Origin of the sequence: Alcanivorax sp. IL2, assembly GCF_047495475.1 — a bacterium.
Taxonomy (GTDB): domain Bacteria; phylum Pseudomonadota; class Gammaproteobacteria; order Pseudomonadales; family Alcanivoracaceae; genus Alcanivorax.
The window spans coordinates 1,709,386-1,767,056 of sequence record NZ_CP179932.1 but is presented as its reverse complement, the minus strand read 5'-3'; the positions used below and the strand labels follow the sequence as shown (position 1 = coordinate 1,767,056).

General features: G+C 59.9%; 53 protein-coding genes, 1 tRNA gene and 1 other RNA gene (2 of these 55 only partly in view). 22 read left to right on the top strand and 33 right to left on the bottom strand.

The genetic code is table 11. From position 1 onward, the window contains the following. From ACMG4N_RS08250 to gyrA, 5 genes are all read right to left on the bottom strand, one after another. Nucleotides 1-452 carry the 5' portion of a bifunctional prephenate dehydrogenase/3-phosphoshikimate 1-carboxyvinyltransferase gene (locus tag ACMG4N_RS08250; RefSeq protein WP_414433277.1) on the bottom strand. It extends 1,792 nt beyond the left edge of the window, so only the first 452 of its 2,244 coding nucleotides appear in the window; its start codon is at nt 450-452; the stop codon falls past the left edge of the window. A gap of 125 nt (nt 453-577) precedes the next feature. Beyond that, nucleotides 578-1,690: a histidinol-phosphate transaminase gene (gene hisC / locus ACMG4N_RS08245; RefSeq protein WP_414430113.1), complete on the bottom strand. Its 1,113-nt coding sequence runs from the start codon at nt 1,688-1,690 to the stop codon at nt 578-580. Between the two features lie 124 nt (nt 1,691-1,814). Next, on the bottom strand, nt 1,815-2,897 hold the full coding sequence (pheA, locus tag ACMG4N_RS08240; protein WP_277672737.1) for a prephenate dehydratase: 1,083 nt from the start codon (nt 2,895-2,897) through the stop codon (nt 1,815-1,817). Nucleotides 2,898-2,909: 12 nt separating this feature from the next. Next, the gene (gene serC, locus ACMG4N_RS08235; protein WP_277672736.1) at nt 2,910-3,992 is read right to left on the bottom strand and encodes a 3-phosphoserine/phosphohydroxythreonine transaminase; all 1,083 of its coding nucleotides are present in this window, start codon (nt 3,990-3,992) and stop codon (nt 2,910-2,912) included. Nucleotides 3,993-4,165: 173 nt separating this feature from the next. Continuing rightward, nucleotides 4,166-6,943: a DNA gyrase subunit A gene (gene gyrA, locus ACMG4N_RS08230; RefSeq protein WP_414433276.1), complete on the bottom strand. Its 2,778-nt coding sequence runs from the start codon at nt 6,941-6,943 to the stop codon at nt 4,166-4,168. Nucleotides 6,944-7,292: 349 nt separating this feature from the next. Here gyrA and ACMG4N_RS08225 point away from each other — a divergent pair, with 349 nt between their 5' ends. From ACMG4N_RS08225 to ACMG4N_RS08195, 7 genes are all read left to right on the top strand, one after another. Beyond that, the gene (locus ACMG4N_RS08225) at nt 7,293-8,636 is read left to right on the top strand and encodes a TRZ/ATZ family hydrolase (protein ID WP_414433275.1); all 1,344 of its coding nucleotides are present in this window, start codon (nt 7,293-7,295) and stop codon (nt 8,634-8,636) included. Nucleotides 8,637-8,649: 13 nt separating this feature from the next. Further along, nucleotides 8,650-9,348, top strand: coding sequence for a bifunctional 2-polyprenyl-6-hydroxyphenol methylase/3-demethylubiquinol 3-O-methyltransferase UbiG (gene ubiG / locus ACMG4N_RS08220; protein ID WP_035246877.1), 699 nt, complete (start codon nt 8,650-8,652; stop codon nt 9,346-9,348). A 171-nt stretch (nt 9,349-9,519) separates the two neighbouring features. Further along, nucleotides 9,520-10,200 (top strand): HAD-IA family hydrolase, encoded by a 681-nt coding sequence (locus ACMG4N_RS08215; RefSeq protein WP_414433274.1) that lies wholly within the window; start codon nt 9,520-9,522, stop codon nt 10,198-10,200. After that, nucleotides 10,197-10,973, top strand: coding sequence for a YciK family oxidoreductase (locus tag ACMG4N_RS08210; protein ID WP_414433273.1), 777 nt, complete (start codon nt 10,197-10,199; stop codon nt 10,971-10,973). Before ACMG4N_RS08215 ends, ACMG4N_RS08210 begins: the two co-directional genes overlap by 4 nt. A 296-nt stretch (nt 10,974-11,269) precedes the next feature. Beyond that, on the top strand, nt 11,270-12,436 hold the full coding sequence (locus tag ACMG4N_RS08205; protein WP_414433272.1) for a putative solute-binding protein: 1,167 nt from the start codon (nt 11,270-11,272) through the stop codon (nt 12,434-12,436). Nucleotides 12,437-12,560: 124 nt separating this feature from the next. Further along, nucleotides 12,561-13,643 (top strand): putative solute-binding protein, encoded by a 1,083-nt coding sequence (locus ACMG4N_RS08200; protein ID WP_414433271.1) that lies wholly within the window; start codon nt 12,561-12,563, stop codon nt 13,641-13,643. Nucleotides 13,644-13,771: 128 nt separating this feature from the next. Next, nucleotides 13,772-14,965 carry a putative solute-binding protein gene (locus tag ACMG4N_RS08195; RefSeq protein ID WP_414433270.1) on the top strand — a complete coding sequence of 398 codons (1,194 nt, stop codon included), beginning with the start codon at nt 13,772-13,774 and terminating at the stop codon, nt 14,963-14,965. Nucleotides 14,966-15,116: 151 nt separating this feature from the next. Here ACMG4N_RS08195 and ACMG4N_RS08190 read toward each other — a convergent pair whose 3' ends face one another. Next, complete coding sequence (locus ACMG4N_RS08190) at nt 15,117-16,478, bottom strand: ABC1 kinase family protein (RefSeq protein WP_272961683.1); 1,362 nt, start codon at nt 16,476-16,478, stop codon at nt 15,117-15,119. A gap of 175 nt (nt 16,479-16,653) precedes the next feature. Here ACMG4N_RS08190 and ACMG4N_RS08185 point away from each other — a divergent pair, with 175 nt between their 5' ends. From ACMG4N_RS08185 to ACMG4N_RS08160, 6 genes are all read left to right on the top strand, one after another. After that, nucleotides 16,654-17,682, top strand: coding sequence for a hypothetical protein (locus ACMG4N_RS08185; protein ID WP_272961682.1), 1,029 nt, complete (start codon nt 16,654-16,656; stop codon nt 17,680-17,682). A 62-nt stretch (nt 17,683-17,744) separates the two neighbouring features. After that, the gene (locus ACMG4N_RS08180) at nt 17,745-18,758 is read left to right on the top strand and encodes a putative solute-binding protein (protein WP_272961681.1); all 1,014 of its coding nucleotides are present in this window, start codon (nt 17,745-17,747) and stop codon (nt 18,756-18,758) included. 192 nt (nt 18,759-18,950) lie between these two features. Continuing rightward, on the top strand, nt 18,951-21,281 hold the full coding sequence (locus ACMG4N_RS08175) for a TRAP transporter large permease subunit (protein ID WP_414430124.1): 2,331 nt from the start codon (nt 18,951-18,953) through the stop codon (nt 21,279-21,281). A 172-nt stretch (nt 21,282-21,453) separates the two neighbouring features. Further along, complete coding sequence (locus tag ACMG4N_RS08170; protein ID WP_272962188.1) at nt 21,454-21,606, top strand: hypothetical protein; 153 nt, start codon at nt 21,454-21,456, stop codon at nt 21,604-21,606. Between the two features lie 5 nt (nt 21,607-21,611). After that, nucleotides 21,612-21,974 carry a PilZ domain-containing protein gene (locus ACMG4N_RS08165; protein ID WP_272962189.1) on the top strand — a complete coding sequence of 121 codons (363 nt, stop codon included), beginning with the start codon at nt 21,612-21,614 and terminating at the stop codon, nt 21,972-21,974. Next, nucleotides 21,967-22,692: a class I SAM-dependent methyltransferase gene (locus ACMG4N_RS08160; RefSeq protein ID WP_414430125.1), complete on the top strand. Its 726-nt coding sequence runs from the start codon at nt 21,967-21,969 to the stop codon at nt 22,690-22,692. The genes ACMG4N_RS08165 and ACMG4N_RS08160 overlap by 8 nt, the downstream gene beginning before the upstream one ends. 185 nt (nt 22,693-22,877) lie before the next feature. Here the strand turns inward: ACMG4N_RS08160 and ACMG4N_RS08155 are convergent, their stop codons facing one another. The 5 genes from ACMG4N_RS08155 to rnd form a co-directional block, all read right to left on the bottom strand. Beyond that, complete coding sequence (locus ACMG4N_RS08155) at nt 22,878-23,333, bottom strand: HIT family protein (RefSeq protein WP_272962191.1); 456 nt, start codon at nt 23,331-23,333, stop codon at nt 22,878-22,880. Further along, entirely contained in the window at nt 23,330-23,677 is a 348-nt protein-coding gene (locus tag ACMG4N_RS08150; RefSeq protein WP_272962192.1) for a hypothetical protein, read from the bottom strand. The genes ACMG4N_RS08155 and ACMG4N_RS08150 overlap by 4 nt, the downstream gene beginning before the upstream one ends. Nucleotides 23,678-23,743: 66 nt before the next feature. After that, the gene (locus ACMG4N_RS08145; protein WP_272962193.1) at nt 23,744-24,196 is read right to left on the bottom strand and encodes a YcgN family cysteine cluster protein; all 453 of its coding nucleotides are present in this window, start codon (nt 24,194-24,196) and stop codon (nt 23,744-23,746) included. Continuing rightward, nucleotides 24,189-24,494 (bottom strand): YcgL domain-containing protein, encoded by a 306-nt coding sequence (locus ACMG4N_RS08140; RefSeq protein ID WP_272962194.1) that lies wholly within the window; start codon nt 24,492-24,494, stop codon nt 24,189-24,191. The genes ACMG4N_RS08145 and ACMG4N_RS08140 overlap by 8 nt, the downstream gene beginning before the upstream one ends. Then, nucleotides 24,494-25,567, bottom strand: a complete 1,074-nt coding sequence (rnd, locus tag ACMG4N_RS08135) for a ribonuclease D (RefSeq protein ID WP_297766363.1) — start codon at nt 25,565-25,567, stop codon at nt 24,494-24,496. The genes ACMG4N_RS08140 and rnd overlap by 1 nt, the downstream gene beginning before the upstream one ends. A 236-nt stretch (nt 25,568-25,803) precedes the next feature. Between rnd and gpmA the strand changes: the two genes are divergently transcribed. Further along, nucleotides 25,804-26,550, top strand: coding sequence for a 2,3-diphosphoglycerate-dependent phosphoglycerate mutase (gpmA, locus tag ACMG4N_RS08130; RefSeq protein ID WP_272961692.1), 747 nt, complete (start codon nt 25,804-25,806; stop codon nt 26,548-26,550). Nucleotides 26,551-26,785: 235 nt separating this feature from the next. On the opposite strand, the gene ACMG4N_RS08125 is transcribed toward gpmA, so the two are convergent. From ACMG4N_RS08125 to ACMG4N_RS08100, 6 genes are read right to left on the bottom strand one after another with little or no spacing between them, the layout of a single operon-like run. Next, nucleotides 26,786-30,070, bottom strand: coding sequence for an efflux RND transporter permease subunit (locus tag ACMG4N_RS08125; RefSeq protein WP_414430126.1), 3,285 nt, complete (start codon nt 30,068-30,070; stop codon nt 26,786-26,788). Further along, complete coding sequence (locus ACMG4N_RS08120; protein WP_414430127.1) at nt 30,067-31,230, bottom strand: efflux RND transporter periplasmic adaptor subunit; 1,164 nt, start codon at nt 31,228-31,230, stop codon at nt 30,067-30,069. Before ACMG4N_RS08120 ends, ACMG4N_RS08125 begins: the two co-directional genes overlap by 4 nt. Continuing rightward, nucleotides 31,227-32,186, bottom strand: a complete 960-nt coding sequence (locus ACMG4N_RS08115) for a hypothetical protein (RefSeq protein ID WP_414430128.1) — start codon at nt 32,184-32,186, stop codon at nt 31,227-31,229. Before ACMG4N_RS08115 ends, ACMG4N_RS08120 begins: the two co-directional genes overlap by 4 nt. Next, entirely contained in the window at nt 32,183-33,274 is a 1,092-nt protein-coding gene (locus tag ACMG4N_RS08110; RefSeq protein ID WP_297766349.1) for a hypothetical protein, read from the bottom strand. Before ACMG4N_RS08110 ends, ACMG4N_RS08115 begins: the two co-directional genes overlap by 4 nt. Continuing rightward, entirely contained in the window at nt 33,271-34,896 is a 1,626-nt protein-coding gene (locus ACMG4N_RS08105) for a GH3 auxin-responsive promoter family protein (RefSeq protein ID WP_414430129.1), read from the bottom strand. The genes ACMG4N_RS08110 and ACMG4N_RS08105 overlap by 4 nt, the downstream gene beginning before the upstream one ends. A gap of 13 nt (nt 34,897-34,909) precedes the next feature. Then, entirely contained in the window at nt 34,910-35,683 is a 774-nt protein-coding gene (locus ACMG4N_RS08100; protein WP_414433269.1) for a hypothetical protein, read from the bottom strand. A 192-nt stretch (nt 35,684-35,875) separates the two neighbouring features. Here ACMG4N_RS08100 and ACMG4N_RS08095 point away from each other — a divergent pair, with 192 nt between their 5' ends. Next, a complete protein-coding gene (locus ACMG4N_RS08095) occupies nt 35,876-36,898 on the top strand; it encodes an AraC family transcriptional regulator (RefSeq protein ID WP_297766338.1) in 1,023 nt (340 codons plus the stop codon). A 125-nt stretch (nt 36,899-37,023) separates the two neighbouring features. Then, on the top strand, nt 37,024-38,016 hold the full coding sequence (locus ACMG4N_RS08090) for a putative solute-binding protein (protein WP_297766336.1): 993 nt from the start codon (nt 37,024-37,026) through the stop codon (nt 38,014-38,016). A gap of 161 nt (nt 38,017-38,177) precedes the next feature. Here ACMG4N_RS08090 and ACMG4N_RS08085 read toward each other — a convergent pair whose 3' ends face one another. The 5 genes from ACMG4N_RS08085 to ffs all read right to left on the bottom strand — a co-directional run bounded on the left by ACMG4N_RS08085 (nt 38,178) and on the right by ffs (nt 42,576). Then, nucleotides 38,178-39,320 (bottom strand): acyl-CoA dehydrogenase family protein, encoded by a 1,143-nt coding sequence (locus ACMG4N_RS08085; protein ID WP_297766333.1) that lies wholly within the window; start codon nt 39,318-39,320, stop codon nt 38,178-38,180. A 176-nt stretch (nt 39,321-39,496) separates the two neighbouring features. After that, complete coding sequence (gene recR / locus ACMG4N_RS08080) at nt 39,497-40,096, bottom strand: recombination mediator RecR (RefSeq protein ID WP_414433268.1); 600 nt, start codon at nt 40,094-40,096, stop codon at nt 39,497-39,499. A 12-nt stretch (nt 40,097-40,108) separates the two neighbouring features. Next, complete coding sequence (locus ACMG4N_RS08075; RefSeq protein WP_272961727.1) at nt 40,109-40,426, bottom strand: YbaB/EbfC family nucleoid-associated protein; 318 nt, start codon at nt 40,424-40,426, stop codon at nt 40,109-40,111. A 28-nt stretch (nt 40,427-40,454) separates the two neighbouring features. Next, nucleotides 40,455-42,320 carry a DNA polymerase III subunit gamma/tau gene (gene dnaX, locus ACMG4N_RS08070; protein ID WP_414433267.1) on the bottom strand — a complete coding sequence of 622 codons (1,866 nt, stop codon included), beginning with the start codon at nt 42,318-42,320 and terminating at the stop codon, nt 40,455-40,457. Nucleotides 42,321-42,479: 159 nt separating this feature from the next. After that, nucleotides 42,480-42,576: signal recognition particle sRNA small type (gene ffs, locus ACMG4N_RS08065), an RNA gene on the bottom strand. A gap of 170 nt (nt 42,577-42,746) precedes the next feature. On the opposite strand from ffs, the gene gap reads away from it, so the two are divergent. Further along, a complete protein-coding gene (gene gap / locus ACMG4N_RS08060; RefSeq protein WP_297766325.1) occupies nt 42,747-43,763 on the top strand; it encodes a type I glyceraldehyde-3-phosphate dehydrogenase in 1,017 nt (338 codons plus the stop codon). 99 nt (nt 43,764-43,862) lie between these two features. Here gap and ACMG4N_RS08055 read toward each other — a convergent pair whose 3' ends face one another. From ACMG4N_RS08055 to ACMG4N_RS08035, 5 genes are all read right to left on the bottom strand, one after another. Further along, nucleotides 43,863-44,381, bottom strand: coding sequence for a hypothetical protein (locus tag ACMG4N_RS08055; RefSeq protein ID WP_297766322.1), 519 nt, complete (start codon nt 44,379-44,381; stop codon nt 43,863-43,865). Nucleotides 44,382-44,609: 228 nt separating this feature from the next. Further along, nucleotides 44,610-45,059 carry an Hsp20 family protein gene (locus ACMG4N_RS08050; RefSeq protein WP_297766319.1) on the bottom strand — a complete coding sequence of 150 codons (450 nt, stop codon included), beginning with the start codon at nt 45,057-45,059 and terminating at the stop codon, nt 44,610-44,612. Nucleotides 45,060-45,227: 168 nt separating this feature from the next. Beyond that, nucleotides 45,228-47,282: a carboxypeptidase-like regulatory domain-containing protein gene (locus tag ACMG4N_RS08045; RefSeq protein ID WP_414433266.1), complete on the bottom strand. Its 2,055-nt coding sequence runs from the start codon at nt 47,280-47,282 to the stop codon at nt 45,228-45,230. Next, nucleotides 47,231-47,896, bottom strand: coding sequence for a 2OG-Fe(II) oxygenase (locus ACMG4N_RS08040; RefSeq protein WP_414433265.1), 666 nt, complete (start codon nt 47,894-47,896; stop codon nt 47,231-47,233). Before ACMG4N_RS08040 ends, ACMG4N_RS08045 begins: the two co-directional genes overlap by 52 nt. A gap of 24 nt (nt 47,897-47,920) precedes the next feature. Beyond that, complete coding sequence (locus ACMG4N_RS08035) at nt 47,921-48,388, bottom strand: YbjN domain-containing protein (RefSeq protein ID WP_414433264.1); 468 nt, start codon at nt 48,386-48,388, stop codon at nt 47,921-47,923. Nucleotides 48,389-48,555: 167 nt separating this feature from the next. Between ACMG4N_RS08035 and ACMG4N_RS08030 the strand changes: the two genes are divergently transcribed. The 5 genes from ACMG4N_RS08030 (at nt 48,556) to ACMG4N_RS08010 (ending at nt 52,420) form a co-directional block, all read left to right on the top strand. After that, entirely contained in the window at nt 48,556-49,242 is a 687-nt protein-coding gene (locus tag ACMG4N_RS08030; protein WP_297766307.1) for a hypothetical protein, read from the top strand. A 277-nt stretch (nt 49,243-49,519) separates the two neighbouring features. Beyond that, entirely contained in the window at nt 49,520-50,068 is a 549-nt protein-coding gene (locus ACMG4N_RS08025; RefSeq protein WP_297766304.1) for a PadR family transcriptional regulator, read from the top strand. Continuing rightward, nucleotides 50,065-50,877, top strand: a complete 813-nt coding sequence (locus tag ACMG4N_RS08020; RefSeq protein ID WP_414433263.1) for a DUF1853 family protein — start codon at nt 50,065-50,067, stop codon at nt 50,875-50,877. Before ACMG4N_RS08025 ends, ACMG4N_RS08020 begins: the two co-directional genes overlap by 4 nt. Continuing rightward, nucleotides 50,874-51,908, top strand: coding sequence for a DUF2804 domain-containing protein (locus ACMG4N_RS08015; protein ID WP_414433262.1), 1,035 nt, complete (start codon nt 50,874-50,876; stop codon nt 51,906-51,908). The genes ACMG4N_RS08020 and ACMG4N_RS08015 overlap by 4 nt, the downstream gene beginning before the upstream one ends. After that, complete coding sequence (locus tag ACMG4N_RS08010) at nt 51,902-52,420, top strand: DUF4282 domain-containing protein (protein WP_414433261.1); 519 nt, start codon at nt 51,902-51,904, stop codon at nt 52,418-52,420. The genes ACMG4N_RS08015 and ACMG4N_RS08010 overlap by 7 nt, the downstream gene beginning before the upstream one ends. Before the next feature lie 130 nt (nt 52,421-52,550). Here ACMG4N_RS08010 and ACMG4N_RS08005 read toward each other — a convergent pair whose 3' ends face one another. The 6 genes from ACMG4N_RS08005 to csrA all read right to left on the bottom strand — a co-directional run. Continuing rightward, the gene (locus ACMG4N_RS08005) at nt 52,551-54,701 is read right to left on the bottom strand and encodes an acetyl-CoA hydrolase/transferase C-terminal domain-containing protein (protein ID WP_414433260.1); all 2,151 of its coding nucleotides are present in this window, start codon (nt 54,699-54,701) and stop codon (nt 52,551-52,553) included. Nucleotides 54,702-54,721: 20 nt separating this feature from the next. Then, nucleotides 54,722-55,051, bottom strand: coding sequence for a DMT family transporter (locus tag ACMG4N_RS08000; protein WP_297766287.1), 330 nt, complete (start codon nt 55,049-55,051; stop codon nt 54,722-54,724). 8 nt (nt 55,052-55,059) lie between these two features. After that, a complete protein-coding gene (locus ACMG4N_RS07995; protein WP_297766284.1) occupies nt 55,060-56,064 on the bottom strand; it encodes a CobW family GTP-binding protein in 1,005 nt (334 codons plus the stop codon). Between the two features lie 3 nt (nt 56,065-56,067). Then, nucleotides 56,068-57,102, bottom strand: coding sequence for a dihydroorotase (gene pyrC, locus ACMG4N_RS07990; protein WP_297766281.1), 1,035 nt, complete (start codon nt 57,100-57,102; stop codon nt 56,068-56,070). A 214-nt stretch (nt 57,103-57,316) separates the two neighbouring features. Then, a tRNA-Ser gene (locus ACMG4N_RS07985) sits at nt 57,317-57,406 on the bottom strand. A 103-nt stretch (nt 57,407-57,509) separates the two neighbouring features. Next, nucleotides 57,510-57,671 carry the 3' portion of a carbon storage regulator CsrA gene (gene csrA, locus ACMG4N_RS07980; RefSeq protein ID WP_011589077.1) on the bottom strand. The gene runs 27 nt beyond the window's last position, so 162 of the gene's 189 nt are visible here — the last part of the coding sequence; the start codon falls outside the window, past its right edge; the stop codon is at nt 57,510-57,512.

Below are 57,671 nucleotides of genomic sequence, written 5' to 3'. Positions count from 1 at the left end.
GTCAGGATGACCCGGTGATCCTGGTACAGGTCCGCATCAGCAGCCCCAACGCCGCTCTTTTCCTTGCCGGCAATGGGATGGCCGGGCACGAAGCGGGAATAATGCTCGCCCAGGGAGACACGGGCCGCGGTGATCACATTGCCTTTGACGCTGCCGCCGTCAGTGATGATTGCCGTGCGGGACAGGCCCGGCTTCAGCGCACTCAACACCTTGCCCATGGCCGAAACGGGGGTGGAGACAAAGACCAGATCGGCGCCCTTGACCGCTTCAGCCAGATCCTGGCTGCCTTCGTCGACCACGCCCAGGGCGATACCCTGCTCCAGGGTGCGCGCCGAGCGGGAGCCGGCCACGATTGACGCGGCCAGCCCGTGCTTGCGAGCAGCCGCAGCAAAGGAGCCGCCGATCAGGCCCAGGCCGATAACGGCAATGCGGTTGAAAAGGGGTTCAGACATGGCAACACCCCAATTTTGTTGTAGGAGCGCCTCTCGAGGCGCGAACCTGCTTGCAACAAGCCGTGCCAAGTACGATTCGCACCTCAAGAGGTGCCCCTATAGCGGGCATTTCCAAGGTTTGGGCGTTACCCATCCGCCATTTCCTTCAATACATGCTTGAGGGCGGCCAGGAAACGCTCGTTCTCGCGGCTGGTACCCACGGTGACGCGCAGGTGGTTAGGCATGCCGTAGCCACCCAGAGGGCGCACGATCACACCTTCGCGCAGCAGGCCTTCGTAGACCGGCTGTGCCTCACGGCCACAGTCGAAAGCAATGAAGTTGGCTACCGAGGGGATCTGTTCCAGGTGCAGCTTCTGCAGGCCTTCGGCGATCTGCACCAGGCCACTGGTGTTTTCGCCGCGGGAATTCTCGATGTGATCGTCATCGGACAGCGCCGCTTCGGCGGCCACCATGGCCGGGGTGTTGACGTTGAACGGCTGGCGTACCCGGTTCAGCACATCAGCAATTTGCGGGTTGCAGACGCCATAGCCGATACGCAGGCCGGCCAGACCATGAATCTTGGAGAAGGTGCGCGTTACCACCAGATTCGGGTATTTTTGCAGGCGTTCGATGCCGTTCGGGTAGTGGCTTTCTTCCACGTATTCGAAATAGGCCTCGTCCAGCACCACGATCACCCGCTCCGGGATCCGCGACAGGAACTCATCCAGGGCATGGGCGTTGAACCAGGTGCCGGTGGGGTTGTTCGGGTTGGCCACGAAAATCACCCGGGTGCGCTCGGTGACCGCCTCGGCCATGGCCGCCAGATCGTGGCCATAGAGATTGGACGGCACCGCCACCGGCCTGGCATTGCAGGCCAGGGTCACCAGTGGATACACCGCAAAGGCGTACTCGGAGAAAATCGCTTCATCGCCGGGCTGCAGGTAGGCACGGGCGATCAGGTCCAGCACATCGTTGGAGCCGTTACCCAGGGTCAGCTGATTGGTTTGCACACCCAGCTTTTCTGCCAGCGCTGCCTTCAGGGAAAAACCGGCGCCATCCGGGTACAGGTGCAGCTCATGCAGATGCTTGAGCGCATGCAGGGCCTTGTGGCTGGCGCCCAAGGGATTCTCATTGCTAGCCAGCTTGACGATATCGGTGAGGCCCAGTTCCCGCTCCAGCTCCTCGATAGGCTTGCCCGGCTCATAGGGCTTGAGCTGCTGAACGCCACTGTTGGCGAGTTCGATGTAGTCGCAAGTCATGATGACTCCTTGAACTGTGGGAGCGGTCGTTCGACCGCGATTTCCGGCCTGTGGTGAAATTTCCCGGTCGAACGACCGCTCCCACAGCTTATCGCCAGCCGATAGAGCATTGTCCAACCCTGTGTCACAACACCGCTTTCGGGTACGAGCCCAGCAGCTTGATGGTATTGCCAGCCGCTTCCAGCTTGTCCAGCACCGGCTGCAGCTTGCCATCTTCCTTGTGGCCTTCGCAGTCCACGAAGAACACATAACTCCAATTGGACGTCCGCGAGGGCCGGGATTCAAGGCGGGTCAGGTTAATGCCTTCATCGCGGAACGGCGCCAGCACTTCATAGAGCAGGCCCGGGCGGTTCTTGCCGCTGATCATCAGGCTGGTCTTGTCGTTGCCGGACGGCGGCGTGTCCTGCCGGCCGATGATGATGAAGCGGGTGGTGTTGTCCGGGCGGTCTTCGATATTGCGTTGCACCGCTTCCAGCCCATACAGCTCTTCCGCCATTTCCCCGGCAATGGCCAGGGCATTCCATTCGTCCTTAAGGCGACGAGCGGCTTCCCCGTTGGAACTGACCGCTATGCGCTCAACCCCGGGCATGTGGGCATCCAGCCACTGGCGGCATTGAGCCAGGGTCTGCTGGTGGGAATAAACCCGGGTGACCTTGTCGCGACGGGTGTGCTCGCCGGCCAGCAGATGATGGTGAATACGCAGCTCCACCTCGCCACAGATTTTCAGGCTGGAGGTCATGAAGGTATCCAGGGTGTGGTTGACCACCCCTTCGGTGGAGTTCTCCACCGGCACCACGCCGTAGTGGGCAGCCCCGGCTTCCACTTCCCGGAATACTTCATCAATGGCGGCAAGCGGCACGCTTTCCACCGCATGGCCAAAGTGTTTGAGGGCGGCCTGCTGGGTAAAGGTGCCTTCCGGGCCCAGGAACGCCACTTTCATGCGCTGCTCCAGGGCCAGGCAGGCGCTCATGATCTCGCGGAAAAACCGCGCCATGGTTTCGCCATCCAGCGGCCCCTGGTTGCGCTCTTTGACCCGGCGCAACACCTGGGCTTCCCGTTCCGGGCGATAAAACACCGGGTTGGGGTCGGTGGCGGTCTTCACCTCGGCCACCTTGTGGGCCAGGGTGGCGCGCTCGTTGAGCAGATCCTGCAGCCGCTGGTCCAGCTCGTCGATCTGGTTACGCAAATTGTCCAGTGATTCGGTCATGGCGGTCCCCGCTCAGCCGTTGCGTTTTTCGAAGTCCGCCATAAAGGCGATCAGCGCATCTACTGCGGCTTCCGGTACCGCATTGTAGATGCTGGCACGCATGCCACCCACGCTGCGGTGGCCCTTCAGGTTCAACAGGCCGGCCTGGTCGGCTTCGCTGAGGAACTGTTTATCCAGGTTGGCATCGGCCAGCACAAAGGGCACATTCATCCAGCTACGGCTGATTTTCTCCACCGGGTTGCTGTAGAAGCCGCTGTTATCAATAAAACCATACAGCTTTTCGGCCTTGCGCTGGTTGGTTTCTGCCATGTTCGCCACCCCGCCCTGCTTCTTCAGCCACTGAAACACCAGCCCGGCCAGGTACCAGGAAAAGGTGGGCGGCGTGTTGTACATGCTGCCATTGTCCGCGTGGGTCTGGTAATTGAGCATGGCCGGCACGTGGGCGCCGGCCTTGCCGAGCAGGTCCTTGCGAATAATCACCAGGGTCAGGCCGGCAGGGCCGATATTCTTCTGGGCACCGGCATAGATAACCCCGAAGCGGTTCACATCAATGGGGCGCGAGAGGATGGTAGAGCTCATGTCTGCCACCAGGGGGCTATCCCCCACGTCCGGCACAAAGCTGTATTCCAGGCCACCGATGGTTTCATTGGGGCAGTAATGCACGTAGGCCGGATTGGCCGACAGCTGCCAGCTGTCCTGTGGCGGTACGGTGGTGAAATTGGTGTCTTCACTGCTGGCGGCCACGTTGATGTTGCCGTAGCGACCGGCTTCCTTGATCGCCTTCTTGGACCATTGCCCGGTATTGATGTAATCCGCCGTTTCGCCCTCGCCCAGCAGATTCATGGGCACCATGGCGAATTGCGAGGAGGCACCGCCCTGCAGGAACAGCACGGCGTAGTCGTCGCTGATCCCCATCAGGCTGCGCAGGTCTTGCTCGGCCTTTTCGGCAATTTCCACGAACACCTTGTCCCGATGGCTCATTTCCATGATGGACAGGCCCATGCCCTGGTAATCCAGCATTTCCTGACGGGCCTGCTCCAGAACATCCGTCGGCAACGCCGCCGGACCTGCGCAGAAGTTATAGGCGCGGGACATGCATTTTCTCCGTGACTAGATTGAAAGTAGCAAACCGGTGAATCAAAGAAGCCCGGTAACACCGGGCTCGGGTAATTCGTCGAATCATTTAGAAAACACCGTAGGAGCACCTCTCGAGGTGCGAACCACCCACGATTGGACAAGGTTCGCACCTCAAGAGGTGCTCCTACAGGTTATTCCTCGGCGTCGTCGGAGGCGTCAGACTCCGGTGCTTCAGAGGTAACATCCCCTTCTTCCAGCACTTCGCCTTCTTCGATGTCTTCGTCATCACCTTCCAGCTCGGGGATGGTGGCCAGGCCACACAGCTTCTCGCCGTCGCCCAGACGAATCAGACGCACGCCCTGGGTGTTACGGCTGGACGTGCTGACCTGATTGACGCCGGTGCGCACCAGAGTGCCCTGGTTGGAGATCAGCATGATGTCCTCTTCACCAAACACCTGAGCAGCGCCGACCAGCTCACCGTTACGCTCGTTGACCACCATGGCGATCACGCCCTGGCCGCCACGCCCCTTGGTCGGGTAGTCGGTGAGCGGGGTACGCTTACCGTAGCCGTTTTCGGAGGCAGTCAGGATCTGACCCTCTGCTTCCGGCACGATCAGGGAAATCACGTCCACGCCATCAGCCAGTTTGATGCCGCGCACACCACGGGCCAGACGGCTCATGACACGCACCTTGGATTGATGGAAACGCACGGCCTTGCCGTTACGGGCCACCAGCATCACATCTTCGTCGCCGTGGGTAATCGCCACATTGACCAGATGCTCGCCTTCCTGCAGTTTCACGGCAATCAGGCCGGAGCTGCGTGGACGGGCGAAGTTGGCCAGGGCGGTACGCTTGACGATACCACTGGAGGTCGCCATGAAGATAAAGGGACCGGGAATGGCGTCGGCCACCACTTCGGCCTCATCGCCATCTTCAACTGCGTCCTCGACCACCTCGTCCGCATCGATAGCATCGATAGCATCGATAACGTCGTCTTCGTCCACTTCTGCTTCCACGCCAGCGGCTTTCTGCTGACGTACCATTTCCGCATCGAGACGGAGGATGGCGGTAATGCGCTCGTCATTGCCCAGTGCCGGCAGCAGATTGACGATGGGCTTGCCACGGGACGCCCGGCCACCTTGCGGCAGCTCGAAGGTACGCAGCCAGAAGACCTTGCCGGCATCCGTGAACAGCAACAGGGTGTCGTGGGTGCCTGCCACAAGCAGGTGCTCCACGTAATCCTCGTCTTTGAGCTGGCCGGCAGACTTGCCACGGCCACCACGCTTCTGCGCCCGGTAGGTATCAATGGGCTGCATCTTGGCGTAACCACCGTTGGACAGGGTCACTACCACGGTTTCTTCGGCGATCAGGTCTTCCATGCTCAGGTCGAGACGGGAGGTGACGATTTCGGAACGGCGCTCGTCGGCATATTCCTCACGGACCGCCTTCAGTTCATCACGGATCACTTCCATCAGACGTTCGGGGTTACCCAGAATCTTCAGCAGTTCGGCAATCTGCTCCAGCAGTTCCTGGTAATCGTTGATCAGTTTTTCCCGTTCCAGACCGGTCAGCTTCTGCAGACGCAGATCCAGAATGGCCTGGGCCTGTTCCGGGCTCAGGTAATAAAGGCCATCACGCAGACCGAACTGCTCATCGAGGCCATCCGGGCGAGCCGCGTTTTCACCACCGGCGCGCTCCAGCATTTGCAGTACATCGCCGGGGGTCCAGCCTTTGCCCAGAAGTTTTTCCTTGGCTTCCGCGCCGCTGGGGGACGCCTTGATCAGCGCAATCACCGGATCGATATTGCTCAGCGCCACCGCCAGACCTTCTAGCAAGTGGGCCTTTTCGCGGGCCTTGCGCAGTTCAAACACGGTACGGCGAGTCACCACTTCACGGCGGTGACGAATAAAGGCATCCAGCAACTCACGCAGGTTGAGGGTCTTGGGCTGACCATCCACCAGTGCCACGGTATTGATACCGAACACCGACTCCATCTGGGTCTGCTGGTAGAGATTATTGAGCACCACCTCGGCGTTCTCGCCGCGACGCAGCTCGATCACGATACGCATGCCCTCTTTGTCGGACTCATCGCGCAGCTCGGTGATACCTTCAATCTTCTTGTCTTTCACCAGCTCGGCGATCTTCTCGATCAACCGCGCCTTGTTCACCTGGTAGGGAATCTCGTGGACGATAATGGCTTCTTTGCCACTTTTGTCGGTCGGCTCAATCTCGGCACGGGCACGCATGTACACGCGGCCACGGCCGGTACGGTAGGCCTGCACGATCCCGGCGCGACCGTTAATGATGCCGGCGGTGGGGAAATCCGGGCCCTTGATGTATTCCATCAGGTCGTCCGGCGTCAGGCTGTCGTCGTCGATCAGCGCCAGACAGCCGTCTACCACTTCGCCCAGGTTATGCGGCGGAATATTGGTGGCCATACCCACGGCGATACCGGAGGAGCCATTCACCAGCAGGTTGGGCACCCGGGTGGGCATCACATCGGGAATCTTTTCCGTGCCGTCGTAGTTGTCGACGAAATCCACGGTTTCCTTGTCCAGATCGGCCAGCAGCTCGTGGGCGATCTTGGCCATGCGCACTTCGGTGTAACGCATGGCGGCTGCGGAATCCCCGTCGATGGAACCGAAGTTACCCTGACCATCCACCAGCATGTAGCGCAGGGAAAACGGCTGCGCCATCCGCACGATGGTGTCGTAAACGGCGGAGTCACCATGGGGGTGGTACTTACCGATAACGTCACCGACCACACGGGCGGACTTCTTATAGGCCTTGTTCCAGTCGTTGTTCAGCTCGTGCATGGCGAACAGTACGCGGCGATGCACCGGCTTGAGGCCGTCGCGCACATCCGGCAACGCCCGCCCAACGATCACGCTCATGGCGTAATCCAGGTACGACTGTTTGAGTTCGTCTTCGATGTTGACCGGGGTAACTTCTCTGGCGAGATCCGTCATAGCGATCCTTACTTTCCACAAGTATCGGGAAAGCCCCTGCGGCTTTCCCAAGCCGGCCCCTGATCAGGGCCGTTTTCACAGCGTGCCGATGGCACCCTGTGCAGTCTGTTCTTATGACAGCCCGCTCGCTGCCGACAGCGGCGGACCGGGCGTACATTCCTGCTCCTGGCACGAAGCCCGGAAAAGCCCCGGATGATAGCACAACCGGGCGGCTTCGGCGCCATAGTCCGCCGCCATTGTTATCGTGGCGGCAAGAGCGCCACTGACACGCTATACTGCGGCCTCAATTTGAGGGCAAGCCCCTCTAGCAGGCCGCTGAAAAGCCCGCCAAGATATCAAGGAGTTATGCATGAGCGACAATCAGGCTGACCTGATCGTCCACGCCCGCTGGATTGCCCCGGTCGCGCAGGACAACGCGCCCAGTGCCGAGGTACTGGAAAACCATGCCCTGGTCGTCCGTGATGGCCAGATTGTCGACCTGCTGCCCGGCGCCCTGGCCGACGAAAAATGGCAGGCCGATACGGTCACCCGGCTGGACAGCCACCTGCTGATTCCCGGCCTGATCAATGCCCATACCCACGCAGCCATGAACCTGCTGCGCGGGATTGCCGATGACCTGCCGCTGATGACCTGGCTGGAAAAGCACATCTGGCCAGCGGAAGGCCAGTTTGTCAGCGAGCAATTTGTGTTCGATGGCACCCGGCTGGCGGCGGCGGAGATGATTCGCTCCGGCACCACCTGCTTTGCCGACCAGTACTTCTTCCCGGCCAGCGCCGCCCGCGCCACCGTGGAAGCCGGCCTGCGCGCCAGCCTGTTCTGCCCGATCCTGGATTTCCCCACCCCCATGGGCGCCGGCCCGGAGGATTACCTGCGCCTGGCCACCGATGCCATGGACGAGTGGCGCCACGATCCGCGCATCCAGATCGGCTTTGGCCCCCATGCGCCCTATACCGTGTCCGATGGCCCGCTACAGAAGGTGCTGACCCTGGCCGAGGAACTGGACGTGCCGATGATGATGCACGTGCACGAAACCGCCGGAGAGATCCAGATGGCGGTGGGCAACACCGGTGAGCGGCCACTCACTCGCCTGAAAAACCTGGGCCTGCTGTCGCCGCGTCTGCTGGCGGTGCACATGACCCAGCTCACCGAGGACGAAATTGCGCTGGTGGCCGAAACCGGCACCCAGGTCGTGCACTGCCCGGAATCCAATCTGAAGCTGGCCAGCGGCTTTGCACCGGTGGAAACACTGCGCAAGGCCGGGGTCAACGTGGCCCTGGGCACCGACGGTGCCGCCAGCAACAACGATCTGGACATGATCGGCGAGGCCCGCATGGCCGCCTTTCTGGGCAAGGGCGTCAGCCTCCAGGCCGATGCCCTGCCCGCCGCCGACATACTGCAGATGGCCACCCTGAACGGGGCCCGCGCCCTGGGTCGGGACGACCAGATCGGTTCACTGGAAATTGGCAAACAGGCGGATATGGTAGCGGTGGATTTGAACCGTCTGGAGACCCAACCGGTCTATGATCCGGTGGCGCAATTGATTTATGCCGCCAGCCGCGACCAGGTGACGCATACCTGGGTGGGTGGGCGCTGCCTGATGGACAACCGCAAACTCACCACCCTCAACGAAGCCGTGATCCTCAAGAATGCCCAGCAGTGGCAGGAAAAAATTGCCGGAGCCGACCGTGACTGAACAGCAACCGCAGATCCCCAATGTAGACGCCGGCGAAATCGCCAAATTCAATGCCCTGGCGGAGCAGTGGTGGGACCCCAATTCCGAGTTCCGTCCGCTGCACGACATCAACCCGCTGCGTCTCAATTACATCGACGAGCGCGTCAGCCTGCCCGGCAAGAAAGTCATCGACATCGGCTGCGGCGGCGGCTTGCTGTCCGAAGGCATGGCCCGGCGTGGCGCCGAGGTCACCGGTATCGACATGGGCGAGGCACCGCTGTCGGTGGCACGTATCCACGCGGAGAAAGCCGGCGTGGCGGTGGAATACCGGCAGATTCCGGCGGAACAGATCGCCGAGGAACGGCCCGCCCAGTACGACGTGGTCACCTGTCTGGAAATGCTGGAACACGTGCCGGATCCGTCATCCGTGATCCGCGCCTGCGCCACCCTGGTAAAACCCGGTGGGCAGATTTTCTTCAGCACCATCAACCGCAATCCCAAGGCCTTCCTGTTCGCCATCGTCGGCGCGGAATACGTGCTGCGCCTGCTGCCACGGGGCACCCACGAATACGCCAAGTTGATCAAGCCCTCGGAGCTGGCCGGCTGGGCCCGGGACGCGGGGCTGGAAGTGAAAGACACCACCGGCATGGTCTACAACCCGCTGACCCAGGTGTACAAGCTGAACCGGGATGTGTCGGTGAACTATCTGATGCACGCGGTGAAAGGCGAATAAATTTCCCCTGTAGGAGCGCCGCTTGAGGCGCGAAACGAGCGAAGCGAGTAACGAGGTTCGAGTTGCGAAAAGCCAAACCGGTTGTGCCTTTCGTCCTCGTTATTTGTACCTCGAAACTGTTTTTTTCGCGCCTCAAGCGGCGCTCCTACAGCGGCGTTGTAGAGAGAATGTATGGAAAAGCTTGAAGCCGTTTATTTCGATCTGGACGGCACCTTGATTGATACCGCACCGGATTTTTATACGGTGCTCAATACCCTGCTGAAACAGCATGGCCGACCGGAAGTAAGCTATTCCGCGGTGCGCGCCAATGTATCCAATGGCGCCCGCGCCCTCACCGAGCTGGGCTTCGGGGTGGGACCGGAGGATGCGGAATTCCCGCCCCTGCTGGACGAGCTGCTGAACGCCTACGAACAGCACCTGGCCGTGGACACCTGCCTGTTTCCCGGCATGGCACAAACGCTGGACTGGCTGGAGGCCAATGGCCTGCCCTGGGGCATAGTGACCAACAAGCCCTCACGGTTCACCGGGCCGGTGCTGGCGGGACTAAAGCTGGACCAGCGGGTGGGCGCGGTGATCTGCCCGGACCATGTGAAACAGCGCAAGCCGGATCCAGAAGGCCTGCTGATGGCCGCCGGCCGCGACGGCGTGGATCCTGGCAACTGCCTCTACGTGGGCGACCATCTGCGTGATATCCAGGCCGGCCAGAATGCCGGCATGGCCACCGCCGTGGCGGCCTTCGGTTATATCGACGCGGATGATGACCCCCACGGCTGGCAGGCCGATTATTATCTGGAACAGGGCAGCGACCTGCTGCCCCTGCTGCAAACGATGAACACAAGGAGTACCGCATGAGCGAGTTGTCTGCCGTGAATGCAAAGGCACTGGCCTACCAGTGCCCTGCCGATGCCTTCAAGGATCGCATCATTCTGGTCACCGGTGCCGGAGCCGGCATCGGCCGCAGCGCCGCCCTGACCCTGGCCCGCCACGGTGCCACCGTGATCCTGCTGGGGCGCACCCCGGAAAAGCTGGAGAAGGTCTACGACGAGATCAAGGCCGCCGGCGGCCCGGAGCCAGCCCTGGCGCCAGTGAACCTGGCGGTGGCCCGCCCGGAGGATTTCCAGGAGTTGGCCGGCCTGTTCGACAAGGAATTCGGACGCCTGGACGGCATCCTGCATAACGCCTCCGTGCTTGGCGACATCACCCCGCTGGAGCGCTACGGTGTCGGCACCTGGGACTCAGTCATGCAGGTGAACGTGAACAGCGCCTTTTACCTGACCCAGGCCATGCTGCCTCTGCTGCGTGCCAGCGACGATGCCCGTCTGCTGTTCACCTCCTCCAGTGTCGGCCGCAAGGGCCGTGCCTTCTGGGGTGCCTATGCCGTCTCCAAGGCGGCCACCGAAAACCTGGCACAGGTGCTGGCCGAAGAGCTGGAGAACACCAGCAACATTCGCGTCAACACCCTCAACCCCGGCGGCACCCGCACCGACATGCGCGCGCTGGCCTACCCCGGCGAGGACCCGCAGACACTGAAAACCCCGGACGAGATCATGGCGCCCTACCTGTTCCTGCTCGGCCCGGACAGCCGCGATGTGAACGGGGAATCCATCGACGCGCAGCCTAAGTAAAAACTCTGAGTTGAAAGTTAAAAGTTCAAAGTTGAAAAGGCGCGATCACGTTTGGAACGTCTCTGTCCGGTCCAGTGCCCGCGGCCAAATGCAGCGCGGGCACTGGACTGAAATGCCCCCCCGGCCCTGCCCGCGTTTCAACTTTAAACTTTGAACTTTCAACTCGCTCCACCATTGACCCTTTCGACTGGGATTGCCGTAACGCGGTCACCCCCTGCGCCAAAGCTCTCCCTTATCCTGCAAGCGCGTGATAAATGTATTGTCCATAACAAGAATGCGGCATCAGGGAGATCACCATGCGCACCCCCATTACTCTTTTCTTTCTGGTCAGTCTGCTGTGCTCATCACTGAGCGCGGCCAACCTGACACAAGCTCAAAAGCAGCAACTCCAGGCACTGCTGCCCGGCATCACATTGAATGACTCCACCCTCGAAAAGCTCGAGGATGTGTTTTACACCAGAGAGATGCCGGTTCGCAGCCGACTTAAAGCCATCAGCCAGATGGTGGGACTGGATCAGATGCCCGCCGGCAGCACCCTCAAACGTACCATCTGCATCTGGGATATCGGCGGGCGTAACGGGGTGGTATTCAATGCTGCCATGGAGCAACGGGCACTGGCCCTGGAATATGGCATCAACCTGGACTTGGTGCCTTATACCAATGAAACCGTGATGGTGGATGAGTTCAAGGCCGGCCGTTGCGATGCTGCCTTGATGAGCGGATTACGGGCTCGCCAGTTCAACCTTTACAGCGGCAGTGTGGATGCCATCGGCGCCGTGCCGTCCCAGAAGCATATGCAAACGTTGCTTAAAGTGATGGCTCACCCCAGACAGGCCGGTCACATGGTGCAGGGGGATTATGTCGTGATGGGCATCTACCCGGCAGGCGCCGCGCATATTTTTGTTAACGACCGACGCATCAGCTCCCTGGCCAAGGCTGCGGGTAAGCGGGTTGCCGTTCTCGATTATGATGAAACCCAGGCAGAAATGGTGGCGGCCATCGGTGCCACCCCCGTTACCACCGATATCGTCAGCGCTCCCAACAAGTTCAACAACGGCCAGATCGATATCCTGCCGGCGCCTCTGGTCGCCTATGAAATTCTTGAACTGTATAAAGGCATGAGCCCGGATGGTGGGGTGGTCGACTACCCGTTAACACAACTTTCCATGCAGTTGATCGGTCGCCTGGACAAGTTCCCCAACGAGGTAGCGCAATTGATTCGTGAGGCCTCCTTTGAAGCCTACCCAGACGTGATAAAGCGCATTGAACTGGAAACACGTCGAGTCCCTGAGCGCTGGATGATCGCCATTCCTGACAAGGACAAGCGGGAATACGAGGTGATGATGCAAGATGCCCGCGACGCACTGCGTGCGCAGAAATACTACAGCAGTGACATGCTGGATTTGCAGCGCAAAATACGCTGCAAATTCGACCCCACCCGCTCCGAATGCAGCATCACTTGAACAGACAATAAAGAGTCAATTACGCGGCGCTGCCAGGCGCCGCGTACAATTGTCATACAGGCGGTAAAACTTCCCATCTCTTCCCCGTGATATAAGCATGTCAACGAATGACTAAGGAAGCGTCATGGGGAATTACCGCACCCTTATTACCGGCCTTTTAGGCTTGGCCCTGCTATCTCTGGCCTGTACCAGTCAGGCTCTGACACTGACGGCCAAGCAGGAAAAACACCTGGCGCAAGCCCGTCAGGAAATGGGGCTGGGCCCGGACGACATGCTCAAGCGTCATATCTGCTTGTGGGATCTGTCCGGTCGCTCCGGCCCCATTTTCAATGGCGCCACCAACCTCCGCCTGGATTTGCTGCGCTATAAAATTGATATCAGCCTGGAGGCCTTTACCAACGAAGGCGCCATGGTCGCATCATTGAAAAACGGTCAATGTGACGCAGCCCTGATGAGCGGTTTTCGCGCCCGCCAGTTCAACCGTTTCAGCGGTACCATTGATGCCATCGGCGCCCTACCGTCGCTGAAGCACATGGATATGCTGTTGCGATCCATCGCCCTGCCTCAGCTCAGCGAAAACATGGTCAGCAACAAATATCAGACTCTGGCGGTCACCCCCGCCGGCGCCGCCTATTTATTTGTTAACGACAAGAGACTCAATTCACTGGAACGAGTCGCAGGGAAAAAGATTGCCGTACTGGATTTCGATCCGGGCCAATCGAAGATGGTTGCCCAGATCGGCGCCACCCCGGTGGCCACGACGCTTGCCACTGCCCCCAATCAGTTCAATAACGGCAGTGTGGATGTACTGCCCGCACCACTGGTGGCTTATCAGGTACTGGAACTGTACAAGGGCATGGAACCCGACGGTGGCATCGTTGATTACCCCATTGTTCAGCTCACCGCCCAGTTGATTGGCCACACTGATCGTTTTCCGCCCGCATTCGCTGCAGTGATACGGGAAGTGGCCGCAGACAGCTTTTCGTCTATCCAGAATGCCCTGGAAAAAGAAGCAGGCCAGATACCGGCAACCTGGTGGATCGACGTGGATCATCATGAAAAACAGGAATATGACAGCATGATGCGCGCTGCGCGTTTAAAACTGCGCGAGACCGGCTACTACGACGCCACCATGTTGAAGATCATGAAACGTATTCGCTGCAAGGTGGATCCTCAGCGGCCCGAATGCAGCCAGGATACGGAATAAAGCTGATGCGGTGACATCATCGTTGGCATCGCGGCCAGCCACCCCGGCTGGCCAGCCAGCGACTCACCAGTCACGACTGTCACAATGGGTGTTCAACCTGAAGCGACGACTTCCGGTTCAAACAATAAATGCCCATGGAGGCTTGCGTGACTTTTTTTCGCCAACTGCTCATTCTCCCCCTGCTGCTCGGCGCCCTCATCGCCCACGCAGACAACCAACTAAATCTGACGCCGGCACAACAAGCTGAGCTGGAAAAGTTTGCCCCCGGCGTATCGCTTACCCCTGAGCTCGCAGAGAAACTGCGCGCCATTGCCTACGATCAGAGTCGCAGTCTCGACGACCGCATCGACGCGATGCAGAAAGTGGCCGGCTTCAGCATGGGCGAACCCCTGAAACGACGCATCTGTATCTGGGATATTGCCGGTCGTGCCGGGCCCATCTACAAGGCAGCCGAAGATCAGCGCACCCGCCTGCTGGAATATGGCGTAGAGCTTGATATTCAAGCCTACACCAGCGAAAGCGTGGTGGTGGAAGACCTGAAGGCTGGCGTCTGCGATGCAGCCCTGATCACTGGCCTGCGCGGTCGCCTTTTCAACAAGTACACCGGCACCATTGATTCCATCGGCGGCGTGCCCAGCGACCAGCACATGAAAATCCTGCTGCAGGTCATGGCCAGCCCCAAGTCTGCCGACAAGATGGTGAGTGGCGAGTATGTCATTCTCGGCCTGGCCTCTGCCGGCGGTGCCTATGTGTTCGTCAACGACAGAGCGATCAACACCCTGGCCAATGCAGCGGGGAAACGGGTAGCGGTACTCGACTATGACCCAACCCAGGCGGAAATGGTCTCGCAGATCGGCGCCACCCCTGTCGCCTCCGATATCGTCTCTGCCCCCAACAAGTTCAACAACGGCGTCGTCGATGTACTGGCAGCCCCGCTGGTGGCCTACGAGGTGCTGGAACTCTACAAGGGCATGTCACCGGATGGCGGCATCATCGACTACCCGCTGGCGCAGATCACCATGCAACTGATCGGTCGCAAGGATAAATTCCCCAACGAGGTGGCACAGCTGGTTCGCGAGGAGTTTTTCAACAGCTATCACCTGATCAAGGAACGACTGGACCAGGAAGCTGCCAAGGTACCGGACCGCTGGTGGATCGAAATCCCGGATGCGGACAAGCGCGAGTACGAAACCATGATGCAGGAAGCTCGCCTGACCTTGCGCGAAAAAGGCTACTACGATGGCGACATGCTGACCCTGCAACGCAAGATTCGCTGCAAACTCAATCCGTCGAAAGGGGAATGTGCGGATCCGGTGGAGTGAAAAGCCGCTACAAGCTATTAGCGTCTAGCTGCGAGGCGAAGAAAGCGCCGTGGTAACGACATACCTGCTGACTCCGCGCTGAAATTGCCGATAGACAGACACAAAAAAACCGCGCCGAAGGGCGCGGTTTTTTTATGGCTCGTAACGGCTGTTAGTGCAAAAACCCGCCCGGCATATCATCCACCGCTCCGAACATATCCACGCGGTTATCACTGAACATGTCCATTTCCGGTGCCAGCACCTGCACATAACGGTCAAAGTAGAGGAACTGCTTGAGTAGCAGGGCGAATTCGCGAGGGAAACGAATGCCGTGGCCCTCACCGATTTTCACCAGATCCATCAGCAAGCGGTTAACTTCCTTGTCGTTGCGGTCGGCCTGCACCAATGCAGACGGGTCAACCTGGCCCAATGCGCCTTGTAGGCTTTCGATATCCCGCGCCAGCGCATCCACATCCACCTCTTCACGGGTCATGCCAATGATCGCCATGGCCTCTGCCATCTGGCGAATATCACCACGGCCGATGGCATCAAAGAATTTGGCCATACCATCCCAGGCCTCACGGCGGATCCGGCCGACAATACCAAAGTCGATGAACCCCACTCGACCGTCTTCCAGTAACATCAAATTGCCAGCATGCACATCCGCATGGAAGAAATCGCACAACATCAGGCTCGAGAACCAGGTATTGAGTGCAGAGATCAGGGTTTGCGCCGGATCATCCGTATATTGTTTGAGCACATTCATGTCAGTGAGGGGCACCCCGAAGAAGCGCTCCATGGTCAGCACCTTGCCGGTGGTGTGGGACATGACCGGATCCGGCGCCACCGCAGAGGTGTTGCCGGTGTTTTGCAGGAAAGCATTGAAAGCCTGGAGATTGTGCGCCTCCTTGATGAAGTCACACTCTTCCAGCATGCCGGCCTGCAATTCCTCAATCACACCGGAGATGGCAGAGCGCGACAGACCCGGCGCCAGCCGCTCGGTAACCCGGGCAGCAAAGTAGAGAAAATTGAAATCCGTCAACAGCACATTACGGACACCGGGCCGCTGAACCTTAATCACCACGTCCTGTCCGTTTTTGAGCTTCGCCGCATGAACCTGTGCAATAGACGCACTGGCCAATGGTTTGGGGTCAACCGACTGATAAAGAGACTCCAGCGATCCACCCAGCTCTTTCTCGATGGTTTCGCGAATATAATGAAACGGCAGTGCCGGGGTGCGATCCAGACAGCGCTGGAATTCCTCGACATACTCTTCCGGGAAAATCGACGGCGAACTGGCAATAAACTGCCCAAGTTTGATGTAGGTGGTGCCCAGCGATTCAAAGGTAGTACGCAGCAAAGCCGGTACTGGCGGGCGATCGCCAAGCATCCAGCTGAGCCCCTGGCGCCCCACCACCCCAATCGTCTCCAGTACCCGCAGGCCGCCACGGGCCGTGTTCATGGCCAGAGAAATGCCGCTTCTCTCGCCAGCCAGCCAGGCCTTCATGTCTTTGATGTCAGTATGATCGGTCATAATAAAGTCTTACTTTCCTGGTGGGTGCGCTGCACAACGTAACGTATTCCATCATAAAGCAAATTTATTGTTTGTAATTGCTTGCAGGCTTTTTTGTAATTGCCGCTTGTGCCAATAGACGGACTTTCGTACCTTTGAGTCCGCTAATCCGAGAACAACAACAAGGAGCTATAGAATGGGTTCTCTGACCTTGACAAAAATGCTACGACATTCCCGTCTGGCCCTGGTAGGGGGCGCCATCCTGGCTCTGCAAGGCTGTGGCGTCATCTACAAGACAACCGGTGACGTGCTGATCAGCTTCGGCCGCTCCGAGATGCTTCCCTACATGCTCACGTTTGACGATGTACGCATGGCCTGTGTCACCGGCGAAGCCCAGACCCCGCTGCTGATGGCCTTTGAGCGCGTCGGCTCTCATCCCGAGAAGCTGGGTGCCATGGTCTTCACCACGGCCGCCACCTGTGCCGAACAGATCGCCATCGATGCCGAGTTGCGCTACATGCGTGCTGTGAAAGATGGCAACGTGAACGAAGCTCAGGATGCTCGCATCGAGCAGAAGCGCTGGTCTGCCGTCGCGGCGCAGCGACAGTATACCGCCTACCAGAACATGCTCACCGCCTTTGGTGAACAGAAAGAAGGCGAATGCCCCAAGCTGAAAACCGATTTCGACGAGCTGGTGTGGATGGTCGGCAACATCTCCGGTGTCCAGGCCCTGCTCAATGACGGTGCCTCCGACGGCGCCGTGGGCGTACCCCGCGATCTCGCCGCCAAGGTAGAGCGCAACATGAAGTGCCTGGATAACGACAAGTGGTGGGGCGTACCGCGTGGTACCCGTGCTGCCGTCTGGAACCTGTTGCCCATGCTGGCTCCGGCCAATGCCGAACCGTGGAAAGAGCTGGAAGCCTCTGCCAAGGCCGGCTTTGATGGTGGCGTCCGCCTGGGCAGCGCCCTGTATGCCATGAGCGCCTTCAGCAAGGGCGACGACGAACGCATGCGCAAGGCCATCCGTGACTTTGCCGCCAACGACCAGAATCTGGATCCGGAATACGCCATGATGGATGCCATTGCCGGCTTCATCATCACTGGCATTTCCGACCGGGAATGGACAGAAAATACCGGTAAGCGCACCCCTATTGGTGGGCTTGGGACTTTCTGGGATGACGCCGCCAAATCCGGACCGGCGGTCAATATTGACGATTTGCTGTAAGCCTGTTTGCGGCCCCTTGGGGCCGCTTTGAATTAGATTAAGAAGTAACCAGGAGACAAGCCATGCGCTATTTGAAGGCGTTTACCACAGCAGCCACTGCTGCACTTGCATTGACACTTAGCCCCGCCCAGGCCGCCGAAAAACGGTCCATGTGCGTATTTGATATCATCGGTGCCAACGGTGATATCTATAACATCATGAAGGACTACAAGACCGCCGCCCTCGGTTGGGGTGTGGATCTGGAGCTGAAACCCTACACCGATGAAAAAATCGCCTCCGAAGATCTGAAAGCCGGCCAGTGCGATGCTGCGGTACTCACCGGTATCCGTGGCCGCCAGTTCAACAACTACACCGGCAGCCTGGACTCCATCGGTGCCATCCCCTCCTACGATGCCATGCGCACCGTGATCACCGTGCTGGCCAGTGGCAACCCCTCCATCAACGAGAAGCTGGTTTCCGGCCCCTACGAAGTGGGCGGCGTTGCCCCCATGGGTGCCGCCTACCTGTTCGTGAAAGATCGCACCATCGACACCGTGAGCGAACTGTCAGGCAAATCCATCGCCGTACTGGAATATGACAGCGCCCAGGCCAGCATGGCGTCCCGGGTTGGCATGTCTCCGGTAATGTCCGACATCACCAACTTCTCCGGCCGTTTCAACAACGGTTCCGTGGACATCTGCTTTGCGCCGATTGCTGCCTACTCTGCCCTGGAACTGTACAAGGGCATGCAGCCGGATGGCGGCATGATCGATTATGTACTGGGCCAGCTGACTGCCCAGGTCATTCTCAAGAAAGACCGCTTCCCGGATGGCTATGCTGACAGCTCTCGTAAGTACATGCTTGGCCAGTTTGACCGCGCCATGACGGTGATCGAGAACGCCAACAACGAAGTCGACAAGAAGTGGTGGATTCGTATCCCCGAGGCCGACAAGCTGCGCTATGACGAAATGATGCGCGAAGCCCGCATCGCCCTGACCAATGATGGCGTTTACAGCAAGGATATGATGTCCCTGCTGCGCAAGGTGCGCTGCAAGGAAGAGCCTTCCCGCGCCGAATGCGTCAATCCGGTCGAGTAAGCGCAGTACCGATCAAAGTGGGGCCCGGGTGGCCCCGCTTTTCTCCAGCGACCTATTTTCTGTCACCCGGCTCTTCTCTGCCGGGTAGTCAAGGTGTTTACACTGCCCTGGAATGCGGCGAATAAGGCTTGAGGGCCCAAGGGTTGCCTCTTTCCCGCTCCCTAAGGCGGTATAACAATAACCGGGTGCACAATGGACAAACCTTCTTCTATGAAAGTGGCGAACCGTTCCGTCGGTGAATGGTTGGCATCGCTACCAACCCTGATTCTCCTGTTGCTGACGGTGTTTCTCGCATCAGGGGAAGTTCTTCACTCCCAGCTGCTGAAAATCGGCGAAAACACCTGGGAAGGCTACTTCAAGTTACGGGGTGCCGGCATCCTTCAGGAGCCGACCTGTAATCCGGACGCCAACCTTGATGACCAACTTGAAGCGGCCATCATCAGAAAGAAACAGCAGATGGCTGACGATCCTCTGGCCGGCATGTTCGGCACCGAGGTAAACGAAGACGCTTTGCGTCAGTCACTGGAAGCTTCCCAGCAAATCTGCCGTGAGAAGTGGGCCACCTACACCATGGTGCAGGAAAAGGTCACCCCCGGCGTGATTGCTTTCCGGACCCTGGAAGGCGGCGTGGCCAAGGTAGTGACCTCTCTGGGCCACTACAAACGACTGCTGCTGTGTATCCTGGTCATTATCTGTGCCGCCACAGCCACCCTGACCCGCCACCATATTGCCCTGCGCCCGGCGCAAACCCGCAAGGACCATTTCGTATCCAGCCTTGGCCAGCTTTCCGCCAATGTGATGCTGCTGATGTCCGCCTGGATCTACCGTGGCGAGGAAGTCAGCGCCATGGCCGACGGGGTTCAGGTCAACCACTTTTACCTTCACCAGTTCTGGATCGCCGGTTTTGCCCTGCTGTCCCTGGCGGCACTCTGGCAGCTGATCAAGCCGCCCAAGGACCTGGAAGAAGGCGGCAGCTGGGGCAAGGCCCTGCTGACCATTCCGCTGTACAGCTTCATGTGTATCACCGCTGGCATCCAGTTCGTCAGCCAGGGTTACTACCACGGTATCAGTGTATATCTGGGCATGATGATGGAACTGTCCACCCTGTTCCTGAGCCTGGCCCTGTATATCTGGATTGGTATGATGCTGCGCCAGACCAAGATGGCCCATCTGGTGTTTGACGTGCTGCGTCCGTGGAAGATGTCCCCGGAACTGATGTGTTTCGTGGTGCTCGCGGTTACCGCGATCCCCACCGCCTACACCGGCGCTTCCGGTATCTTCGTTATTGCCGCCGGTGCCACCATCTACAACGAACTGATCCGTGCCGGTGCCCGCAAGCAACTGGCCCTGGCCGCCACCGCCATGTCCGGTTCCATGGGTGTGGTACTGCGTCCCTGCCTGCTGGTAGTGATCATCGCTGCGCTGAACAACTCGGTAACCACTGATGAACTGTTCACCTCCGGCCTGAAGATCTTCGGTCTGTCGCTGCTGCTGTTCTTTATCTACAGTCAGTTTGCCCGTACCGAAGCGGCTCGCATCGCACCGTTCTCGGAAGCCGTACCAGCCAGCATCAAGCGTCTGGTTCCATTAGTGCCCTACGTGATCATCATGGGCACCGTGGTCGTATTCTTCCGCGATGTCCTGGACACACAGCTCAACGAGAACTATGCGCCGATCATTCTGCCGGTGATGCTGCTTGCCATTCTCAGCTACGAGAAACTGAGCAATAAGGCCCTGCATCTGTTCACCATCGTGCTGGTTCCGCTGCTGGTGTACTCCCTGTACAACCTGACCGGTATCAATGCGGCTTTGGAGGCTGGCAATATCCCCACCGGCACTTCTGCCGAGGATCTGGAAGCCCTGTTCTGGGGGCTGCTGTGGCGCAACCTGCTGCTTGGCGCGGCAGTCGTGCTCTACTATGTGCTGAAGCAACCCACAGAAGACCCGGATTATCGGGAAGAACCCGGGGTTGGTGACCGACTGGAAAACTCCCTGCGCTTTGCCACCAATGAAACCACCGGCCACATTGGTGCCCTGCTGATGCTGATGGCCCTGTCCGTGAGTGTCGGCGGTATCATCGAGCGCTCTGGTGTCATGGAGAACCTGCCGGAAACCTTCGCCAACGTCTGGCTGGCCATGACCCTGCTGGTAGTCACCATGGTGATCATCGGCATGATCATGGACCCCTACGGGGCGGTGATTCTGGTGAACGCCACCATTGCCCAGGTCGCGTTCGACAACGGTATTGCACCGTTGCACTTCTGGATGATCACCCTGGTGGCCTTCGAATTGGGTTACCTGTCACCACCAGTGGCACTAAATCACTTGTTAACACGTCAAGTGGTGGGTGAGGCAGAAGTGGAATCCGCCAAGCTCAAGGAAGGCAGCTTCTTCCGTCGCTATGAGAAGTTCCTGCTTCCCATCGCGGTGATGCTGACAGCGCTGCTGCTGGTATCTTATCTACCGTTGATGTCCGATTCGGTGCATGAGTACATGTTCCAGAAGATCGAGATTGGCGGCTAAATTCCGCGCTCATCTCAACCCACCAAAGAAGGAGCCTCAGGGCTCCTTCTTTTTTGTCTGCCATTCGGCCGACAATCCCGCACTCAGGCAGCCGCCTGATTCGATACCAGTTTCCTATCGTCCGCGGATAGCTGATACTGTAAAGTATCGGGATAAATCAGGGAGATGGCTGATGAACAAAACGCAGGAGACCCGCACTCCACGGGAAACCGAACCCTTGCCGAAAACGGTTAAACCCGCCCTGCTGTTCCTGCTGTTCCTGGCAGGCGTGGTCGCTACCATGGCGATTGCGGCCTATGCGGTCGACAGAATGATTTACGGATAAATCCTATGGCAACGGCAATGGACAATCGTCGCTTCCCCCGCACCTCGCGCGAAGAAAACCTGGCGCTGACCTTGCTGCCCAGCCAGTCCGGCTCGCTGGACCCGGCCGATCGCCTGTACCTGACCACCCACGATATTTCCCTGGCCGGCATCAGTATCGAGCTGCCGGCCCCGATCAAGCCGAATACGGATGTGGAGCTCTGGGTGGCACTGCTGGAAGAGCACGGCACCTACCACCTGTACGGCACTGTCGCCTGGTGTGCCGCTCCGGAAGGGCAGCTTCTGGCGGGGATTGCGCTGGATCTGGAACGGGCAGATGGCCGCCTGTGGGCCGCCCACTTCGATGACGACGGCTTCTTCAGTGACTGAATCGCTGTTTCAGCGCGGCAGTCAGTATCAGCAGTTTCGCCCCACCTACCCCCCTTCTCTTTTCCAGTGGCTGAGCAATCAGAGCACAGGCCATCATCTTGCACTGGATCTGGGCTGCGGCAGCGGTCAAGCCAGCCGGGGCCTGGAGCCCTGGTTCCGGCAGGTGCTAGGTGCCGACATCAGCCATGAGCAGTTGCTGGCAGCCCCTGCCTCGCGCAGCCACTATCTGCTTAGTATGGCCCATCGATTACCGCTGGCAGACGCCAGCCTGGACCTGATTACCGTCGCCCAGGCCTACCACTGGTTTGATCAGGCTGCCTTTCACGCTGAAGCGCAACGCACCTTGTGCCCCGGCGGCATGCTGGCACTGATCAGTTACGGGGTCTGTGAGGTGACAGGACTGGGAAGCATGATCCAGGATTTTCACGACGGCCCGCTGGCGCCCTGGTGGCCGCCTGAAAGGGCCCAGGTGGTCGCCGGCTACCCGGATGCCGACCTGCCTTGGCCGGCACTGACTTACCCCGGCGACTGCATTACCCTCGACTGGTCCGCCACCGACATGCTCGGCTATCTGGACACCTGGTCCGCCCTGGTCCAGGCCGCCCGGACCGGGGAACATCCGCTGGACGACTTCGCACCAACGCTCAGGCAAGCCTGGGGGGACGGGCTGCGCACGGTACACTGGCCATTACGGGTACGTGCCTGGCGCAAACAGTGAACAGTGAACAGTGAACAGTGAACAGTGAACAGTGAACAGTCTCAGGCTGCGATCTGAGGTAACACTATCAAGTCTTTTGTTGTTCTTTTCCAAAAACAGGCCGCGCCCAAAGGCTGGGCGCGACCTTTTGCGTTCCAGATCCAAAACACCGCCAACTCGCGACGCTGTTAACTATTCACTGTTAACTATTTAGCGGCTTCCGGAAAATGCTCCGCCAGCAGGCCAGCCAGGCGATCCAGTCTTTTGCGGCGGCGGGCCAGGCCGAAGACGTTGAGCAGTCGGGTAGCCCAGGTGAAGGCGGTCGCCAGGGTGTCGCCACCGCGCCGGGGGATCACGTGCACATGAACGTGGGGCACGTGTTGATTGGCTTCACGACCATCATTGACCACCACGTTATGGGCTCTCACCGCCAATCCGGCCTTTTTCTGGGCCACGATGGTACGCCGTGCCAAGTCCATCAGATGGTGCGTCAAGGGGCTATCCAGTTGTTCCAGCAAGGGCGCATGGGTCTTGGGAATCACCAGGCAATGGGCTTCGCGGATCGGAAACAGATCCAGAATCACCATGGCCCGGTCATCCTCGTAGACCACACTGGCAGGCAGCTTGCCGTCGCGGATCTGACAGAAAATGCAGTCGCTCATTGCTCAGCGGCCCCGACGCTGTGCTTGCGCCGCTGACGCCACAGTTCCAGCGCCGCCACGATCAGGGCCACCACCAGCATGGCCAGCAGCGGGCCTCCAGCACGCCACAGGCTCACATCTTCCTGGGCCAACCCGTCGAACAGTGTCACCACCCAGGCCGGCGCCCATTCATCATGCTGCGGTGATACCGACCAGGGGGTCAGTAGCAGCGCTGTCAGCAGGATACGCAACGGCACCTTGGCCCACACGGCCAGCGGCCGGGTCAGCCACCACCAGACGAAGAGCACACCCACACAGCCCAACAAGTACGCCAACCAGCCCCACATATACGCTTGTGTTGTCACAATGACTCCCATCCGGTTCAGGTATCAGAGATAAAGCAGGCCGCACTGAGCCCAGATTAAAGCCGTCTACTCTATCCAGTGAATAATATGCTCTTCCCAATCGTCTTCGTGCACAAGCTGCTCGGAGACCACTCGCCCGGCCACGCTGATTCTCGCCTGCCTGACCGTTCCCGCATCCCCACTGATCAGCGGATGCCACGCGGGTAATGGCTGCCCGTGGGCACGTAGCCGGTAGGCGCAAGTGGACGGTAACCAGGCGGTGTTCCGAGCCACTGCTTCGGTGACCTGGATGCAATCGGGCACCTTGCTAAAGCGATTATCGTACACCCGGCACTGGCATTTTTGGCTATCCAGATAACGACAGGCCAGGTTCGTGAAGGCCAGCTCGCCACTGTCCTCATCCTGCAACTTCACCAGACAGCAACGGCCACAGCCGTCACACAGGGCTTCCCACTCCGGTTTCGACAACTCCCCCAGAGGCAGTTCCCAGAAACGTTCACGCAGGCCCTTCTCAGGCATCCGGCCCTGCCGGTTTGTCAGGATGGCCATCGGCCATGAACATGTCTTCATCCGGTGGCGGCGGCATTTGCAGGTAAAACCCCTTGATGCGGATGTCGTCCATGACTTTGGCGACCTCGGCCCGGGCCAACGGCCGGTCCGGGCTGAGAATCATGTCGCTCACATGCACCGGTTTGCCAAACTGCTTCAACAGCACCTCGGGCAGGTCTCCGGTTCCCTTCTGCCGATCCACATACAGGTACATGCCAGCCTTGCGGCGGCTTTTATAGATCGAGCAGAACAGCTTGCCCTTCAACATCAAAGCAACTCCAGTAAGGGCCTGGTGACAATCTCATGGCGCCAGCCAGTGAGTGGCTCGGGCACCTGATCCGGGTGGCGGATCAGGGACTCCAGCCAGCGACGGCGCATCAGCACATCCGGCTTCATGTTCATGGACTCGGCAATCTCACCGACCCGTTTACGCAGGATCTTGGCCAGTTTTTTCTGGTGAGCATCCGGCGGCCCCGGCAAGGGTTCCGGCGGCGTGCCGCGTCGGCCCTCTGCCAGCAATTCAAGAATGGTATCACCATCGCGGCGAACCACCTTGGGATGCAGACCCAGCTCCGAAAACAAACCCCGGTCGCTGCGGCTGGAGCGGGCCAGATCCAGTAGCTGGGCATCCTTGAGCACAAAGCCCTTGGGCAGATCCCGCTCCCGGGCCATGCGATCCCGCCAGGGGGTCAACACCGCCAGCACCGCCAGCGCCTGACCCTGTAGCAGGCCGGCGCCTTTCACATTGCGCCAGGCCTTTTCCGGCGCGGTTACCGCCTGGGCCTGGGCCAGCAGCCGCTCGCATTCTTCCCGCCACCAGCTTTCACGGCCCAGGTTTACCAACCGGCCCCGGAGGATGTCGGTCACCTCAGGCAGGTATTTCACATCATCCTCGGCATAGAGCAACTGCTCCTGGCTGAGCGGTCGCTTGAGCCAGTTGGTGCGGGTAGCCCCCTTGGGCAAGTCCACTCCGAGCAGCATCTGCACCACCCTCTGGTAACCCAGCTGCATGTCCTCGCCGGTGAGAGCAGCGGCGATCTGGGTATCTTCGATGGCCGCCGGGTAGTCACCGCTGAACGCAGCGATGGCCTCCAGATCCTCGGAGCAGGCATGCATCACCAGGGTGTGCTGCTGAAACATAGGCGCCAGATCCGGGCCGCTCGCCTTGGTGGTATCGATCAGCCGGATCTGCTCACCATCGTGAACCTGCACCAGGGCCAGTTGCGGCCAGAAGGTGCGCTCGCGCATGAATTCGGTGTCCAGATAGAGAGGCGTTGTCGCCGCCAACCCGGAGCGCCAGGAGGTGATGTCGTCGCTGTTGTCACACCAGAGATAAGCCATGAAGTCGCCTGAGTCTGAATTGGCGACGATTATACGGGCTCAGGGCGGCACATTTCAGCAACGCAGGCCGCCGATATGGGATTTATCCGCGAGTCGAGCAGATAACCGCCTGAAGACAGTGTGAAAAATTGCACTCAGCGGATCGAATTCCAGCGAAATATCCCGGCTCACGCTCAATTTCCCGGCGCTTTTCTGCTACGCTTTGCGCCGCACTGAAAACCGCACAGGAATAACCCATGAGCACGAAACTGGTACTGGTCCGCCATGGCCAAAGCGTTTGGAACAAGGAAAACCGTTTCACCGGCTGGAAAGACGTGGATCTCACTGATCAGGGCCGCGAGGAAGCCCGCAAGGCCGGCGAATTGCTGAAGGAAGCAGGCTTTGAGTTCGATGTGGCTTACACCTCCGTGCTCAAGCGCGCCATCCGCACCCTGTGGTCCATCCTCGATAACATGGATCAGATGTGGATTCCGGTGATCCGCGATTACCGTCTCAATGAACGCCACTACGGTGCCCTGCAGGGTCTCAACAAGGCAGAAACCGCCGCCAAGTACGGCGACGATCAGGTGCATATCTGGCGCCGCAGCTACGACACCCCGCCGCCGAAGATGGAGCGCGACGACGAACGCTACGCCGGCAACTTCCGGGTCTACAAGGACCTCAGCGAGAACGAGATCCCCCTGTCCGAAAGTCTCAAGGACACCGTGGATCGCTTCGTGCCCTACTTCGAAAGCGAGATCAAGCCGCAGGTCGAAGCCGGCAAACAGGTACTGATCTGCGCCCACGGCAACAGCCTGCGCGCACTGGTTAAGTACCTGGGCGACATTTCCGACGAGGAAATCGTCAAGCTCAACATCCCCACCGGCGTGCCGATGGTCTACGAGCTGGATGACAACCTGAAGCCCATCAAGAACTACTACCTGGGCGACGCCGAGGAAGTGGCCAAGGCAGCCGAAGCTGTGGCCAATCAGGGCAAGGCATAAGCAAGACGCTGACGGCCTGACGCAAAAGCCCGACCCGGTTTCCCGGGTCGGGCTTTTTCATTTCTGAGGACAGATTAACGCCGGGCAGGCTCTGATAGGCGAGTTCAAAGTTAAAAAGCGCGTCAACGATGGGTTGATTCTGGGCGGCCATGCCCGCGCCATTAGCGTTAATCGCGGGCACGGCATTCCTACCTTTGACAACTTAGTCCGCGTTTCAACTTTAAACTTTGAACTTTCAACTACGCTGCTCAGACGCATCCCGGTCGCTACTCTGATCCTGCCGACCCGCCTCCCAGGCGGAGCGGAGGACGGCATCCTGGTAGGGATTGGTGGTGACCCACCAAGCCGTCATGCGGCCCCGTTCATAGGCCACATCCACGCTGTCATCTTCCGAAACCTCCGGCGCCCGCCAGCGGGCCAGCCAGCGCTGCTGCACGGCTCGCACGTCATGGCTGACCACCAGCAGACAAGGCACCAGCAACAGACTCACCAGCGTCGCAAACAGCACACCGAAGGCCAGGGATACCGCCATGGGTATCAGAAAACGGGCCTGAACACTGGTTTCCAGCATCAACGGCGCCACCCCGGCAAAGGTGGTGATGGAGGTCAGCATCACTGGTCGTAATCGACCGCTCACGCCTTCGATCACCGCATCGCGCAGGCGCATGCCATGGGCCCGGAAACTGTTGATGGCATCAATTAGCACCAGGTTGTCATTGACCACCACCCCGCTCACCGCAATCACCCCCACCAGAGACCACAGCGTCAGGCTGTAACCCAGCAGGAAGTGGCCCATAAAGGCGCCAACCATGCCGAAGGGAATCGCCGCCATCACCAGCAGCGGCTGGCCGTAGCCGCCGAACAGTATCGTGAGCAGGAAGAAGATGGCCGCCAGGGCAATCAGATAGCTGATCGACAGATGATCGAGGAAATCCTGGATCGCCGCCTGCTTGCCAGCCACGGTCCAGCCGGCCTGTTCATCCGCCGTCTGCATGGGCGCCAGCACCTGTTCGCGCAACGCCGTCATCACCTGGGCGGGCGAGGTCACATGTTCATCCACGAAGGCACTGACGGTGGCACTGCGCCGACCATCGTAATGACTGATCATGGCCGGTACCTGGCGACGATCCAGATCTGCCACTGCCGCCAGCACGGTGATTTCCCCATCCGGCAGCTGCACCGGCAGGCGTTCCAGGTCGCTGATACGGCGGCTGTCGCCGCTGGCCAGGCGCAGCATCACCGGCACCTCCTGGTCCTGTTCGAACCAGCGGTCCAGCTCGATGCCGTGGAAGGCATTGCGGATCTGTGAGCCAAGCTGTTCTTCGCGCAGGCCCGCCAGCTTGCCCTCCTCGCGCAGGCCGATATCCACAATGGTGCGCCGCGCATGCAGGTTGTTGGCCACCTCGTGAACCCCTTCCATGCGCGACAGGGCCAGCGCCGTCTGCTCACTCAACCGTTGCAGGGTGGCCAGGTCCGGGTGGAACAGGTTGACGTGAATGTCCGGCTTCACCTGCATCAGACTGGCGTGGAATTTTACCGACAGGGCATCGGCGATCGGCCCATGCTGGTCGCGCCACAGGCTGGCCAGCTCCCGGGGCGGCAGGGCACTGGTATCGCCACCAATGGCCAGGGTCACCCGCACCCGGAAACGGGCACCCGGATCGCGGGCATTTGAGGTTTTCTGGCGTACCCCCTGCTCGGCAAACACCGCGTCCACGGTCACCGGCTGATCGTCGCCCTGCAACTGCGCAGACAGCTTGCGGGCAGAGCCCTCCAGAGCCTGCACTTCACGCAGCAGCCGCGCCTCGCCGGTACCCTGCGGAAACACCACTTCCGCCATCACCCTATCCCCCTCCACCCGGGAGAACAGCACCATGGTCAGCCAGCCGCTGTTGACCAGGGCGCAGCAGAAAATAAACAGCCCCACGAAAACCACCACCAGCACATAGCGCCAACGTAGCGCGCGGCGCAGCAATGGCCGGGCGCGGTGTTCCAGCCAGCGGTCCAACCCGGCGTTGATACGGGTGGAGAGTTGCTCGGACTTGCGCCAGATGCCCCGGGCCGGGCGGTCATAGCTGAGGTGCGAGGGCAGAATCCACAGGGACTCCACCAGCGACAGCACCAGAATGGCCATGGAAACGATGGGGATTACGCGCATCAAGGCCCCTTCCGGGCCGGGCAGAAACAACAGCGGCGCAAAGGCAAACAGGGTGGTGAGCACCGCAAACAGGATCGGCCTCGATACCCGCTGGGCGCCGGCGATGGCCGCTTCCTGGCCACTCATGCCGCCCTGTCTACGTTGCTGATCGATGCTTTCACCGACGATCACCGCATCGTCCACCACGATGCCCAGCACCAAAATAAAGGCGAACAGGGAAATAGTATTGAAGGATTCGCCCAGTACCGGCAGCAAGGCACAGGCGCCCAGCATGCACACCGGAATCCCCAGCGCCACCCAGCCCGCCAGGCGCAGGGTGAGAAACACCCCCAGCATCAGGGTCAGCAGCACCAGCCCCTGCAGGGCATTGCGCCACAGCAGGTGGGAGCGCTCACGGAACTGGGCGGCGTCATCGCTCCACACCCGCAGGGCCACGCCACGGGGCAGCTCCGACTCCTGCAGATAGCCGCTCACGGCCCCGGCCACGTCCAGCACGTTCTGGTCGCCCACCCGGTAGACATCCAGGGCCACCGCCGGCTGGCCGTCCAGCCAGGCAGCCTGACTGTCCCGGGAGAAACCGTCCTCGATATGCGCCACATCCCCCAGCCGCAGCAGGTCGCCCTGCTCCGACTGGCGGATCACCAGCTGCTCGTAGGCGGTGGCATCCCCCGGCTGCTGGCCGGTCTGCAACAGCCAATCACCCCGGTCGCTGCGCAACAGCCCTCCTGCGATACGCTCCACGCTCTCGCTGGCCGCAGCGGCCATGCCTTCAAGCGTGAGCTGGTAGCGGTAGAGATCATCCCGCGCCACGGTCAGCGCCATTTCCCGTTCCGGCAGGTTCTCGATATCCACGCTGGATACCGCCTCATGATTGAGCAGCTGCCTGCGCACATTGTGAGCGAGCTGATAGATATCCTGGCGCGACAGGCTGCCGCTGAGCAGCAAGCGCACCACCCGGTTACGCACGATCAGCTCCTGCACCCGGGGCCGCTCGGCGTCGCGGGGCAAGGTGTCCAGCCCTTCCAGGCGGGTACGGATCTGCTCCAGCACGGCGCGGGTATCATGGCCCTTGAGCACATCCAGTTGCACCGAGCACAACCCCTCGCGGGCTTCGCTGATCAGCTCGGTGCCCCCTTCCACATCGTCGATGGCGGTTTCCACCGGCGTGCAGACCATGGCTTCCACGCTTTCCGGGGTGGCCTGGGGCCAGGCCACGTAGATGCCGATGCGATCCAGCGGCACGTTGGGCAGGGTTTCCTGGCGGGTGTGGGGGATGGCCATCAACCCTGCCAGCAGCAGGGTGATCATCAGCAGGTTGGCTACTGCGCCGTTACGGGCGAACCAGGCAATACTGCGATTCACAGGGTTGTCTCAGTGACAGAACGGTCCGCCAGCCCACTGGCAGGAACGCGGGGATCGATACGCATGCCTTCCAGCAGTTGCAGATCACCGGCCAGTACCACCCGTGACGACGCTGTCACTCCATCGTGCAGGTAGAGGTAGTCGTCATCGTGATGCAGCACTGCCACCGACTGACGACGCAAGCGCTTGTGCTTATCCAACACCCAGACCGTATTTTCGCCGGCCTGAGCCGCCCGGGGCAGCATCGCCACGTTGCGCGTCGGCGCTCCACGCAGCTCCGCCTGCACCAGCACGCCAGGCTCAAGGGGGAGGCCGTCTTGCGAATTGGTGACCTGGACGATCAGGTGCATCATGCGGTTCTTGTTCAGGCCGCCCTCACGCCGCACCACCTTGCCCTGCCACTGGCCATCGCGGCCGGCAAAGCGGCCGCGCAGGGTAACGTTGACCCGCCGCAGGGTCGTTTCATCGCCGGGCATGATGCCAAGCAGAGCCAGCCATTCATCGCGCACCGGCAAACGCACTTCCACCATGTCTTCCTGATATAACCGCGCCAGCACACTGCCGGCCTGAATCTGCTGACCGGCCATCACCTGCACGGCTTTGAGCCGCCCGCTGATGGGCGCTACCAGCTCGGTCTGTTCCTGGTTACGCTGGGCCTGGCGCAATCCGGCACGGGCGGAGGCCAGCCGGCTGTTGGCTTCGTCCAGTTGTGGCTCAAAACGGCCCAGTGCGGAAGACCGTTTGTAGGACCCGGACACCCGTGCTCGCGCCCGGGTTTCTTCCAGATGCAGGCGCGCGGCGTGGACCGCGTTCTGCTGGGCGGTGACTTCCAGGGCAAAGGGCTCCGGGTCCAGTTTCAGCAGTACCTCGCCAGCAGTCACCCGTCCCCCGTCCGCCAGCAGCGGCGATACTTCCTGCACCCGGCCGGAGACTTCCAGACTCAGGGGTAATTCGTGACGAGCGCGAACCAGGCCCTGACTGTGCACCGGGATCACCACGTCTTTCCATTCCACTTGCCAGGTATCTAGCGCGAGTATGGTGTCTTCCGTTTTCAGGGTGGGGGTAGCCGGCGGCACCAGATAGAGCGCGATCACCGCCAGCCCCATGGCCAGGGTCGCTAGCAGGGCCACCAACGCACGCAGACTGAGAATCCGTTTCATGCCGTCACTCCCAGCCCTTCAACCCAGCGTTGCAGGCATTGCTCGGCCACCGCCTGTGATGCCCCCAGGGAGGGGTGCAGCTTCAGCGCCAGATTGAGGCTGCCGTTGACGATCATCATGCCGTTGGCCACCGGGTGATTGGGGCTGCCCGGACCGCAGCAAACGAACACCGTATCCGGGGGCAAGCCGGCAGAAACAAAATCGATTTGCCATTCTCCCAGGTTGGAAAAGGACCCCGCGTGTTGGGGGCCGTTGAGCAGGCGAGCACACAACCAGTCCACCCCCCGCTGGCCGATCACCCGGCCAATGCGGGCCAGGTGCCAGTAGCGCCAGTGAATATTGGCTTTCAGGTAGCAGCGGATAGTGCCATCCAGCTGCTCTGGCGTGTCATCTCGATCCACGGTCAGATAAAAGGCGCTGGACAGGTTCATCCCCGGCCGCCCCATGGGCACTACCCCGCGCATATTCACCGGGAAACACCAGCTCACCGGACCGGGGCCCGTCATCAGGGTCTCCGCCACGGCACGATGCAGAGCCAGCAACAGCAGGCTGTTGAGCGACACTCGCTTGGCGTCGGCACGCTGCCGTAACCCTCGGGTCTGCTGCGGGCTCAGCCACTGCACCAGTGGCTCATCCGGCTGTTCCTGCAGAGACGCGTCAAAAGCACGCCATTGTGGCGATTGTGGCAGACGTTGCTCTGGCCGTGACTGCCAGCGCCGCCAAAACGAGGGCGCCCGTGTCTGACGGCTGAGGGGCATGGTTGGCTGACGAACCCCCATACGCTTGAGGGACTCGGCGATACCCCCCACGCCATCATGGTCTCGATGGCGCAGCGCAACGGTATGGCGCTTGCCGGTACCCGGCGTGATGAAGATAAACTCGATACGATCATCAATACCGAGCCGGGCGCGGGCCCGATACCACATGCCGATGTAGTCTGTTGCGCTGGCACTCACAGGCGAGCGACCTCCACATAGGGCAGGCGCCCGTCGAGCTGGTCTCGCGGATCGCCGTCATAGCTCACCAGAAAATGGTCGCTGAGCAACAGCCTGCGACGGTAACTCGCTGGCACCCGGGCCAGCGGGTCCTGGGCAAAAAAACCACATACCAGTGCATCATAGTGACCATGGAAGCGGCTGATGGCATCGTCCAGCAACAGCCGGAGCAGCTCCGGGCGATTGTCCTCCACCACCAGGCTGTGCAGAGTCAGGTAGGACAGCACACCGCCCGGTGCCGGCAATTTCATACCGCCACGCAGCAGGCTGTGGGTGTTGTAAAGATGGCGCATGACACCCATGCCGCGGGCATAGGCCAGGACTCGTGTCTGCTTGATACCCTGCTGATCCCAGAACCCCATCAGCCCCTTGAGCGTTCCACCAATCCACAAGCCGATAAAGTTGCTCGGGCTGAGCCCGTAGCAATAGGCATCACCCCGCACGCGAGACACATCCCAATAGGGGAAAAACTGTTTCTGGGCGCCTTGATAGCGCAGCAGCTGGGAAATAGCATCCAGGTCTGTCTCACCAGTCTGGCGAATGACCACATCGTCAGGCAGTTTGCGGGGGCGAGCCCGGGTATAAAGCATGCTGGTTTCAATGGTGCCCGACGGATAATAAGTGGGCAGCCCGGCTCGACCACTGGCCACCGTGGACAGGGACGCCATGTTGTCGCGCAACACCGTGGTCTGCATCCACTCACCGTCCGCCAGTTGCTTGCGCAATTGGCGAAACAGCCGGTGCAGAATCATGCCGTCGCGACAGTGTGGTGCAATACGCAAATCGTGGGCGTAACGCACCGGCTTCGCCTGCCCGTTTACCCACACATTGCGCCAGCCTACATTGTAGACCGCGCCGATCGAGCCCTGGCCCTCACGGGGCTCCGCCACCCAGACATCCGGCTCTTCACAGGTCACCCGGGCGCCACGAAAGTAGTCCGGATTACGTTCGAAATTCAGGGTGACTGCACCGGGCTGAGGCGTGCCCTGCAACAGCGACAGGATAGCGCCGTTATCTTCCTGCCGGGCCTGGCGTATGCGGTAACTCACAGCACTGCCTCCCCGACTGCCCGAGCCGATGCCTGCGAGTGGCGAAGCCATACCGGCAACTCTCCGGGCCAGTACTGCAGGGACTCCATCTTGATGTTGCCTTCGATCATGCCCCGCTCGCGGCACTGCTGAAGGTAACGCTCGCGCATGTCCGGGTGAATGACGCAACGCAGCGGTGCCAGCTGTTCCAGATTGCGGGCCAGCTGGTAATGAAAGTGTTGCTGCAGGGCACTGTCGAGGGCAGTTGCCACTTTTGCACTTTCCGCGCTCTCCCCTTCCAGCAACAGCACATAACCGGGAATACCCTCACCGGCATCCTCCACTGCCACCGTGCACACAGGCAGGGTTTTTACCGGCAAGGCGATACTGGCAAGCACGGCATCCAGCGCCGCCGCGGTGAGTTTTTCACCGACCATGTCCGTGGTACCAGCACGCCCCAGGAAGGTCAGCGCAGGAATCCCCCCCGGCATGCCATCAACACGGACCAGATCTTTCAGGCGATAGCGCAGCAGGCCACTACCGGTACTGAGCAAGGGCATCACCTGCTGCCCCTGCTCCAGTTCCCAGGGCGCATAGATGGTGCCATCGGACGGGTCCTGAAATTCATACACATGGCTGCGATAGGCCAGCGCGTGTTGCCCCTGATAGGGAATGGTGACCACCCCTTCGGTAGCCCACAGCCCCTTGCCCTGGAACGCCGCCTGCGGCAACAGGGCGTGCAGCTGCCGGGCCCAGGGCCCGGACGCAGCAGTATCCCAGGCACTGACCAGCGCCAGTGACGGCCACAATGTCATAAAGAAATCCGCACTCAGGCGGCCATCCCACTGACGCAGTAGTTCCGCCCCCCGGGTGGATCGGGGGCAGGACTGGGTATTGCTGCCCAGCATGCGGTTGCCCCAGGAGCCGGTCGCCAACACCTCGGCCAATTCCTCACGCCACGTGGCCATGGACTTGAGCAAGCCCAAACCGAAAGTGGGGCTCCAGATGGACATCATGGACAAGGAAGAATCACTGATCAGATAGGCCAGCGTGGCAAAAAGGGAATCCTCGGACGTGCGCGCCAGAGACACATCCTGGGGTACTGCCTGGGTAGCACCAGCCAACAACCGCTTGCCCATGGACATGAGCTGAATATCGTCGTTGATATCCTCCCGCATGTTGTCCCGCAGCGAGGTCGGCACCCAGGACATGGACCAGTAGTGACGGCCCTGCCTGAGCCTGGGGAACTGACGGTACAGGTCCACGATCCAGGGGCTGATGGCGTTATCCAGTTCCGAGAGAAAATGGCGGGTATAGGGAATCCACTTGATCGCCGAAGTGGATCCGCTGGTGGGCTGATAGCGAACCACAGGAGACTGTATCAGGGCATTGCCACCAGACTCGCGAGCACGATCAACCGGGTTACGCCAGTGCTCGTACTCGCTGACCGGTACGCGCTCGGCAAAGGTCTCCCAGTGCCAGTCTGCCGTTATGCCCTGGCGCTGCCCGACCTCACAGGCTGCCACCTTGCGCAGCAGCAACGCCAGTTTTCGCCTTTGCACGCTTTCCAGATGTGCCCGCCCGGCGGCAAAGCGCCGCTCCCCCGGCCAGGCGGCCATTTTGAGCAAACGATGTCCGAACATGGTTACCCCGGTTTTATTCGCAGGCTACAGCTGCAATTTGCGTTTTTGTTTTTCTTCGTTGTTTACGCCACAGAGAGAACGGGTAACTGAACAGCAGGGAAAAGTTGATTTCCCCGATACAAGGCAATTCGGTACCCCGGTTCCAGGTAGGATTACGTGTTTCGAAAAATTGAATCTTTTCATTTGCCTGGCGCATTTCTGCGGTAATGTTTGCCACATCGGATTTCAAGTGAGTATAACCCTCACCGAAATCCAGCAGTTTTTTCTCTTCACAGTAGTAATCGGCAAACAAGCGCTCACAGTAGGAATCCACTAGAGGCGCAAGCTGGTCACTCTTTCCTTCCGGATGCGGGTAGTAATTGTGGAAGTTATTCGCCATCAACAAATAGGTTTTATAGCCTTTTGATATCAGCAACCAGAAAAGGGGGCGAAAAGGATGACGCAACTTCTCACGAATCATGCGAAAGAAAAAAGTCACCTGCAGAGCCCGGCTACCCCAGTATTTTTCTTCGATGATGGTATCGCCACTAAAGACGCCTTTTACCTGGCGGCCGGCCACATTCATGTCCAGGGTTTTCAGGGTAGAGAAACCAACCACGCGCTTGGTCGGTTTTTCCTCCACCAGGATCACGCCACTTTTTTCCACCATGTCCCGACAAAAAATATCCAGACTTATATTTTCGTAGTACCCCGAATAAATCTCATACATTCTTCGCATGATCGGAACTGATACTTTGGAAAGGGGTAGATAACGAGCTTTAAGGGTTTCTGTTTTTTCCCTTTGCATTTTTCTGCTCCATGATTATTTTTATGCACAAAAAAGCGGGGCTCATCATCTCCATGGAAGGTGACCGACTTAATAGTTAAAGCGGCCATTTTTTTGTTAAAAAGGGCAAGCAGTATTTAAAACCGGCAAGATAGCCAGCCTAATGAGAGCTTCATCACAAGCATAACAACAACTGCATCAGGCATAATAAAAATGAAAAACGACGGAATGGCACTCGACGTTCCTCTCATCTCAGTCCGTTATGCCCGCCGCTTTTTGCGGTTTGTACAAAAACATGGAATTAATGGCACGGTAGTGCTCGAAGGATCTGGCATTGATGGTCATATGCTCGACAATCCGGACGCTTATCTTTCCATGCGGCAGGTGCAACATCTGCTACACAACGGCAACCGTCTACTCAACGATCACACCGCACCGTTTCGTTTCGGTCAGGAGCTGGACCTGCAAGGTCATGGGCTGTTCGGATTTGCGCTGTTGCGACAACAGGATTACCGCAAGCTGGTGAACATGGTGGTGCAGTATCTACGGGTATCGCTACCACTGATGGATATGGAAATTCACTGCACTGGCGAACTGATTTCCATCCGCCTGCATGACAACTGGGACCTGAAAAAACTAAAACCCATGGTGGCCAAGATCTACATGGGCAGCATCCATGCACTGGCATCACTGGTCTGTCGAACGTTCACGTTCGAATTTGATTTTGCCTGCCCCGGCAACAGTCTCGCCTGGCAGCGGCTGGCCGACGGTGTAGAGGTAAAGTTCAACCGGCCACATAACCAGGTATTGATGCCGCTATCGGGGCGTCAGGCCAAGGATGACGATGCCAGCGTAGCCACCTACCTGGCCGCCGCCCGCTCCCGGGAACAGATCCAGGGCGATAACAGCCTGAAGGTGGTCATCAAGGTGCGCCACGAAATCATGAACGGCCCGGGCCGTGACAGCACCCTGGAGCGGGTGGCTCAGAAACTGGGCATGAGCCCGCGATCAGTACGGCGTCATCTGGGTCTGGCCGGTTTTGCCTTCAGCGGCATCCGCAATGACATCCGCGAAACTTTCGCAAGCCGCTATCTGCTGGAAACGGACATGCCACTGGAAAAGATCGCCGACCAGCTCGGTTACAGTGATCAGGCCAGCTTCAGCAAGGCCTACCGCAGCTGGACCGGACGTACCCCGGGGGAAGTCCGTCGTGCCAGTCGCCCTGACCGTAACTGATGGAAATTGACCTAATCGCTCCAGGGGCAGGCGCTTGGGTTTTTCCATTTCCCCATCATTCCCACTAGTATCAAGGGCACCATGCTGCACACCTTCATACCAGCAATAACAAGCAGGATAGATCCATGAAGAAGTTGATTATCGCCGTCACTACGGCCTTTGCCCTCACCGCTTCGCTGGCCGCCCAGGCCGAATCCATCAAACGCAAAATCTGTGTCTTTGATATCGTCGGCAACGTGGGTCCGGTAATGGGTGCCATGAAAGACTGGCAGACTGCCGCCCTGGGCTGGGGACTGGAAGTGGAGCTGATTCCCCATACCAACGAAGCCATTGCTGCTGAAGATCTCAAGGCCGGCGTCTGTGATGCTGCCCTGATCACGGGTATCCGCGGTCGTAACTTCAACAAGTACGCCGGCACCATCGATTCCATCGGCGCCATTCCCTCCATGGAACACATGAACGTTGTCCTGAAAGTGCTGGCGCACCCGCAAACCGCCGACAAACTCTCCCAGGGGTCCTATCAAGTCATGGGCGTGGCCCCGGCCGGTGCAGCCTATGTCTTCGTGAACGACCGGGAAGTCAACTCCCTGGCCAAGGCGGCCGGCAAGCGTGTAGCAGTGCTGGAATATGATGAAACCCAGGCCATTCTGGTTTCCCAGGTTGGCGCCACCCCGGTGGGATCCGACATCACCAACTTCTCCACCAAGTTCAACAACGGCGTGGTCGATGTCATCGTCGCTCCACTGGTGGCCTATGATGCGCTGGAACTCTACAAGGGACTGAGCCCGGATGGCGGCATCATCGACTACCCGCTGGCCCAGCTAACCATTCAGTTGGTTGCCAAGAAAGACCGTTTCCCCGCCGAGATGGCACAGAAGTCCCGCGAGTATTTCTACAACAACCTGAACCGCATCACCGAGCAGCTGGACAAGGAGGCCGAAAAGGTCGACAAGCGCTGGTGGGTGCAGATCCCGGATGCCGACAAGAGCGAATACGAAGTGATGATGCAGGAAGCCCGCGATCAACTGCGCGAGCAAGGCTATTACGATCCGGACATGCTCGGCCTGCTGCGCAAGGTACGCTGCAAGATGGATCAGACACGGGCGGAGTGCACCTGACAGCTACAAGCTACAAGCTACAAGCTACAAGCTACAACGCGATTGAAGCTTGTTGGCGCTCTAAAGCAAAGAGGCCGCGCCCATAGATTGGACGCGGCCTCTTGCGTTTCAGAATACAAAACCCTTTACCGTGTTGCAGCTTGAAGCTTGGAGCTTGCCACTCAAAGCCCCAACTGCTTGGCGATCACCTCGTTCATGATCTCGTGGGTGCCACCGCCGATGGAGAGGATGCGGTTGTCGCGATACAGGCGTTCGACCACGGTACCGCGCATATAGCCGCTGCCGCCAAACAACTGGACCGCATCATAGGTCACCCGGTCGGCACAACGGGTAGCCACGTTCTTGGCCATGGACACATCCAGCACACAGTTTTCGCCAGCGGCAATCTTGGCAGCCACCCGATAGGTGAACTCGGTGCTGGCTTTCACATCTGTGGCCATTTCCGCCAGCTTGTGACGAGTGACCTGGAACCCGGCCAGGGGACGACCAAAGGCTTCCCGCTCTTTCACGTACCGCATGGCCTCATCCAGCGCCAGTTGGGCTGTGCTGTTGGCGGTGACCGCCAGCACCAGACGCTCCATCTGGAAGTTGCTCATGATGCAGTAGAAGCCGCCGTTTTCCGGGCCGATCAGGTTTTCCGCCGGCACCCGGCAATCCTCGAAGAAAAGCTCGGCGGTGTCTGACGCCCACCACCCCATCTTCTTCAGCTTGCGGCCCACGGAAAAGCCCGGGGTGCCCTTCTCAACCAGTAACAGGCTGATACCGCCGTAGCCCTTGTCCCCGGTGCGCACTGCCACGGTGTAATAGTCCGCACGCACACCGCTGGTGATGAAAGTCTTGGCGCCGTTTACGACATAGTGGTCGCCATCGCGTACCGCGCGAGTGCGCAGGTTGGCCACATCGGAGCCGCCATTGGGTTCGGTAATGGCCAGGGCAGAGATCTTCTGTCCACCGATCACCTCCGGCACCACCTTCTGCTTCATGGCATCACTGCCCCACTTCCAGATCGGCGGCAGACCAATATCCAGGGAGCCCAGGCTGGCGCACAGGCCGCCGGACGAACACCGCACCAGCTCTTCGCAGGCGGCGATCTTCATGAACACATCTTCGCCGGTGCCACCGAGCTCTTCCGGGGCATTGATGCTCAGGATGCCGGCATCGGCGGCCTTGTTGTAAAGCTCGCGGGGAAATTCACCGGCTTCTTCCCAGTCATCCACATGGGGCAGGATTTCCCTTTCCACGAATTTGCGAACGGTTTCGCGCACCATCTGGTGGGTTTCATTGAAATAATCCAACGCGCTCACAGAGCCTCCTTTTTATTAGCTGACCTAGCGCTTGCTTGGTGGCTAACATAGCAGAGGGAAGCAGCAAGAGGCCAGAGGGGTATCTGGCGCTCTTCAGTGAGAAGCGATGCTTGGGTTAACCGGGTGGGCTTATTCGCGATGCAAGCATCGCTTCCCACAGAGGTCTGGTGCCGGTTTCACGCAAATGGACGACGACCGCGCAGGGCCTGCGCCAGGGTGGCGCCATCAACGAACTCCAGATCGCCGCCCATGGGCACGCCCTGGGCGATACGGCTGACGGTGATGCCGGCCTCCTGGGCCAGATCCAGCACATAGTGGGCGGTGGCTTCGCCCTCCACGGTGGTGCCGGTGGCCAGAATCAATTCATTGATCTCGCCCTGCTTCAAGCGCTGCTCCAGCACATCCAGCCCCAATTCCCGGGGACCAACACCATCCAGGGGAGACAATTCGCCCATCAGCACGAAGTACTGACCGCGGTATTCACCGGACTGCTCGAAGGCCAGCACGTCCGCCGGGGTGGCGACGATACAGACCAGAGCAGAATCACGCTTGGGGTCGCTGCACACCGGACAGAGCTCCTCTTCCGCATAATTGCGGCAGCGCTGACAATGCTGCACGCCGTCCATGGCCGCATGCAGGGCATCGCCGAGCCGGCGGCCCTCCTCCCGGCCACGGTCTAGCAGGGCATAGGCCATGCGCTGGGCGGAACGGGGCCCGACACCGGGCAGGCAGGTGAAGGCGTGGATCAACTGGTCAACCAGCGGCGCATGCTTCACAGGCAGCGCCCCTTACGGCTTGAAGCCCGGCGGAAAGGGAAAACCGCCGGCCATGTTCTGCATGTTGTCCTGCTGCTGCTTTTCCACCCGACGCACGGCATCGTTAACAGCAGCGGCCAGCAAGTCTTCCAGCAGTTCCTTGTCCTCGCTCATCAGGGACGCATCAATGTCCACGCCCTTGACGTCGTGACGACCATTCATGGTCACCTTCACCAGGCCGGCACCGGATTCACCGGTGACTTCCGCATTGGCGGCCTCGTCCTGCATCTTTTTCATCTTCTCCTGCATGGCCTGAGCCTGTTGCATGAGAGAGTTGATATCGAAATCCATCATTGTCTCCACCCGGACTGACCGGGAGTTATTCCACTGTTTCTTTTGGCGTTACGCTGCCTTCGTCCAGCCGGCCATCAAAGGTGCTTACCAGCTGCTGCACCACCGGATCCTCATGCAGGGTTCGGGTGGCATCAACCAGCAGTTCCTGACGCCGGGCTTCGGCCATAGCTTCCGGGGTATCGCCGGCTCGGCGTTCGTAATCCACCTGGATCTGGATGCGCCGCTGGAAATAATTTTCCAGCGCACCACTCAGCTCGTCCAGCCGTTCCCGGTTAACCAGTACCTCGTGCCCGGTGCTGATACGCAAGGTCCAGACCGTGTCTTCCCGGCTCACCAGCACTGCGTTGCGAGCGATATTGCGCACGGTGCCGTCCAGGTCCAGACGCAGCAGCAGAGCGGCCCACCAGGTGGCCACCTCGGATTCGCTGGTCGGTTCCTGCAGCGGCGCCAGCGGCGGCTCTTCTGCGGCGCTCTGCGTCGGCCGCTCTGCAACGGGTTCCGGCACCGGCTCCGCTGTGGGCTCCGGTTCAGGCTGGGGCGGCTCGGGCTCTGATGGAACGGGCTCAGGCGCCGTCTGCTGACTGGGCTCCTCGCGGCCTGGACGTTCCACCTGAGCCAGGGCGGCGGAGGTGGCGCCACCTTGAGGCACCGACTCCACAACCGGACTGGCAGCGGGCTGGGAAGTGGGCGGCGTTGGCGGCGCGGGGGCAGCAGCGGGCCGGTCCAGCGGGGCTCGCAAATCCGGTTTGCCGCCGGCTTGTGCCGACGGCGTCGCCGCTTCAGGCTTTTTTGCGCCGGCGTGTTCCCCCCGGGTCGGCAAGACCCCTTTGGGGGTAAACAGCACCATGCGCAGCAACAGCATTTCCAGCGCCGCGCGGCTGTCAGGGGCATCCTGAAGATCCCGACGGCCACGCACAGCCACATCGTAATAGAGCTGTACCTGCTCGGCGCTCAGCGCCGCCGCCAGCTGGGTAATGGTCTCGTCATGGCTGCCCGGCACCGCCTGACAGACTGCCAGCTGGTGCAGCTGACTGATCAACTCGTCCAGTAGTGCCAGTTCCCCGGGGCAATGCTCGCTGACGGTGGCCAGCGCCTGCAGCACACCGGCCGGTTCCTGTTCCGCCAGCGCCACCAGCAGGGTCAGCACATGGTTGCGATCCACGGTACCCAGCATGGCGTTCACCGCCTCACTGCTGAGTTGCTCGCTGCCGAAGGCAATGGCCTGATCGGTCAGGCTGAGCGCATCGCGCATGGAGCCCTGAGCCGCCTTGCCCAGGGCCAGCAGGGCCGGCGCCTCGTAGCGGATCATTTCCTTGTCCAGCAGGGCCTGTAGATGGCCGGCGATCTGCTCCGCGGGCAGCGCCTTGAGACTGAACTGCAGACAGCGGGACAGCACCGTCACTGGCAGTTTTTGCGGATCGGTGGTGGCTAGCAGGAACTTCACATGGGGCGGCGGTTCTTCCAGGGTCTTGAGCAGCGCGTTGAAGGAATGCGCTGACAACATGTGCACCTCATCGATGAGGTAGACCTTGTAGCGGCCCCGGGTCGGCGCGTACTGCACGTTGTCGAGCAGCTCGCGGGTATCTTCCACCTTGGTACGGCTGGCAGCATCCACCTCGATGAGGTCCACGAAGCGGCCTTCGCCGATCTCTACACAGGTAGGGCAGACACCACAGGGACGGGCACTGACGCCCTGCTCGCAGTTCAGGCAACGGGACAGGATGCGGGCGATGGTGGTCTTGCCCACCCCGCGGGTGCCGGTGAACAGATAGGCATGGTGCAGGCGATCCTGGTCCAGCGCATGCATCAGGGCCCGCGAGACGTGCTCCTGCCCCACCAGCTCATCAAAAGTGCGGGGACGGTATTTCCGGGCAAGAACCTGATAACTCATAGCACTCCAACCAACAGGGATCGACACCGGTATTCGGCGGAAAAGAGGTGTCTCATGAAGGGCTTAATGCTAACGAAGTTCCTGCAGGGAAGACAGTGCAGAAGGCGTGTTCGGTAAAAGCATGCCGGGTATCGGGGGGGGGGGGAAGATTGGAGGTCTTCCCGCCAGCCACACCCCGGCACACGAGTCCACTGCTACCGTTGCTCCCTTCCGGGCCTGGCGGAGTTCACAGTCTGTCGTTGCGGGGGGACCGACGGGTCGACCATTACGCGCCTGCGACCGGAGCCGCAGAGCGAGGGCGCATTGTGGCCAAAGCGACCGGCCATTGCAAGATACGCCCTGTCCATCTGCCTAAAGCTTGATCAGGCTGGCCGTGGTGACAACCCGGGTCTACACTGAAAGTCTATGGTGGACGGAGAGTGTGCCATGACAAGCAGCAAGAAGATTCGCATTGCCATCAACGGCTTTGGCCGCATCGGTCGCTGTATTGTCCGGGCGATCAGTGAACATCCCGCCGGTGACCGTTTCGAACTGGTTGCCATTAACGATCTGGCAGATTTTGATGTGCTCGCCCACTTGCTGGCATTCGACAGCACCCACGGCCGCTGGCCCCACTCCGTGCATTACGACGGCAACCACCTGGAAATCAACGGCCACCGAATCCCCTGTTTCGCCGAAAGCCGGCTGGAAGATCTGCCCTGGAAATCGCTGACACCGGATCTGGTGATCGAATGCGCCGGCAAGTACAAGAGCCACGACGCCCTCAGCGCCCACCTTGACGCTGGAGCCCCGCGGGTACTCGCCAGTTATCCGGTGGACGACGCCGACGCCACCGTGGTCTACGGGGTCAACCATTCGGTACTGAACCGCGAACAACGGATTGTCTCCAACGCCTCCTGCACCACCAACTGTCTGGCGCCCATGGTGGCAGTGCTCGACCAGGCCTTTACGGTTCGCCAGGGCCTGATGACTACCATCCACAGCTATACCAACGACCAGAACCTGGTGGACAAGGCCCACGGGGATTTGCTGCGCGCCCGGGCGGCGGCGGTGAACATGATCCCCACCAGCACCGGCGCCGCGAAAGCCGTGGGGCTGGTACTGCCCCATCTGAAAGGACGACTGGATGGCCTGGCGGTGAGGGTGCCGACCCTGAATGTGTCGCTGGTGGATTTGACCGTCACCCTGGAGCAGGTGGAATCCCTGGAACAAGTCCATGAGGCACTGAGCAATGCGGCCCATGGCGATCTGCAGGGCGTATTGGCGGTGAATCACCTGCCGCTGGTCTCCAGCGACTTCAACCACCTGCCCTACTCCTGCGTGGTAGATACCAATCACAGCCGATTGCTGGGCCAGCAGCTGAAACTGCTGGCCTGGTACGACAATGAATGGGGATTCAGCCACCGCATGCTGGATGTGGCAGCGTATTGGATGGACGCCTGAAACCGGGCGTCAGCATGATCAGGCCCGTTGGAGCCTTGCTTGCAAGGCGAAGGGTTCAGTCACGCCATTCGCCTTGCGAGCAAGGCTCCAACAAAGGTCTTAATCAAACGGACTGAAGTGCTCCTCGCGGCCGGCTTCTTCCGCTTCGTGGCGATGGCCCTGCATGACTTTTTCCACCTTGCTGGCCTGCACCTCATCATCGGCATCCACCATCATCAGGTAGTCACCCTGCTCCACCCGGTCAAGATAGGGCGTCAGGTGATGGTTGCGGGACGATACCCCGCGCAGGCCACCCAGCCAGGCCCCGAAACAGGTGCCGAACAGGGTCACGCCGATGATCGCACCGGTGTCCAGCTGCATGCCCCAGGGATCCGCACCAGCAAGCAGAAACCCGGCCGCCAGGCCCACACCCATGCCACCCAGCGCTCCCACAAAGCCGGAGTGCATGATATCGGTTTCTTCCCAGGGGGTAGCTGTATGCACATGGGCCTGGGCCATGGCCGAGCTGTCATTGCCCATCACATGCAGGCGGTTTTCACCGATCCCCGCCAGGCGCAGATCTGTGGTTATCCCCTGAACAGAGGTCAGTGATTTTGCGAAGTAATACAGACGTTTCATTGCATGCCGCTCCCTGTGGCTGACAATGGATTGGGTTGGCAGAGTTCCGGCCCTCCTGGCCTGGATAACAACGACTCTGCACTGATCCGGTGAGCATGATCAGTCTCCGCTTAAGACCCTTTGGTTATATCGGGCCGATGCCGCTACGCATCGCTCCCAAACTAGCAAAAAGGGGCCTTATCGGCCCCTTAACTATGTCACAGAAAACGCGTCACAAAGTGCAACGATTTAATTACGATTTGTTGGCGATTGTTCACCTTCAACGGGGATTATCCGGGGCTTTTTTTCCTCGGGAACCACACGGTTCAGGGTCACCGTGAGCAGGCCATCGTTAAGGCCGGCGCCGTCCACTTCCACGTGGTCCGCCAGCTTGAAGGTACGCTCGAAGGCTCGCCGGGCGATACCCTGATGCAACCAGGTACGCTCGCCGTCATTCTGCGGTGGCAGACTGCCGCGAATGCGCAGTTCGTTTTCCTGTACCGTGATCTCGATATCATCGCGGCCGAAACCAGCCACCGCCATCACGATACGGTAACGACCATCGCTTTCGCGGATGATGTCGTAAGGCGGATAACCGTTGGACTGGTCCGCGCGCAGGGCGGCATCCAGCAGTTCATCAAAACGATCGAAGCCCACGGAATGGCGAAACAGGGGGGCAAGGGAAAATCCGGTATTCATCACACATATCTCCATACTCTTCAGCAGACCCACAGGTTCTTTCGGCATCCACTGAAAAAAGGTTTACAGAATTGTGCGTGACACGGAACCGCTGCCATCCACGATGTCAGCAAGGTTCCAACCGGCCGGGTTGTCACAGTGAAATAAATGGGGATGGTGGAAAAACTTTCAAGACCCGGGAAGAATTTTTACCGAGGTCTGCTGGGGTGTAATCATAAAATCGGCAGGCGCATTATCAGGCAGTGTTGTGGCCGTCACCGGGATGCGGGCTGGCTGACCATCAAAACGTACCGGCACCCGCACGCACAACCGCTCACCGGCGGTCACCGGCCAGCCGGCATTCTGCCCGCTTTGCCATTGCTCGCTGTCGCCGGAACAGGCCCGATCCATCAACAAACCACGCACCGCCGGGTGATCACTGTGGAACTGTACCTGCCCGGTCACCGGCGCGCGGTATTCAAAGGCCAGCACTGCGGTGCTCCCCGGTGGCAGTATCGTGTCATCAGGCGCCTGCCAGCCCGGTTCCGCAATCAGTCCCAGAGGCAGCGGCCCGGAGTGGCGATCGGCGCTGGCCGTCACCTGCCAGCGAACCTGGTTGCCATGGCGCTGACCCGGCTTGCCGTTCAGTGAAGGCAGTACCGGCAACGACCACCCCTGCGGCAAGGTGAGTGACATCCATAGTGCCTGGCCACGACTTTGCGCTTCCGACAAGCGGAACTGGAAGGCACCGGACGCAGCGGAGGTGGTGGTTTTTTGCCAGTCGCTGGCCGGATCCTGCAAGGTCAGCGTCAGTCCGGGCAGTGGGGCCTCGTCGCCATCGCGACGCTGATTGAAGGCCTGGCCGTCGCTCGCACCGTTATCCTCGAACAACACGCCGGTAACCCAGTGGCCGGCGGGACGGCAACGGAATCCTGCCTCGGCACCCGCCACCGTCAGGGACTGAAATCCTGACCACTGACGCTCGCCTCGCGACAGCAACTGGCCATCGCCACCCTGACCGCCCCCTTTGGCTCCGACGCCACCCGCGTGCTCGGGAGTAACCGCCAGTAAATCGGTGACCGGCAGATCCAGCCACAGGGTGCCGCCGCTACCACCGCCACCGCCCACATCACCGGCAGCACTGCCCGCTGCGCCGCGTAGATCCAGCGCCCCCTGACCCTGCAGGCCGGCGGCCCTGATCAACAGAAGCCCACCTCCGGCGCCGCCCTGACCGCCATCACCCTGGCGTCTGGCGGCAGCACCACCGCCACCGCCCAATACCAACACCCGGGGGGCAGGATGACCACCCCGGCCACCGCCTTCCGCCGGCAGGCCATGGCCACCGGCAGACCCGTTGCCACCACCGCCACCATTACCCAACCGCTGGTGGGATAAATCCAGGCCATTACCTCCGCCGCCAGCATTGGCCGGTGCGCCGCGCCCCATGTCGCCACCGGGATAACCGCCACCGGTATCCATCAGCAACACCGGCGTGCCAGCAAGGCCTTCGCCTTTGCTGGCGTGATGGCCGTACGCGGCTTGTCGATCCTGAACCGACGGCGCCGGGTAGCGCCAATCAGCCGGCCGCCCCAACGCGCCCTGCAACGACAACGCCGGCCCCCCGCGAAAACCGGCACCCGCCACCGACAACCGGTGCCCGTTCAGGGTAACCTTGCGTCGCACATCCAGCGCCAGCACCCCACCGGTGCGACCATCCCAGGGCAGCGCCCGGGCATCCTGCTGCAACGAGAAATGCTCGTACTGGGGAACCCGCACCAGTTGCCAACGACGGCGCCCTTGCTCACCACTGGCCGGTGCATTTACATAGCTGTGCAGCAGGCCACCACCGGCACCCTCGCCCTGAATCCACACCTGCTCTCCCTCCACACGATCCACCCGCACCCACTCGGCCACCAGGCCATGCCCCTGAAGCTGGCCATAACCAGTGCGGTTGGCAGTGTTCATGGAGGCGCTCTGCACTTGCAGTAGCAGAGCCAGGTCACCGGCATGCAAAGGGATCTGGCCGCGTTGGCGCGTCAGGGGAAAGGTTCGGGTGCCGGGAGAGAGAGTCTGGGTATCGGGGCCGGTGAAATAGCTGTTGATCAAGGCATCACTGCCACCCTGGCCATCGCGACCGGGGTTGGCACAGACCGCCGCCCACGCGCCACTCTGCCCCAGCAGCAGGGCAATTATCAGCGTGGCGGATCGAGCCAGTCGGCGGTGGTGTTGTTGCAGCGAAACCATCCGGCAATACTGTAGCGTTCCCGGGTGGCTGCCAAGACTTCATGGGGAATTTTCTCGCTGAGGAACGCCACCAGGGTACCGGCGCGGGGCTCCACTTCGGTGGCCACCCCCTGGGCATCAGGTTCCGGCCACAGCCGCAGGCGCCCGCCCCACTGGCTCTGCCACCCTTCGTTGAGGTACAACACCACGGACAACAGGCGCCCGTTATTGCCATTAAAGGCATCCAGGTGACGCTGGTAATAATCACCGGGCCCGTAAATGGCAAAGTGGGATTCCAATTCGAACAGCCCCATGAACAGGGACCGGTTCACCGCCACCCGCAGGCTTTCCAGCCCTTCCAGCAACTGACACTGGGCCAGGGTTTCTGCTCTTAGCCAGCAGGTACGGTCGCTGCGGACCCGGGTATCTTTCTGATGCACCTGGCGCCGACCAATACCGGCCAGCTGAAACTCACCTTGCCGGTCACGCAGTTGCGCTTCCTCGCGCAGGGCTCGCACCAGCGACAAAGGGACATAACCGGGCGAAATGGCATAGCCATGCTGGACCAACCCGTCGATCAGTCCGTCCAGGCGATCGCCGCCGACGCCACCCAGTGAATCCGCATTGTCTTGCACCGCAGTGCCTCCCGAACCGAATCGTTAGTGCAGAGCCTCACCGGCACCGCTGTCCATCTCGTCCGGCCAGATCAGCCAGTTAAACTCCTGGCCTTCATCCAGCAATTGCACCGTGGCATCCACGGTGGCCTGGACAAAGTAGATGAACTGCTCGAAGGAAACGCCGTGACGGCCCAGCAGCAGGTCGCAGGCAACCAGCCGGGGCAGAGAATCATCGCTCACATCCAGGAACAGCTTGATGGACGGATACGCCATGTTCAGCCGGGTCAGCTCCGCCTGCACGGCGAACAGGGCCGACGGGCGCAATTCCAGCTCGGTGGTCAGCAGGATGCCATCCTCTTCCACGAACAAACGGGCATCCACCACCCCTTCTCGCTCCTGCAGCTCGGACAGATGTAGCCCGTGGCAGTGCTCACAGATGTAATGCCGAATATTCGCTTGCTGGAGCCACTTTTTTACCTGCTCCGCATCCGCATTGACTACGCCTAACATGATTTCTCCTAGCCTACCCCGCAGGGCGCGAATCATCTTCCATTGGAACACAAAAGGAAATAGCTGAGTCGTGCCATCAGGAATAGTCAGGCCACACCAGTTTCGGTCATTTGAGCCCGCGGTCAGGCTGGGTATGATTCCTTATCCCTTGCTTCAGGACCCGAATAATGACAATACCGCACGTTGCCTTCCGCTCAAGCGATATCCTGCATGAGAAAACCGACGGTTTTATCCGTCGTATGCATGGTGGCGCCTCCCGGCCAGAGCCCAAGGAGATCGAAGCGATCATGGGCATCTTCATCGACGAGGCCCTCACCGCCTTTCTGACCCGAGCCGCCGAGGCAGCCCAGTTATCCCCGGGGATGATGAAAGTGGTCCGCATGACTACCCAGACCATCAGCAAGACCACCCACCTGGTGGTCAGCCGCAGCGCCAAAAAGCTGGATCTGCAGCAGAACCGCGCTGCCGCTGACTACATGGATCTGGTTCGTCAGCCCGCTCCCGGCGAGGATTTCTGGTACGTGGCGTTCCCGGTGGATGAGGAAATGGCGGCCCTGGGAAAAAGCCTGCCCGGTCTGTGCGAAGAAAACCCCGAAAAGGCGCGAAAAGAGCTGGTGCGCTACCTGCTGGCGCTGACCGATCAGGCCATCGACTGGTACTTCGAGCGGCCCATGGCCTTGCTGCAATTCGGCCCGGTGCTGCGCAAGTTGGCCAGTATGGGCGTGGAAACTACCCGCAAGGCATCACGCAGCCTGATCAACAACCTGGTCCCCAAACTGAACGCTGAACAGCTCAAGGCCTCCGCGGAGTTTCAGGCAAGCCAGTTGATCCCGCTTACTCCCCGCTCCTCCTGATCGGCAAAATCCGAAATCCTGACATTACTGACAGGATTTCGGGTTACTTCTTTTGCTTCGCGCCTTGTAAGCCTGACAGAAACAATCTTTTCCTTTATGGCCTGCTCGGCCTACAGAGTGCATGCCTTTTGATAACAATTACTTACATTGCACTTTGGCTGTGGTGTAAGTTCACCAAGTTTTTACAAAACTACTTATTCAACGGATTGCGCAGCAATAACACGGCTCTCTACTATCAAAATAGTATTACGTCACATAATAAAACGAGGAGTGAGCCGTGTCTTTGCGCCATGCCATACTTGTCCTGCTTCAAGATCAGGAAGCCAGCGGTTACGACCTCGCTCGCGAATTTGCTAACAGCATCGGGCTGGTATGGAACGCCACCCATCAGCAAATTTACCTGGAGCTGGGAAAACTCAATGACCAGCATATGGTGAAATTTCGCCATATCCCCCAGGATGGCAAACCGGACAAGAAATTGTACCGGATCACGGAAGAAGGCCGCGACGAGTTGATTCGATGGCTTCGAAAACCCGCAGCCCCACCGCGCATCCGCGACGCCTTTATGGTAAAAATTGCGGGTGGCGCCCTGTCGGATTCGTCGTCGATCCTGCGCGAGCTGGATGACCAGGCGGATCTGCGTCGTGAACGCCTGCATACCTTCGAGGCCCTGGCCAAGAAGCTGGATGAACAGGGCCGTGAAAAGGATCTGTTTACCTATCTGACCCTGCGCCGGGGTATTCTCGATCAACAGGCCTGGCTGCACTGGGCTGATGAGGTAAAAACGGCATTAAACAAACGCGAGATTCTATCCACTTCAGTATGACCACAGCCTCTCATACACCAGCTGGCCTGTTGCGCTGGCTGGTGGAGGCCCCATCCCTCCTGCCCTGCCCCTCTCCCTGCAGTGATGCCGGCGAGCTGCTAAAACGCGAATACCAACTCGACCCGGGGTTGCCGGAACGAGCCTCACTGCGCCTGCAGGCACACACGCCAGCGAGACGACTGGGGTTGATGTTCGAGCAATGGGTCTGCGCCCTGGTGGATGCCAGCAACAATCTGGAGCGAATCGCCAGTAATCTGCCCTTTCGCCACCAGGGCCGCACCCTCGGGGAGCTGGACCTGCTGGTCCGCGATCATATGGACGGAACGCTTTGGCACTGGGAGCTGGCCCTGAAATTTTACCTGGGCACAGAGCAGGCCTGGTTTGGCCCCAACAGCCACGACACCCTGGACCGCAAGGCACGTCATCTGTTCGACCAGCAGCTGCCGCGTTCCTCCATGCCGGAAGTGCGCGCCCAGCTTGCCGAGCAAGGTTGGCAACCGGATGGCACTGCCCTGCTGAGCCGGGGAAGGCTGTTCTACCGGCAGCATACCCCCACCTCGGGCCAGCCACCCCACCCGGGCCATGAACGGGGCTGGTGGCTACCCAGCGATGCGCTGGATGACGGCGAATGGTCAATTGTTGAGCGGCCTTACTGGCCCTGTCCATTCATGTCGGACAAAAGTACCACTTTGATTGCTACCCCCACCCTGATTGACTATGTTGAAACCCGTCAACGCCCCCTCATGGTGACCCAACGCCACCGTGATACCCCGGGGTTTATTGTTCCTGTCAGCTGGCCAAACACATGAACTTTCAGCCTCAACCTCCGGCACTGGTAGACCACCAGGGCCAGGTCGCCCTTGGCGTATTTCCCGAGACCGTCGCCACCATCAACGGTCGCGATGCGGATTACCGCACCCCGATGGGCCAGCCAGCGCCACGTTTTGCCCGGCATTTTCATTACAAGCAGTTCCAGTATTTCGGCGTTATCAGTCAGGATTTGCTGGCCGGCTGTGCCCTCGCCCATACCGCCTACCTCGGGATGGCGTTTTTTTACATCTTTGAACCCCGCACCGGGCGCTTACGGGAATATACTTGGCGCTCGCCGCTGGGCCGGGAACTGAACATGTCCACATCTCCACGGCACGGTGAAAGCCGTTTTCAGCGCCGCGGCGTGGATATCCGCCTGGGCTATCAGGAGCAGGACGGCACCCTGAGCAAAACCCTGCGGGTGGACCTGAAAGACCTGTCGCTAGATGTACAGATGGACGAGGGGCCGGAGTATCAGCCCATGTCCTTGTGTACCCGCACCGGCGTCAATGGCTGGGTGTACGCCAATAAAGTTGCCGGTCGCACTGTCACCGGCACCCTGCAGCAGGACGGCAACCACCAGGATCTGGCCGAGCTGGGCGCCAGCGGCCACCACGATTTTTCCGCCGGTTATATGCGTCGCGAGACATTCTGGAACTGGGCATGCCTGTCTGCCCTGATCGGCAACACACGGGTGGGACTGAACCTGTCCTGCGGCGTAAACGAAACCACATTTTCAGAAAACTGCCTGTGGGTGGACGACCAGCTGGTCCCTACCGGCGGGGTGATCTTTGAATACAACCGGGATGATCTGATGCAACCCTGGACCCTGCGCAGTCAGTGCGGGCAGGTTTCGCTTCGCTTCACCCCCAACGGCAATCATCGCGAACGGATGAATCTTGGCCTGTTTGCCAGCAATTTCAACCAGCTGTTTGGCCGCTTCGATGGTGAGCTCCGACTCAAGGACGGACGCTCCCTGACCATCGACGGGCAGTACGGTTTTGTCGAGGAGCAGTACGCAAAATGGTAGAGAATAATCAGCAGAAAACGTCGGAAAAACTGCCGGAAAAGTTCGGCGACCGTATGCGTCGCGGACTCTTCTGGGTGGTGCAGTACTGGCGCGAGCTGTTCAATTTCAAGTTCGACAAGTACATGATTATCCAGGTGCTGCCCGGCGTGTACGGTATCGCTCTGGTGGCCATTGCCTGTGGCCTGATCTATGTCTGCGTGGAAGCCTTTATGGCTTCGACCTGGCGCGGGCTGTTCTACTTTTTCTTCGCCGCACCACTGACGTTTCTGGTGCTGGCATCGATACTGCGTGCCCTGCTGGAATTTTACATGGTGGTGTTCAAGATTTCCGAACATGTGGACGAACTGGTAGGCCTGAGAGATACCGTGGATCGCCTCTCCGGCATTGGCGACAGCGTCGACGAAATGGTAGCCGTTACCCGTCGCATTCCATTCTGGCGGGTGCTGTCCAGCAGCCCCGGCAAAGCACGCTCGAAGAAAGCCGATCAGGTAGAAGAAAGAAAAAGCGCTTAGCGTATTTTCCTGTAGGAGCGGCGCTTGAGCCGCGAACAGGGTTAGGGGGTGGCACTAACGTTTTTGTGCCGTGCCATTACCGGTTCGCGGCTCAAGAGCCGCTCCTACAGTCCGATTGCCAACCACAATATCAACGCGTGGCTTCCAGCGCGGTGAGCAGCAGACGCTGGTAGAGGTGGGCACGGATTCCGTGCGGATCGGCCAGCGAAATTCGTTCCAGTTCGGCAGCAAAATCGCTTTCGCTTCCCTCCTCAAACAACGCCTTGCGACCCAACTTCAGATATTCCTTCTGGCTGACTTTTTCCTTCAGCCAGGTCAGCGCCTTGAGCAGCTGTTGCTCAACATCATTGAAATCCGAACCCAGCGGGAAGGTCGGGAACGCCTTGTCGCCATGCCGCTCGGCGATTTCGTGCAGGTGCTCCGGATTGTTGCGCCGATGAGGCTCGGGGATCTGATAATCCTGACGCAGTTTGCCTGCCGCCTGGGCTTCTTCCATCAGCTCGATCTGGAAACGACTGTCGGCTACATTGAGCATGGCCATCACCACTTCCTCGTCGGTCTTGCCACGCAGATCCGCCACCCCGTATTCGGTGACCACCACATCGCGTAAATGGCGAGGGATGGTGTTGTGGCCATAGCGGAACACCACATTGCTCATGGCCTCGCCGGCGCGCTCACGCCAGGCGCGGACCATCAGAATGGAACGGGCCCCTTCCAGTTCATGGGCCTGGCTGACAAAGTTGTACTGCCCGCCTACCCCACTGAGTACCCGACCATCTTCCACCTGGTCGGCCACCGCCGCCCCCAGCAGGGTCACGGTGAAAGCGGTATTCACAAAGCGGGCATCCTGGCGCTGCAGACGCTTGAGGGTTTCATCACCGTAAAGATGATTGATGAAGCTGATGTGGGTCATGTTGATGGCAGCCCGGCTCGCAGCATCCAGCTCGCGAAGACGCGCGTAGAACGCCTGGGGCCCCAGGAAGAAGCCGCCATGCATGACAACACCACCGGCAAGCTCTTCACCGAATACCGCCTTGAGCGCCTCCCGGGTAGCACGATCATCCAGATCGTTGGCCACACGGATATCGTTCGGCAGCACCAGTTCATCACCGTGCTTTTCAACATCACTACGGAAAATGCCGAAGCGCTTCAGCTGACGCAAGTGGTCATGATTGAGACGACGGCGAATGGCATCCTGCTCTCGCAGGGCATCCAGCAGGGCCAGTCCGGGCTTGGCCGGGTTGTGCATTTCCAGCTGCTGCAGGGGCGCCCAGTCATACACCGGGCGGCGAATAATGCCATCATCGATCAGCGTCAGCAGACCATGCGTCATCATCTCGCTGCAGCCGTACAGGCCCTCGCGGAAGGCGCTTGTGCCGCCTTCCTTTTCCACCAGCTGCTGATGGCTATCCGGCAAGGACCAGGCCTCGAGCAGGGATTGGTAGAGGTCGTTATCCTGCTCACGCAAGCGCAAATGATGCACCAGCGCATCACCCAGAGCACCGATCCCGATCTGCAGCGTACCGCCATCCTTCACCAGGGAACTGGCATGCAAGCCAACAAAGTGGTCCTGAATATTTACTGGCATATTCGGGGTGCTGAACAGGCGCGTATGCCCCTGAGGATCGTCCAGCAGGATATCCATGTCCGCCAGCCTGTCATCCACACGAGCATCGTTTTCCATAAAGGGCAGATCCCGGTGCACCTGCCCCACTGAGATGATGGTCTCGCCGGCATCCCGGCGCGCCTTGAGCAGCGGCATCAGATCCAGAGTCACCTCCGGATTGCAGGAAAAACTGTAGCAATCACTGCCCTCTTCCTGCCGGTGGGCCAGCATCTGCGCCACCACATTGATCTTGCGAGCATTGAGATCACGGGCCACGTGCGTGTAGTTACTGCTGATGTAATGCTGTTGGGCACTGTCACTGCCCAGCATGCTGCCCGGCTGCACAAAGAATTCGAAGACGCGGATGTTATCTGGCAGGGCACTGCGTTTCTGTGGCTTCAGGTAAGCCAGCTCTTCATAGTCACCGAACAAGCGATCGGCGAAAGGATTGAGAAAGCGTTTTTCCAGATCACTGCCGGCGCCGGGCTTGCCTAGAGACAAGGCAGTGTAGATATCCAGAGACAGGGAGGAATCTTTTTCCACCCGTGCATAGAGTGCATTCACAAACCGGTTCGGCTTGCCCAGCCCCAGTGGCATGGCCAGGCGGATTTCGCCACCGGTCTGCTCGATCACATAATCCACGGCCTGTTCGGCACTCTGCATCCGCTCTGTCACAGGAACTCCTTGTAAAAATTTCAGTGTCCGCTGGTCCGGGACACGAATGTCACCAGCACCACGCCGACAACAATAAACACCATCCCTACCACCGCTGGCAGGTCCGGTTGCTGACGGAAAAACAACGCACCCACCAGCGCAATCAATACAATACCGACACCGGCCCACACCGCATAGGCGATACCCATGGGAATCGTGCGCAGGGTCAACGACAACGCATAGAAAGCGATGCTGTAGCCCACCACGGTGACCACAGAAGGCCATAGCCGGGAAAAACCCTGGGAGGCATTCAAGGCGCTGGTCGCCACCACTTCGGCCAGGATGGCCACGGCAAGATACACATAGCCCATGTCAGATCCTATTCAGGGGTGAGCTGTGTCAGCAAGGTTTCCCAGTGTGCCAGTTGTTGTTGCGCAAAGTCAGCCTGGGGATGGCGGACAATCAGCACCAGCCGGCTTTGCCTGTCCTGATCCGGCCATTGGTTGAGCGGGCCCAGTTCCGGCTCCCGGCCTTCTACCCATTGCACCAACAAGGGTCCATCCAGCCCCTCCACGCGCAGCAGGCCCTTTACCCGGATCAGGGCATCACCGCATTGCTCGGCAAGCTGCTTCAGGGCAGCCTGCCACAGGGGCCAGGACAGCACGCCATCCCAGCGCAGGGAGGCACTGTAAAGCTGGTGACGGGATGGCTGGTTAGCCGGTTGCTGTGACGACAGCAGAGAGCCTCCGGATGGGACCGGCGCAAAACTGCCGGTGACCCGGCAACGACGGGGAAAGGACTGTGCCAGCAGGTCCACCGGGGCCGGTTCCGGGTAGATGCGCGCGGTGGGATTCAGCGCTGCCAATTGCACCTTCAAGGCCGCCAGGGCTCCCGGCTGGCATTGCTCCGTTTTCGACAACAACAGGGCATCGGCGGCGTGGATCTGTTCCAGCCACTCAGGATGACGTTCCAGGTTACCGGCTCCGGCCTGTGCGTCTACCACGGTCAGTACCGACTGGCAGAAAAAACGTTTCTTCAGCCAGGGATCCTGCTCCAGCGGTGCGGTGACACCAAAGGGGTCGGCAGCACCGGTGGTTTCCAGCACCAGCGTGGAAAACGCCGGTAGCTCACCATTCTTGCGGGCCATGAAGAGATTACGCAGGGTGCTGGACAGGGAACCCTGTATCACGCAGCACAGGCAACCGCCGGAAAGCAGGGTCACCGGCACCCGCCCCGGGCCGGTGAGGTGCTGGTCGATACCAATATCGCCCAGCTCGTTGATGATCACCGCCAGATCCTGGCGCTCTTTGAGCCAGCGGTTGAGCAGCGTGGTCTTGCCGCTGCCCAGAAACCCGCTCAGGACAACTACCGGCAAGCATTCCATCAATCAGCCCAGGGACCAGGGCAGTTGCTGACCAGCGTAGAAAGGCACCATGGCCTCTCCAGCCGCATCAATCACCTCGGGCACGGACCAGGGCTTGCGCACCAGGGTCACGGTGTCGCTGTGACGGGGCAACCGGTAGAAATCCGCGCCGAAGTGGCTGGCAAAACCTTCCAGCTTGTCCAGGGCGTTGTGCTGCTCGAGAAAGCTGGCATACAACGGCAACGCGGCCCGGGCGGAATAGCAGCCGGCACAGCCACAGGCGGCTTCTTTCTTGTTACGTGCATGGGGGGCGGAATCGGTGCCCAGGAAGAAACGGTGATGGCCTTCCAGCACCGCCTGCTGGATCGTTTCCTGGTGCTGGCGACGCTTGAGGATTGGCAGACAGTAGTTGTGTGGGCGCACCCCGCCCACCAACAAATCGTTGCGGTTCATCAGCAGGTGCTGCGGTGTCACGGTGGCAGCCGTCAGCTCGCTGGCCTCGCGCACAAAGTGAATCCCTTCTGCCGTGGTCACATGCTCGAAGACAATGCGCAGGCCGGGAAACTGGCGGCGGATATCATTGAGGTAACGATCAATGAAGACTTTTTCACGGTCAAAAATATCGATATCTGCATCGGTGACTTCACCATGCACCAGCAGCGGCACATCGTGCTTTTCCATGGCCGCGTAAAGATGAGTGATCTTGCCCGGGTCGGTAACGCCACTATCGGAGTTGGTGGTAGCACCGGCCGGGTAAAGCTTGAAGGCATGCACGAAGTCACTCTTCGCGGCCCGCTCCACCTCTTCCACCGGCGTAGTATCGGTCAGGTACAGCACCATTAACGGCTCGAAGGCGACGCCTGCAGGTACCTGAGCCAGAATTCGCTGCCGGTACTCGTCGGCCTGGGCCACCGTATTCACCGGCGGTGTCAGGTTGGGCATGACGATGGCACGGCCAAACACGTTCGCCGTGGCCGGCACCGTCTCGGCGAGCAGATCGCCGTCGCGGAAATGTAGATGCCAGTCGTCAGGGCGGGCGATGGTCAGGGTGTCAGTCATGGCGTCACCTTGGGTCGAAGTTTTTTCGGGGCACATAGTGTAGCGCAACTGCGAGGTCGGGCGGGTTGAAAATGTTGGCTTGTGAGTATGAGCACGACGGGTTAGCGCGGTTTTTGCGTGGCAGCCTGGATCCGCGAGGAAATCTGAGGGGCTGCGCCCTGCAAGCAAGGCTGCAACGAAAAACGCCCCGCAGTGCGGGGCGCTTTTGGATATATGGCGGAGAGGGCGGGATTCGAACCCGCGATACGGTAACCCGTATGGTTCCTTAGCAGGGAACTGGTTTCAGCCACTCACCCACCTCTCCGGAATGCGGTCATATTGTCAGTCTGGAATGTGGGCTCTTGCTGGCCTGTTTCCAAACTCGCCGCGCATCATAACGATTTTGCGGAGAAAATACAGCCCAAAAATCAGGCAGACTCACCGTCTGATGATTTTTCGTGCTGAATTCGCTGGTAGATTTCTTCCCGATGCACGGCAACCTCTTTCGGCGCATTTACACCGATACGAACCTGGTTACCTTTCACACCCAGGACAGTCACAGTGACTTCATCACCTACCATCAGGGTCTC

Bases quoted from the DNA above. Each gene is read 5' to 3' on its own strand.
- ACMG4N_RS08170 (WP_272962188.1), top strand. From the start codon at position 21,454: ATGAACAAAACGCAGGAGACCCGCACTCCACGGGAAACCGAACCCTTG.
- ACMG4N_RS08120 (WP_414430127.1), bottom strand. From the start codon at position 31,230: ATGAAACGGATTCTCAGTCTGCGTGCGTTGGTGGCCCTGCTAGCGACC.
- ACMG4N_RS08045 (WP_414433266.1), bottom strand. From the start codon at position 47,282: ATGGTTTCGCTGCAACAACACCACCGCCGACTGGCTCGATCCGCCACG.
- gap (WP_297766325.1), top strand. From the start codon at position 42,747: ATGACAAGCAGCAAGAAGATTCGCATTGCCATCAACGGCTTTGGCCGC.
- ACMG4N_RS08145 (WP_272962193.1), bottom strand. From the start codon at position 24,196: ATGCCTGAGAAGGGCCTGCGTGAACGTTTCTGGGAACTGCCTCTGGGG.
- ACMG4N_RS08195 (WP_414433270.1), top strand. From the start codon at position 13,772: ATGCCCATGGAGGCTTGCGTGACTTTTTTTCGCCAACTGCTCATTCTC.
- ACMG4N_RS08155 (WP_272962191.1), bottom strand. From the start codon at position 23,333: ATGAGCGACTGCATTTTCTGTCAGATCCGCGACGGCAAGCTGCCTGCC.
- ACMG4N_RS08165 (WP_272962189.1), top strand. From the start codon at position 21,612: ATGGCAACGGCAATGGACAATCGTCGCTTCCCCCGCACCTCGCGCGAA.
- ACMG4N_RS08140 (WP_272962194.1), bottom strand. From the start codon at position 24,494: ATGTTGAAGGGCAAGCTGTTCTGCTCGATCTATAAAAGCCGCCGCAAG.
- ACMG4N_RS08185 (WP_272961682.1), top strand. From the start codon at position 16,654: ATGGGTTCTCTGACCTTGACAAAAATGCTACGACATTCCCGTCTGGCC.
- ACMG4N_RS08225 (WP_414433275.1), top strand. From the start codon at position 7,293: ATGAGCGACAATCAGGCTGACCTGATCGTCCACGCCCGCTGGATTGCC.
- ACMG4N_RS08095 (WP_297766338.1), top strand. From the start codon at position 35,876: ATGAAAAACGACGGAATGGCACTCGACGTTCCTCTCATCTCAGTCCGT.
- ACMG4N_RS08075 (WP_272961727.1), bottom strand. From the start codon at position 40,426: ATGGATTTCGATATCAACTCTCTCATGCAACAGGCTCAGGCCATGCAG.
- ACMG4N_RS08010 (WP_414433261.1), top strand. From the start codon at position 51,902: ATGGTAGAGAATAATCAGCAGAAAACGTCGGAAAAACTGCCGGAAAAG.
- ACMG4N_RS08210 (WP_414433273.1), top strand. From the start codon at position 10,197: ATGAGCGAGTTGTCTGCCGTGAATGCAAAGGCACTGGCCTACCAGTGC.
- ACMG4N_RS08055 (WP_297766322.1), bottom strand. From the start codon at position 44,381: ATGAAACGTCTGTATTACTTCGCAAAATCACTGACCTCTGTTCAGGGG.
- ACMG4N_RS08100 (WP_414433269.1), bottom strand. From the start codon at position 35,683: ATGCAAAGGGAAAAAACAGAAACCCTTAAAGCTCGTTATCTACCCCTT.
- hisC (WP_414430113.1), bottom strand. From the start codon at position 1,690: ATGACTTGCGACTACATCGAACTCGCCAACAGTGGCGTTCAGCAGCTC.
- rnd (WP_297766363.1), bottom strand. From the start codon at position 25,567: ATGGCTTATCTCTGGTGTGACAACAGCGACGACATCACCTCCTGGCGC.
- ACMG4N_RS08190 (WP_272961683.1), bottom strand. From the start codon at position 16,478: ATGACCGATCATACTGACATCAAAGACATGAAGGCCTGGCTGGCTGGC.
- ACMG4N_RS08200 (WP_414433271.1), top strand. From the start codon at position 12,561: ATGGGGAATTACCGCACCCTTATTACCGGCCTTTTAGGCTTGGCCCTG.
- ACMG4N_RS08035 (WP_414433264.1), bottom strand. From the start codon at position 48,388: ATGTTAGGCGTAGTCAATGCGGATGCGGAGCAGGTAAAAAAGTGGCTC.
- ACMG4N_RS08090 (WP_297766336.1), top strand. From the start codon at position 37,024: ATGAAGAAGTTGATTATCGCCGTCACTACGGCCTTTGCCCTCACCGCT.
- ACMG4N_RS08020 (WP_414433263.1), top strand. From the start codon at position 50,065: ATGACCACAGCCTCTCATACACCAGCTGGCCTGTTGCGCTGGCTGGTG.
- serC (WP_277672736.1), bottom strand. From the start codon at position 3,992: ATGTCCCGCGCCTATAACTTCTGCGCAGGTCCGGCGGCGTTGCCGACG.
- ACMG4N_RS08000 (WP_297766287.1), bottom strand. From the start codon at position 55,051: ATGGGCTATGTGTATCTTGCCGTGGCCATCCTGGCCGAAGTGGTGGCG.
- ACMG4N_RS08215 (WP_414433274.1), top strand. From the start codon at position 9,520: ATGGAAAAGCTTGAAGCCGTTTATTTCGATCTGGACGGCACCTTGATT.
- ACMG4N_RS08050 (WP_297766319.1), bottom strand. From the start codon at position 45,059: ATGAATACCGGATTTTCCCTTGCCCCCCTGTTTCGCCATTCCGTGGGC.
- pyrC (WP_297766281.1), bottom strand. From the start codon at position 57,102: ATGACTGACACCCTGACCATCGCCCGCCCTGACGACTGGCATCTACAT.
- ACMG4N_RS08180 (WP_272961681.1), top strand. From the start codon at position 17,745: ATGCGCTATTTGAAGGCGTTTACCACAGCAGCCACTGCTGCACTTGCA.
- ACMG4N_RS07995 (WP_297766284.1), bottom strand. From the start codon at position 56,064: ATGGAATGCTTGCCGGTAGTTGTCCTGAGCGGGTTTCTGGGCAGCGGC.
- gpmA (WP_272961692.1), top strand. From the start codon at position 25,804: ATGAGCACGAAACTGGTACTGGTCCGCCATGGCCAAAGCGTTTGGAAC.
- dnaX (WP_414433267.1), bottom strand. From the start codon at position 42,320: ATGAGTTATCAGGTTCTTGCCCGGAAATACCGTCCCCGCACTTTTGAT.
- gyrA (WP_414433276.1), bottom strand. From the start codon at position 6,943: ATGACGGATCTCGCCAGAGAAGTTACCCCGGTCAACATCGAAGACGAA.
- ACMG4N_RS08030 (WP_297766307.1), top strand. From the start codon at position 48,556: ATGACAATACCGCACGTTGCCTTCCGCTCAAGCGATATCCTGCATGAG.
- ACMG4N_RS08205 (WP_414433272.1), top strand. From the start codon at position 11,270: ATGCGCACCCCCATTACTCTTTTCTTTCTGGTCAGTCTGCTGTGCTCA.
- ACMG4N_RS08175 (WP_414430124.1), top strand. From the start codon at position 18,951: ATGGACAAACCTTCTTCTATGAAAGTGGCGAACCGTTCCGTCGGTGAA.
- pheA (WP_277672737.1), bottom strand. From the start codon at position 2,897: ATGACCGAATCACTGGACAATTTGCGTAACCAGATCGACGAGCTGGAC.
- ACMG4N_RS08105 (WP_414430129.1), bottom strand. From the start codon at position 34,896: ATGTTCGGACATCGTTTGCTCAAAATGGCCGCCTGGCCGGGGGAGCGG.
- ACMG4N_RS08015 (WP_414433262.1), top strand. From the start codon at position 50,874: ATGAACTTTCAGCCTCAACCTCCGGCACTGGTAGACCACCAGGGCCAG.